The organism is Nonomuraea sp. NPDC005650, from assembly GCF_040605375.1.
In the GTDB taxonomy this organism is placed as follows: domain Bacteria; phylum Actinomycetota; class Actinomycetes; order Streptosporangiales; family Streptosporangiaceae; genus Nonomuraea.
On sequence record NZ_JBEXCR010000018.1, the window covers coordinates 1 to 56,211 of the forward strand.

General features: G+C 70.1%; 54 protein-coding genes (1 of these 54 only partly in view). 23 read left to right on the forward strand and 31 right to left on the reverse strand.

Going from position 1 to position 56,211, the window contains the following annotated elements:
- Positions 1-252 (forward strand): hypothetical protein (locus ABZS69_RS29385; RefSeq protein ID WP_355378224.1); only part of this gene is annotated, 252 nt, incomplete at its 5' end.
- Between the two features lie 403 nt (positions 253-655).
- On the opposite strand, the gene ABZS69_RS29390 is transcribed toward ABZS69_RS29385, so the two are convergent.
- From ABZS69_RS29390 to ABZS69_RS29400, 3 genes are all read right to left on the reverse strand, one after another.
- Entirely contained in the window at positions 656-1,285 is a 630-nt protein-coding gene (locus ABZS69_RS29390; protein WP_355378225.1) for a hypothetical protein, read from the reverse strand.
- Positions 1,282-1,506 (reverse strand): hypothetical protein, encoded by a 225-nt coding sequence (locus tag ABZS69_RS29395; protein ID WP_355378227.1) that lies wholly within the window; start codon positions 1,504-1,506, stop codon positions 1,282-1,284. The genes ABZS69_RS29390 and ABZS69_RS29395 overlap by 4 nt, the downstream gene beginning before the upstream one ends.
- Before the next feature lie 303 nt (positions 1,507-1,809).
- Positions 1,810-2,367, reverse strand: a complete 558-nt coding sequence (locus ABZS69_RS29400; RefSeq protein ID WP_355378228.1) for a hypothetical protein — start codon at positions 2,365-2,367, stop codon at positions 1,810-1,812.
- 88 nt (positions 2,368-2,455) lie between these two features.
- Here ABZS69_RS29400 and ABZS69_RS29405 point away from each other — a divergent pair, with 88 nt between their 5' ends.
- From ABZS69_RS29405 to ABZS69_RS29430, 6 genes are all read left to right on the forward strand, one after another.
- Positions 2,456-2,974, forward strand: a complete 519-nt coding sequence (locus ABZS69_RS29405) for an AAA family ATPase (RefSeq protein ID WP_355378229.1) — start codon at positions 2,456-2,458, stop codon at positions 2,972-2,974.
- 10 nt (positions 2,975-2,984) lie between these two features.
- Positions 2,985-3,353 carry a histidine phosphatase family protein gene (locus tag ABZS69_RS29410; RefSeq protein ID WP_355378231.1) on the forward strand — a complete coding sequence of 123 codons (369 nt, stop codon included), beginning with the start codon at positions 2,985-2,987 and terminating at the stop codon, positions 3,351-3,353.
- On the forward strand, positions 3,340-3,597 hold the full coding sequence (locus ABZS69_RS29415) for a histidine phosphatase family protein (protein ID WP_355378233.1): 258 nt from the start codon (positions 3,340-3,342) through the stop codon (positions 3,595-3,597). Before ABZS69_RS29410 ends, ABZS69_RS29415 begins: the two co-directional genes overlap by 14 nt.
- The gene (locus ABZS69_RS29420; RefSeq protein WP_355378234.1) at positions 3,598-4,122 is read left to right on the forward strand and encodes a GNAT family N-acetyltransferase; all 525 of its coding nucleotides are present in this window, start codon (positions 3,598-3,600) and stop codon (positions 4,120-4,122) included.
- Between the two features lie 428 nt (positions 4,123-4,550).
- The gene (locus ABZS69_RS29425) at positions 4,551-4,802 is read left to right on the forward strand and encodes a hypothetical protein (protein ID WP_355378236.1); all 252 of its coding nucleotides are present in this window, start codon (positions 4,551-4,553) and stop codon (positions 4,800-4,802) included.
- A 21-nt stretch (positions 4,803-4,823) separates the two neighbouring features.
- Positions 4,824-6,152, forward strand: a complete 1,329-nt coding sequence (locus ABZS69_RS29430; RefSeq protein WP_355378238.1) for a hypothetical protein — start codon at positions 4,824-4,826, stop codon at positions 6,150-6,152.
- 15 nt (positions 6,153-6,167) lie between these two features.
- Here the strand turns inward: ABZS69_RS29430 and gvpO are convergent, their stop codons facing one another.
- From gvpO to ABZS69_RS29450, 4 genes are all read right to left on the reverse strand, one after another.
- The gene (gene gvpO, locus ABZS69_RS29435) at positions 6,168-6,488 is read right to left on the reverse strand and encodes a gas vesicle protein GvpO (protein ID WP_355378240.1); all 321 of its coding nucleotides are present in this window, start codon (positions 6,486-6,488) and stop codon (positions 6,168-6,170) included.
- Between the two features lie 93 nt (positions 6,489-6,581).
- A complete protein-coding gene (locus ABZS69_RS29440; protein WP_355378242.1) occupies positions 6,582-7,586 on the reverse strand; it encodes a LacI family DNA-binding transcriptional regulator in 1,005 nt (334 codons plus the stop codon).
- A complete protein-coding gene (locus ABZS69_RS29445; RefSeq protein WP_355378244.1) occupies positions 7,583-10,348 on the reverse strand; it encodes a glycoside hydrolase family 3 C-terminal domain-containing protein in 2,766 nt (921 codons plus the stop codon). Before ABZS69_RS29445 ends, ABZS69_RS29440 begins: the two co-directional genes overlap by 4 nt.
- Positions 10,349-10,446: 98 nt before the next feature.
- A complete protein-coding gene (locus ABZS69_RS29450; RefSeq protein WP_355378245.1) occupies positions 10,447-11,646 on the reverse strand; it encodes an ROK family transcriptional regulator in 1,200 nt (399 codons plus the stop codon).
- A gap of 211 nt (positions 11,647-11,857) precedes the next feature.
- Here ABZS69_RS29450 and ABZS69_RS29455 point away from each other — a divergent pair, with 211 nt between their 5' ends.
- The 3 genes from ABZS69_RS29455 to ABZS69_RS29465 are packed head-to-tail and all read left to right on the forward strand — an operon-like array spanning position 11,858 to position 15,412.
- A complete protein-coding gene (locus ABZS69_RS29455) occupies positions 11,858-13,498 on the forward strand; it encodes an extracellular solute-binding protein (RefSeq protein ID WP_355378247.1) in 1,641 nt (546 codons plus the stop codon).
- 28 nt (positions 13,499-13,526) lie between these two features.
- Entirely contained in the window at positions 13,527-14,504 is a 978-nt protein-coding gene (locus ABZS69_RS29460) for an ABC transporter permease subunit (RefSeq protein WP_355378249.1), read from the forward strand.
- A complete protein-coding gene (locus ABZS69_RS29465) occupies positions 14,501-15,412 on the forward strand; it encodes a carbohydrate ABC transporter permease (protein ID WP_355378250.1) in 912 nt (303 codons plus the stop codon). Before ABZS69_RS29460 ends, ABZS69_RS29465 begins: the two co-directional genes overlap by 4 nt.
- 29 nt (positions 15,413-15,441) lie before the next feature.
- On the opposite strand, the gene ABZS69_RS29470 is transcribed toward ABZS69_RS29465, so the two are convergent.
- Entirely contained in the window at positions 15,442-16,590 is a 1,149-nt protein-coding gene (locus ABZS69_RS29470) for a DUF418 domain-containing protein (RefSeq protein ID WP_355378252.1), read from the reverse strand.
- A gap of 174 nt (positions 16,591-16,764) precedes the next feature.
- Between ABZS69_RS29470 and ABZS69_RS29475 the strand changes: the two genes are divergently transcribed.
- Positions 16,765-17,307, forward strand: a complete 543-nt coding sequence (locus ABZS69_RS29475; protein ID WP_355378253.1) for an RNA polymerase sigma factor — start codon at positions 16,765-16,767, stop codon at positions 17,305-17,307.
- Positions 17,308-17,356: 49 nt separating this feature from the next.
- Positions 17,357-17,830: a peroxiredoxin family protein gene (locus ABZS69_RS29480; protein WP_355378256.1), complete on the forward strand. Its 474-nt coding sequence runs from the start codon at positions 17,357-17,359 to the stop codon at positions 17,828-17,830.
- A 39-nt stretch (positions 17,831-17,869) separates the two neighbouring features.
- On the opposite strand, the gene ABZS69_RS29485 is transcribed toward ABZS69_RS29480, so the two are convergent.
- Positions 17,870-19,048 (reverse strand): NAD(P)/FAD-dependent oxidoreductase, encoded by a 1,179-nt coding sequence (locus tag ABZS69_RS29485; RefSeq protein ID WP_355378258.1) that lies wholly within the window; start codon positions 19,046-19,048, stop codon positions 17,870-17,872.
- Between the two features lie 111 nt (positions 19,049-19,159).
- On the opposite strand from ABZS69_RS29485, the gene ABZS69_RS29490 reads away from it, so the two are divergent.
- Positions 19,160-19,843, forward strand: coding sequence for a TetR/AcrR family transcriptional regulator C-terminal domain-containing protein (locus tag ABZS69_RS29490; protein ID WP_355378260.1), 684 nt, complete (start codon positions 19,160-19,162; stop codon positions 19,841-19,843).
- Positions 19,844-20,215: 372 nt separating this feature from the next.
- Here ABZS69_RS29490 and ABZS69_RS29495 read toward each other — a convergent pair whose 3' ends face one another.
- Positions 20,216-21,097 (reverse strand): NAD(P)H-binding protein, encoded by an 882-nt coding sequence (locus tag ABZS69_RS29495; protein WP_355378262.1) that lies wholly within the window; start codon positions 21,095-21,097, stop codon positions 20,216-20,218.
- A 48-nt stretch (positions 21,098-21,145) separates the two neighbouring features.
- Between ABZS69_RS29495 and ABZS69_RS29500 the strand changes: the two genes are divergently transcribed.
- The gene (locus ABZS69_RS29500) at positions 21,146-21,517 is read left to right on the forward strand and encodes a MerR family transcriptional regulator (RefSeq protein WP_355378264.1); all 372 of its coding nucleotides are present in this window, start codon (positions 21,146-21,148) and stop codon (positions 21,515-21,517) included.
- 57 nt (positions 21,518-21,574) lie between these two features.
- Here ABZS69_RS29500 and ABZS69_RS29505 read toward each other — a convergent pair whose 3' ends face one another.
- Positions 21,575-24,244 (reverse strand): cellulose binding domain-containing protein, encoded by a 2,670-nt coding sequence (locus ABZS69_RS29505; protein WP_355378265.1) that lies wholly within the window; start codon positions 24,242-24,244, stop codon positions 21,575-21,577.
- Between the two features lie 185 nt (positions 24,245-24,429).
- Between ABZS69_RS29505 and ABZS69_RS29510 the strand changes: the two genes are divergently transcribed.
- Positions 24,430-25,197: a 3-oxoacyl-ACP reductase family protein gene (locus ABZS69_RS29510; RefSeq protein WP_355378267.1), complete on the forward strand. Its 768-nt coding sequence runs from the start codon at positions 24,430-24,432 to the stop codon at positions 25,195-25,197.
- On the opposite strand, the gene ABZS69_RS29515 is transcribed toward ABZS69_RS29510, so the two are convergent.
- The 10 genes from ABZS69_RS29515 to ABZS69_RS29560 all read right to left on the reverse strand — a co-directional run bounded on the left by ABZS69_RS29515 (position 25,198) and on the right by ABZS69_RS29560 (position 38,948).
- Positions 25,198-25,653 carry a hypothetical protein gene (locus ABZS69_RS29515; protein ID WP_355378268.1) on the reverse strand — a complete coding sequence of 152 codons (456 nt, stop codon included), beginning with the start codon at positions 25,651-25,653 and terminating at the stop codon, positions 25,198-25,200.
- Positions 25,654-25,705: 52 nt separating this feature from the next.
- Positions 25,706-26,476, reverse strand: coding sequence for a hypothetical protein (locus ABZS69_RS29520; protein WP_355378270.1), 771 nt, complete (start codon positions 26,474-26,476; stop codon positions 25,706-25,708).
- Between the two features lie 46 nt (positions 26,477-26,522).
- Positions 26,523-29,405: a glycoside hydrolase family 3 C-terminal domain-containing protein gene (locus ABZS69_RS29525; RefSeq protein WP_355378272.1), complete on the reverse strand. Its 2,883-nt coding sequence runs from the start codon at positions 29,403-29,405 to the stop codon at positions 26,523-26,525.
- A gap of 13 nt (positions 29,406-29,418) precedes the next feature.
- A complete protein-coding gene (locus tag ABZS69_RS29530; RefSeq protein WP_355378273.1) occupies positions 29,419-30,240 on the reverse strand; it encodes a carbohydrate ABC transporter permease in 822 nt (273 codons plus the stop codon).
- The gene (locus ABZS69_RS29535) at positions 30,237-31,100 is read right to left on the reverse strand and encodes a sugar ABC transporter permease (RefSeq protein ID WP_355378275.1); all 864 of its coding nucleotides are present in this window, start codon (positions 31,098-31,100) and stop codon (positions 30,237-30,239) included. The genes ABZS69_RS29530 and ABZS69_RS29535 overlap by 4 nt, the downstream gene beginning before the upstream one ends.
- On the reverse strand, positions 31,101-32,408 hold the full coding sequence (locus tag ABZS69_RS29540) for an extracellular solute-binding protein (RefSeq protein WP_355378277.1): 1,308 nt from the start codon (positions 32,406-32,408) through the stop codon (positions 31,101-31,103).
- Between the two features lie 17 nt (positions 32,409-32,425).
- A complete protein-coding gene (locus ABZS69_RS29545; protein ID WP_355378278.1) occupies positions 32,426-34,714 on the reverse strand; it encodes a TIM-barrel domain-containing protein in 2,289 nt (762 codons plus the stop codon).
- Positions 34,715-35,081: 367 nt separating this feature from the next.
- On the reverse strand, positions 35,082-35,936 hold the full coding sequence (locus ABZS69_RS29550) for a helix-turn-helix domain-containing protein (RefSeq protein ID WP_355378279.1): 855 nt from the start codon (positions 35,934-35,936) through the stop codon (positions 35,082-35,084).
- 48 nt (positions 35,937-35,984) lie between these two features.
- Positions 35,985-37,457, reverse strand: a complete 1,473-nt coding sequence (locus ABZS69_RS29555) for a carboxylesterase/lipase family protein (RefSeq protein WP_355378281.1) — start codon at positions 37,455-37,457, stop codon at positions 35,985-35,987.
- Positions 37,458-37,559: 102 nt separating this feature from the next.
- Positions 37,560-38,948 carry an NAD(P)H-quinone dehydrogenase gene (locus tag ABZS69_RS29560; RefSeq protein ID WP_355378283.1) on the reverse strand — a complete coding sequence of 463 codons (1,389 nt, stop codon included), beginning with the start codon at positions 38,946-38,948 and terminating at the stop codon, positions 37,560-37,562.
- A gap of 259 nt (positions 38,949-39,207) precedes the next feature.
- Between ABZS69_RS29560 and ABZS69_RS29565 the strand changes: the two genes are divergently transcribed.
- Positions 39,208-39,699 (forward strand): gamma-glutamylcyclotransferase, encoded by a 492-nt coding sequence (locus ABZS69_RS29565; protein ID WP_355378285.1) that lies wholly within the window; start codon positions 39,208-39,210, stop codon positions 39,697-39,699.
- Here ABZS69_RS29565 and ABZS69_RS29570 read toward each other — a convergent pair.
- Entirely contained in the window at positions 39,696-40,997 is a 1,302-nt protein-coding gene (locus tag ABZS69_RS29570) for an MFS transporter (RefSeq protein WP_355378286.1), read from the reverse strand. The genes ABZS69_RS29565 and ABZS69_RS29570 overlap by 4 nt on opposite strands.
- A gap of 111 nt (positions 40,998-41,108) precedes the next feature.
- Between ABZS69_RS29570 and ABZS69_RS29575 the strand changes: the two genes are divergently transcribed.
- The 4 genes from ABZS69_RS29575 to ABZS69_RS29590 are packed head-to-tail and all read left to right on the forward strand — an operon-like array spanning position 41,109 to position 45,840.
- Positions 41,109-42,101: an Lrp/AsnC family transcriptional regulator gene (locus tag ABZS69_RS29575; protein WP_355378287.1), complete on the forward strand. Its 993-nt coding sequence runs from the start codon at positions 41,109-41,111 to the stop codon at positions 42,099-42,101.
- Positions 42,098-43,402: a M20/M25/M40 family metallo-hydrolase gene (locus ABZS69_RS29580; RefSeq protein ID WP_355378289.1), complete on the forward strand. Its 1,305-nt coding sequence runs from the start codon at positions 42,098-42,100 to the stop codon at positions 43,400-43,402. The genes ABZS69_RS29575 and ABZS69_RS29580 overlap by 4 nt, the downstream gene beginning before the upstream one ends.
- Positions 43,403-43,405: 3 nt before the next feature.
- On the forward strand, positions 43,406-44,209 hold the full coding sequence (locus ABZS69_RS29585) for a purine-nucleoside phosphorylase (protein WP_355378291.1): 804 nt from the start codon (positions 43,406-43,408) through the stop codon (positions 44,207-44,209).
- Positions 44,206-45,840, forward strand: a complete 1,635-nt coding sequence (locus tag ABZS69_RS29590; protein ID WP_355378293.1) for a phospho-sugar mutase — start codon at positions 44,206-44,208, stop codon at positions 45,838-45,840. Before ABZS69_RS29585 ends, ABZS69_RS29590 begins: the two co-directional genes overlap by 4 nt.
- A 2-nt stretch (positions 45,841-45,842) precedes the next feature.
- Here ABZS69_RS29590 and ABZS69_RS29595 read toward each other — a convergent pair whose 3' ends face one another.
- The 5 genes from ABZS69_RS29595 to ABZS69_RS29615 all read right to left on the reverse strand — a co-directional run bounded on the left by ABZS69_RS29595 (position 45,843) and on the right by ABZS69_RS29615 (position 50,804).
- Positions 45,843-47,246 carry an ATP-binding protein gene (locus ABZS69_RS29595; RefSeq protein ID WP_355378295.1) on the reverse strand — a complete coding sequence of 468 codons (1,404 nt, stop codon included), beginning with the start codon at positions 47,244-47,246 and terminating at the stop codon, positions 45,843-45,845.
- Between the two features lie 92 nt (positions 47,247-47,338).
- Entirely contained in the window at positions 47,339-48,484 is a 1,146-nt protein-coding gene (locus ABZS69_RS29600; RefSeq protein WP_355378296.1) for a DUF6596 domain-containing protein, read from the reverse strand.
- 84 nt (positions 48,485-48,568) lie between these two features.
- Positions 48,569-49,054 (reverse strand): GyrI-like domain-containing protein, encoded by a 486-nt coding sequence (locus ABZS69_RS29605; RefSeq protein WP_355378298.1) that lies wholly within the window; start codon positions 49,052-49,054, stop codon positions 48,569-48,571.
- Positions 49,055-49,068: 14 nt separating this feature from the next.
- Positions 49,069-50,025: a sigma-70 family RNA polymerase sigma factor gene (locus ABZS69_RS29610; RefSeq protein ID WP_355378299.1), complete on the reverse strand. Its 957-nt coding sequence runs from the start codon at positions 50,023-50,025 to the stop codon at positions 49,069-49,071.
- Positions 49,986-50,804: a MerR family transcriptional regulator gene (locus ABZS69_RS29615; RefSeq protein ID WP_355378301.1), complete on the reverse strand. Its 819-nt coding sequence runs from the start codon at positions 50,802-50,804 to the stop codon at positions 49,986-49,988. The genes ABZS69_RS29610 and ABZS69_RS29615 overlap by 40 nt, the downstream gene beginning before the upstream one ends.
- 81 nt (positions 50,805-50,885) lie before the next feature.
- On the opposite strand from ABZS69_RS29615, the gene ABZS69_RS29620 reads away from it, so the two are divergent.
- The 3 genes from ABZS69_RS29620 to ABZS69_RS29630 all read left to right on the forward strand — a co-directional run bounded on the left by ABZS69_RS29620 (position 50,886) and on the right by ABZS69_RS29630 (position 53,903).
- Positions 50,886-51,605 (forward strand): TetR/AcrR family transcriptional regulator, encoded by a 720-nt coding sequence (locus ABZS69_RS29620; RefSeq protein ID WP_355378303.1) that lies wholly within the window; start codon positions 50,886-50,888, stop codon positions 51,603-51,605.
- Complete coding sequence (locus tag ABZS69_RS29625) at positions 51,565-53,022, forward strand: AMP-binding protein (RefSeq protein ID WP_355378305.1); 1,458 nt, start codon at positions 51,565-51,567, stop codon at positions 53,020-53,022. The genes ABZS69_RS29620 and ABZS69_RS29625 overlap by 41 nt, the downstream gene beginning before the upstream one ends.
- Before the next feature lie 152 nt (positions 53,023-53,174).
- A complete protein-coding gene (locus tag ABZS69_RS29630; protein WP_355378306.1) occupies positions 53,175-53,903 on the forward strand; it encodes an enoyl-CoA hydratase/isomerase family protein in 729 nt (242 codons plus the stop codon).
- Here the strand turns inward: ABZS69_RS29630 and ABZS69_RS29635 are convergent.
- The 4 genes in view from ABZS69_RS29635 to ABZS69_RS29650 are tightly spaced (at most 32 nt apart) and all read right to left on the reverse strand, a layout consistent with a single transcriptional unit that may run on beyond the window.
- Positions 53,893-54,504, reverse strand: a complete 612-nt coding sequence (locus ABZS69_RS29635; RefSeq protein ID WP_355378308.1) for a PH domain-containing protein — start codon at positions 54,502-54,504, stop codon at positions 53,893-53,895. The genes ABZS69_RS29630 and ABZS69_RS29635 overlap by 11 nt on opposite strands.
- On the reverse strand, positions 54,501-55,574 hold the full coding sequence (locus tag ABZS69_RS29640; protein ID WP_355378310.1) for an adenosine deaminase: 1,074 nt from the start codon (positions 55,572-55,574) through the stop codon (positions 54,501-54,503). Before ABZS69_RS29640 ends, ABZS69_RS29635 begins: the two co-directional genes overlap by 4 nt.
- 32 nt (positions 55,575-55,606) lie before the next feature.
- The gene (locus tag ABZS69_RS29645; protein ID WP_355378312.1) at positions 55,607-55,957 is read right to left on the reverse strand and encodes a cupin; all 351 of its coding nucleotides are present in this window, start codon (positions 55,955-55,957) and stop codon (positions 55,607-55,609) included.
- A 4-nt stretch (positions 55,958-55,961) separates the two neighbouring features.
- Positions 55,962-56,211, reverse strand: partial view of a hypothetical protein gene (locus ABZS69_RS29650; RefSeq protein WP_355378314.1) — the 3' end only. Its footprint extends 332 nt past the window's final position; the window shows 250 of its 582 coding nt (coding positions 333-582); its start codon lies off the right edge, out of view; the stop codon is at positions 55,962-55,964.

The following is a 56,211-nucleotide window of genomic DNA, read 5'->3' on the forward strand; positions in this document are numbered from 1 at the left end:
GCCCGCGTGGTCGCAATGCCTGGCCTTGAGTGGTTCCCGTACGACTGTCTGGGGACGCGGACGAGGGTCCGGGAGTACCTCACCCGTGGGAACGTCGAGTACGAGCAGTGCATCGAGGGTGGCGCGTACCTGATCCGCCGGACGCAGCGGAGCAACGCCGCAAAGCCCACAGTCACGGAGATCGGCCGTGGCAAGACACGGATCGCCGTACTTGATCTCTGGAAACTGATCGTCATAGGAGATCTCGGCTAAACGGCCTGCATGTCGTGTAACCAAAGCGCGAGAGCCCAAGGACGGGCGTTTCCGATGCGTGCCGTCCACGTCCGCTTCCTCGGTCAAAGCCGGGGCATTCGGGTCAGCGATCCGGTGCCCGCTGCTGAATGGGACGCATGGAGATCTGCCCCGGCTGCGGCCCTCACCTTCACCGTTGTCGCCGGGCAGGACCCGATCCAGAACCGTTGTGCCGCCCGGTACCGGCCACCCCTCAGCCAAGGGCGAGTACGGCGAGCAGGGACAACGCCAGCACCGGGCCGAGCCGGTAGCGGCCTCCCCTCGTGAGCGCTCGCTCCCGCTTCGCCTGGTCGCAGAGCCGGCATGGCGTCGGCTTCGGGCCCGGCTCCGACTGCGGGTGAGGAATTTCCAGGGCCTCAGACGATCAGGCGTCTGTCAGCTTCGGCCGTCCGCGAGGGCGCAGCCGCTCTCCGACCGCCCTGAGCCTGTCCAGCGTGAGATCCATCGGATCGCCTTCGGCCGCATCGAGTAGATAAGACTTCAACAGCGCTTCCGCGTCATGCGTCATGGCGAGCCGACCGAGCATGTCCCTAAGGGAGGAAACCGCCTGGGAACGCGTACCGGCCTCGTCCGCGGAAGCAGCCGTCCCCCTCTCCGCCTCGTTCAGCAGCTTTCCAACAGCCTGATGTGACATGCCCAGCAGGTAACCGATGTCGCGGTGAACGTAACCTCTTCGCGCCAGATCAGCGGCCGTGGCTTGCGTCGCTTCTGCAGCCTTTTGTTTGACGAGAGTCGCCGCGAGGCGGGTCACCAGCGTGGCCACCAGTTCTGTGGCCACTTCATCGTCGGCCACGGTCAAGTCGAAGTCGGCGTCAATCTCGGCGACATCCATATCCAGCATGGTCGCCACCAGGTCACGCGCCATCTCCTCAGCTTGTTCCAAGCGCTTCACCTGTGTGTGGTAGCTGCGCTTGAGGCCCGGTCCGGAGATGGTCAAAGCCCACCAGTCGTCGCTTCTACTGGCGGTGATGGCGTAGGTGTCGCGCTTGCTCACTGGTCCTCCTGCTCCTTCGCGACCTCAGCGAGGATGCTCTCCCAGTTCTCCAAGATTCCTTTCGCCGTGCGCTCGTTGACCTCCGAGTGGCGAGGCACAGGCATCGCCTCCGAACCGGCGTGCCACTTGGTGTGGCTGCCGCCTTCGGTGGAGTGAACAGGTACGCCGTACTCCTTGGCGAGCTTGCGCATCCGTCGCTCCAGATCCCGCTTCCTCATCATCAGTGTAGGCTACCGAGGTTGCATAGAACTAGGCAACTTAGGTTGCAGAGTCACACGGACACTGTCCAACCAGCCCAGGAACCCATCTGAGCGCCTCAAGCCGATCTGCGGGTCACGTGTAGATCGACTTACGCGTAATGCAGTAACTCGATTTACGCATGGTCGGGCGGTCTGCCGAACGGTGGTCGTCGCCCGTGGCGGTGCTCGGGCATGGCGAGCTGCGACGGCGCGGCACCGTCACCTGCGTTACGAGCCCCTGTCACGGATCAACGGCCGGCGATGGGTGCCCGGGATGCGGGGTCGTCACGCTTCCTCGGGCCACTCCCCCTGGAGGTGCAGGCGGATCAGTGCCGCGTGGGAGAGCGGGGTGGTGGGGTCATGGATGTCGCCGTTGGTGGTGTAGTCGAGGAGGACGACGTCGCGGTCGGCGGCGAGCAGGCGCAGGCGCTCCACCAGATCGCCGGTCCTGTGCTCCAGAACCCAGCGGTAGGCGGGCAGGTAGATGCGGCGGCGGGCGGTCAGGTAGGGGAGCAGCCGGTCCCCGTGGAGGCCGTCCCGGTGGCCGCGCACCGGTCCGTGTTTGCGTACGGTGCGTTTGAGGCCGGTCATGGTGGTGATCGTGAGCTTGGCCGGGTCGACATCGGCGGTCTCGAAGACCTTGAGCGCCTGCCAGATCCCCTCGACGGTCTGGCCGGTGACGCCCGGGGACTGCGGGACGGGGATGCCACCGTGCGGGTAGAACGGGCTCAGCCGCACCCATGGCTCGTCCGCTTTGGAGGTCACGTCGATGACCTCGGCCCCGGGGAAGGCTCTGGCGAGTGAGGCGGCAGAACGGCGGCGGCCGGCAACCTGGATCGGCACGAACGACAACCCTTCGTGAGAACGGACGGGTTCAGCTTGGCCGACGGGAGTGACATTTTCCGGGGTGGGCCTTCCTAACATGGGGCGCATGCTCATCGTCATCGGCGGCCTCCCCGCGACAGGCAAGACGACGCTCGCCCGGCTCCTGGCCGCCCGCATCGGGGCGGTGCACGTACGGATCGACACCATCGAGCAGGCCATCGTCCGCTCCGGCCTGGCCGGTCACCCCGTCGGCCCCGCCGGATACGTCGTCGGTTACGCCCTGGCCGGGGAGCACCTGCGGCAGGGGCTGACGGTGATCGCGGAGTCGGTGAATCCGCTGGCCATCACCCGCGACGCCTGGCGGGAGGTCGGGGTCGAGGCGGGCGTTCCGGTGGCCGAGGTGGAGGTGGTCTGCTCCGATCCGGCCGAGCACCGGCACCGCGTCGCCTCGCGCTCGGTCGACATCCCCGGCCTGTGGCTGCCTGACTGGCGGGAGGTCGTCGAGCGCGAATACGAGCCGTGGGAGCGCGAACGCGTCGTCGTCGACACCGCCGGACAGGGCCCTGAGGACTCGCTCGCCGCCCTCCTCCAGGGAATCGAGCGCGTTGAGGGCTCCGGCTCGTAGGGTCGGGCGCATGGGTGTCCGCGTGTTGTGCCTGCGCCATGCCGAGTCGGAGAACGTCGTCGCCCAGGTGGCCGGGGCGCTGCCACTGGCGGAGCTGACCCCCAGGGGGCGGGTGCAGGCGGCGGAGGCGGCCGAGCTCCTGCTGGGCGAGGGGGTCACCCGGATCTACGCCAGCACGGCGGTCCGCGCCCGGCAGACCGCCGAGATCATCGCGCGGGGGCTGGGGCTGCGGGAGGTGGTGGCCCTGCGGGGGCTCGTGGAGTTCGGGGTCGGGCGGTTCGAGGGCACCGCCGACCCCGACGGTCCGGGCGCGTACCTCCGAGGTGCTGCGGTCCTGGGTCGTGGACGGGCGGTTGGGGGAAGCGGTGGCGGACGGTGAGGACGGGCACGCGGTCGTGGCCCGCGTGGTCGCCGTCTTCGCCTCCATAGCAGCCGCCCGTCCAGGTGAGGCGGTTGTGCTGGTCGGGCATGTCGGCAGTCTTACCGCGGGGCTCAGCGTGCTCTGCGGGCTGGGTGAGCGGGTGTGGGGGGCGCCGCTCCCGCACGCCGTGCCGTTCCCGGTCGAGTGGGACGGCCGGTCTTGGCGGTGCGCGTCGTGGCCGGCTTTGCGACAAGATCGATAGGTGACCTACCTCGCCCAGGGCACCCGCGTCGGCATCCGCCGCATCGGTCTCGACGACCGTACGGAATTCCTGACCTTGAACAGGCAGAGCGCCGACCTCCTCGCCCGCTGGATGCCCGGCATCCCCATCGTCACCGACGAAGCCTTCGAGGGGTACATGGCGCGCTTCGACCACCCTGCGAACGAGGGCTTCGTCCTCTGCCGGCTCGACACCGGCGCGATCGTCGGCCGGGCCAACCTGAACAACATCATCCGGGGCACCCGCCAGGACGGCACCCTGGGATACTGCGCCTACTCCTCCACGACCGGCCGGGGCTACATGACCGAGGGGCTGCGGCTGCTCGTCGGGTACGCGTTCGGCGAACTGGGGCTGCACCGCGTCGAAGCCAACATCCAGCCGTCGAACACCCCCTCCCTCAACCTGATCAAGCGGGTCGGCTTCCGGAAAGAGGGATATTCGCCGGGCTTCCAGTTCATCGACGGCGCGTGGAGGGACCACGAGCGGTGGGCCGTCACCGTGGAGTAGGCCGGTACGGGCCCGGGTGGCGCATGGCCCAGACGGTGCCGCGGGCGATGCGCTCCTTGAAGGTCGCGGAGGCCCGGCCGGAGGTGCGCGCCACGTGTCGGGGGAGATCTGGGTGCCTTCGCCGGTGTTGCGGTTCTCGTGGTCCGGGAGCAGCCCTATGTCGCTACGTGCGCGTGTCTGGCGCGGGCCAGGTAGGAGAGCCCTCTGACGGTGCGGGATGGCGAACTGTGTCGTAGCGGCCGGACCAGGACAGCGAAGGTTTGGGCGAACGGTGTCCGGCGAGCGCCTATCGCTCAAACGTTCTACCCAAAGATGCAAACTTTCGGTAGCGTTACAATCACACACCGTAGAGGTGGGCGGCGGGAGGTGGGCGGGGTGCAGGTCGAGCAGCACACGCAGCGGTGCCGCCTCCGGGCGAGGGCCGGTGCATGAGCGTGCTCACCGCGACCGCGACCTGCACCGCCCACTCCGCGACGGTGGAAAAGACCGGCGAGATCATCTCTGACACCCTGCTGGTGCAACGGGTCGCCTGGCTGAGCGGCCTGGCGCGGGAGCTGACCGCCCATCTGGTCACCGCCCGGTGGAACCCCGGCGATCTGGACGCGCTCGCATCCGGGGTCGGGCCGGACGGGCGGGCGTTGCCGTCGAAGGGATGGATGGCCGTCCGCAGGCTCGGCTAGGGCGCAGGCCCGGAACCGGGGGTGTACGTGTGCGATCGGGTGCTGCGCTGCGCCCAAGAGCAGGCCGCCCGCACCTTGCGGCTCGCGCTGCACCGGCGCCGCCTGGTGAAGGCGATCGTGGCGACCTGGCCGGCCAGCCCGTGGGCGCGCACCGACACCGAGTGGACGGCGCTGCGCAAGGTGCTGCCGGACGGGGTGAGCGCGGCGGACATCCGCAACCGGACCCGGCAGATCCGCGCCCACCGCGATGCGCATGGCGCGTTGCTGGCTGATCTGACCGAACTGGAGGAGCCCCCGGCCAGTGCGACACAGATCGTGCTGGCAGCCGCCGACCGGCAACTCATCACCCTGGAGCGCACCGACCAGCGCAATGCCCACCTGCGGGTGCGGCTCCCCCTGGCCGATGCTCCGGCCTGCCGCAGGGACTGGGCCTGGCACCTGCTGCCGATCACCTTGCCACCTACCGTCCCGCCAGAGGCCACCTTGTGCACCCCCACCCTGCGGGTCAGCAAAGGCCGGGTACGCGTCGATCTGCCGTTCCAGATCCCGATCGCCTTCGCGCCCGCCACCGGCCACGTGATCGGGTGCGGGTTCGACTGGGGCCTCAACACGCTGCTGACCGGCACGGTCGCCCGGCTGGTCGATGGCCGAGTCCTCTCGGATGGGCGTCCGCTGGCCTACGACGCCACCGGCATCTCCGCCAAGCTGCACCGGCTGCGGGCCGAGCGTGAACACCTAGCCACCAAGCACAAGCACCAGGAAACCCTCCTGGCGGGCATCACCGTCACCGATCCCCGTTTCGCGCAGTTGAGCGCGGCCTGCCTCCGGCACTGCTCGGCCCCGGACCGGCTCACCGAGAAGGGCTGGACTTGGGCGTACTGCCCGGCCTGCGGCCTGTCGTGTGATCGAGACCATGCCGCGGCCGAGCGGATCGTCGCGCGCGGCCTGCTCGGCCAGCACGTCACCCGCATCCACCGCACCACCGGTACCCGCACCATCGGCAAGGCGGTGGAGGGCAACGTCGCCCGCGCCCGCCGGGCCCGCAGGCCCACCAGGGCGGCCCGCCGCGCCCGCCGCACCCGAACCGACCTGCACCCCCGACCGGCGCACGGTGCCCGCCCCGCTCCCTCCGGGGAGTGGACAGCGTCCGGCGGGCCATGCACCCAAGCCGGGACGGCGCCAGCCGAACCGGACAGGGCATGTCAGGAATTCTCACCACCGGACCGGCTTCCACCGCGCCCAAGCCACCCCCGTGCTCACACTCACCCAGCACAGGGGCGGCCCACGCCAGGCCACGCCTGTCCGAGCTGCCTGACTCCTTCAGGAACTACAGAGAATTCAAGACGCTGAAGTACACGCCGACGATCATCCTGCCGGCGTGGAGTCGGCGTCGCAGCGCCGGTAGCGCCGCAGCCTCCGGTACGACAGCAGGCCGCCCTGCGCGTCGATCTCGGCCTCGTAGAGGGCGAGGATGTCGTCCGAGGAGGGGATGCGACGGTCTTCGACGACCTCGACGCCGATCTTCCAGCCGCCCTCGACGGGTTCGACCGCCGTGACCCCCTCGGCCTCCTTGGCGGTCAGGTCGGTGATATGGCGGAGCCCGACCCCGCCGGCCGTCACGGCCGTCAATCCCTTCGGGCCCGAGTCCGCGGCTGAGCGCCCCGGGGGCACGCGCGGCTCGGTCATTGCGTCTCCCCTCGCACGCGGCCAGCCTGCCCCGAGAAGGGGGCGCGGAACTCCACGAGGCGAAAAAGCGGACAGCCTTGACGCCGCTTTGGGTCAGGTGCTGGCGCGGACGGCCAGGAGCGGGGTCAGGAGGGTGGAGTCGGGGACGGCGCGGCCTTCGAGCTTGTCCATGACCAGGCGGACCGCCTCCCTGCCCACCTCTTCCGCCGGGATCAGCACGGAGGAGAGCGGCGGGCTGGCGCGCTCGGCCACGTCGTCGGGGCAGATCGCCACCACCGCCACGTCGTGCGGCACCCGCCGGTCGAGCTGCCGCAGCGCCGCCAGGACGTGGCCGACCGCCGCCTCGTTGTGCACGACCAGCCCGGACAGGCCGGGGCGGTCGAGGAGCAGGCCGCGGACGGTCTCGTACACCTCGTCGAACGTCTCCTCGCACGGCAGCGCGACGCCCTGCAGGCCGTGGGCGGTCACCGCCTCCACGAACCCCTCGCGCGTGCGGCGGGCGAACCCCGTCCCCCGCTCGTACACCACCGAGGGCGCCCCGAGCAGCGCGATCTCCTCGTGGCCGCGTTCGGCCAGGTGGTCCACGCACCGCGCGCCCGCGGCGGCGAAGTCGAGGTCGACGCACGTCAGCCCGGCCGGTTCGGCGGGGAAGCCGATGAGGACGCTCGGCTCGGCCAGCTCGCGCAGCAGCGGCACCCTGCGGTCGTCCAGCTCGACGTCCATGAGCACCAGCGCGTCCACCAGCGCGCTCGCGGCGACCCGGCGGATGCCCTCGGTGCCCTCGTCGGCGGTCAGCAGCAGCACGTCGTGGTCGAACCGGCGCGCGGCCGTCACCACGGCGCTGGCGAAGCGCATCAGGACGGGCACGTGCATGCCCGCGCGCAGCGGCAGCACCAGCGCGATCACGTTGGAGCGCTTGCTGGCCAGGGCGCGGGCGCCGGCGTTGGGGTGGTAGCCGAGCGCGCTGATGCTGTCGAGCACCCGGCGCCTGGTGTCGGCCGAGATCGTCCGCTTGCCGCTGAGCACGTAGGAGACCGTGCTGACGGCCACGCCCGCGTGCTTGGCGACCTGGGCGATCGTGACCGTGCGCCCGCTCAAGCCCCGGCTCCGAAGTCGAGCCTGGCCAGCGTCACGCCGTCGTTCTCGAACACGGCATAAAGATCGTGCACGCCGTCCGCGTCCGCAAGCGTGGCCGTGATGGCGTGGTAGGCGTAGCGCTCGCTCCTGGGCACGGGGAAGGTGGCGAGCGCCGGCCCATAGAGGGGGTCGCCGCGGCGGATGGTGATCATGCCGCCTTCCACGCTGCCGGCCGTCGCCACGCACGTGGTGGCCCCGCCGAGATCGACCCGCCGGAACAGGATCCAGGCGCCCTCCGCGTCGGACCTGACGGCGTCGCCGTCCACCTTGGTCTCGTCCACGAACGTGATCGCGTCGTACTCGTCGTGCGCCGCCGCGCGCAGCAGCCCCGACTGGGGCGGCACGGTCTCGCCGTCCACCTCGAAGCGGGCGCTCAGGCGCAGGTCAGTGGCGCTGCGGCCGACCATGAGCTGGTGCGGCGCGCTCTCGACGACGAACCTGCTCCTGGTCACGTCCCAGAACGCCAGCTCCGGCACCGGCAGGGTCAGGGTGACGGCACGGCTCTCGCCGGGCGCCAGGCGGACCTTCTCGAAGCCCCGCAGGCGGCGCAGCGGCTGCTTGACGCGGGAGCGTTGCTGGTGGGTGTAGAACTGGACGACCTCCACGCCCGGCCGCGGGCCGGTGTTCGTCACGGTGGCCTGGGCCCGCACCAGGTCGCCGTCCAGTTGCACGCGCAGGTCGGCGTACTCGAACGTCGTGTAGCTCAGGCCGTGGCCGAACGGGTGGAGCGGGACGCCGCGGAAGTACAGGTACGTGGCGTCGGAGGCGATGATGTCGTAGTCGAGCAGGTCGGGCAGCTCCTGCTCGGAGCGGTACCACGTCTGGGTGAGCCGGCCCTCCGGGTCGGCGTCGCCGAAGAGCACCTCGGCCAGGGCGTGGCCGTACTCCTGGCCGCCGTGGGCCGACCACAGCACGGCGGGCACCTCGTCGTCGGTCCAGGTGAGCGGGTAGCCGCTGGTGATGACCATGACGGTGCGGGGGTTCGCCTTGCGGACGGCCCGCACCACGGCGTCCTGCCCGGGGGCGAGGGCCAGCGTCATGCGGTCCTCGGTCTCGCGGCCGTTCACGAGCGGGTGGTCGCCGACCACCACGACCGCCACGTCGGCCGCCGCGGCCAGGCGGGCGGCCTGCTCGGTGCCGCTCCTGACCACGTCCATGGCCAGCCAGACCGCCTGGTCGGCGTCGTCGACCAGGCGCAGCACGCCGTCGTCGCCGGCGCCGACGTAGCAGCCGGTCGAGATGTGGCGCAGGGCGAGCGTGCCGCGCGGCCGCTCCTCCATCCGGAACGTCTGGCGCACCTCCCACCCGTTGGGCCCCGGCTGGTCGTTCACCAGCGTGACGCCGTCCACCGACACGAACCGGCCGGTCGCCACGGCCCGCAGCGCGTAGGCCCCGCCGCCCCAGTCGAACAGGTCGAACGCGCCGGCTTCCGAGCCCACGCCGAGCGGCCCGCCCGCGGGATCGGCGGCCACCGGTCCGGCCTCGGCCGTCAGCGTCACCCGGTCCACGGCCTCGCAGAACACCGTCTCGCACCGCTCGCCCAGCCCCTGGCGGACGGTGACCGCGTACGGGAGGGTGCCGCTGTACCAGTCCTCCAGGAGCGCGTCGCCGAGCTGCCCGATCACCGCGACCTTGGTCACGCCGTCGAGCGGCAGCAGCCCGTCGTTCTTCAGCAGCACGAACGAGCGCCGCGCCGTCTCCCTGGCCAGCGCCTGGTGTTCGGGGCAGTTGACCACGTTGTCGCTGATGTCGTCGTACGGCGTCGCCGGGTCGAACTCCCCCAGCCGGAACCTGATCGACAGCGCGTGCCGCACGGCCCGGTCGACGTCCTCCTCGGCCAGCAGCCCCTGGGAGAGCGCGTCGCGCAGGTGACCGAGCGTGGCCTCGGAGCGGTCGTCGTCCTGGGTGAAGCTGTCGAGGCCCGCCTTGATCGCGTGCGCGTACGCCTCGGGCAGGGTGTCGTGGTAGCCCTGGAGCGCGGTGAGGTTGCCCGGCGCGTACGCGTCGCTGACCACCAGCAGGTCGTCCGGCGCCCACGCGCGCAGGACCTCGCCGATCAGCGGGCTGAGGTGCGCGGGGCGGCCGTTGACCAGGTTGTACGACGGCATGACCGCCACCGCCGCGCCCTCCTCGATGGCGGCCCGGAAGGCGGGCAGCTCGTACTCGCGCAGCACCCGGGGCGGCAGGTTGCTGGAGGTCGTGCAGCGGTCGGTCTCGTTGTTGTAGGCGAGGAAGTGCTTGAGTGTGGGGGCGGTCTTGAGAATTTCGGGAGCGCTCCCACGAAGCCCGCGCGAATAGGCCGTGGCCATCACGCCGGTCAGCCACGGATCCTCGGAGTACCCCTCCTCGTTGCGCCCCCAGCGGGGGTCGCGCAGCGGGTTCACCACGGGTGCCCACACGTTGCGCCCCGCGCCCGCCGGATCCTTGTGGTGGAAGGCCAGCACCTCGTCGCTGGTGGCCTCGCCCACCCTGCGTACGAGGTCGGGATCCCACGTCGAGGCCAGCCCGACGGCCTGGGGGAACACGGTCGCCGGTCCCAGCCAGGCCAGCCCGTGCAGCGCCTCGGTGCCGGTGCGGAACGCGCCGAGGCCCAGCCGCTCCACCGGCGCCTGGTATTGGTGCAGCAGGCCCACCTTCTCCTCAAGGGTGAGCCGGCGCACCAGGTCGTCGATCCGGTCGGGAATCGGGATCGCTGGGTCGCGGAAGGATTCTTGCATGGTCATCCCTCTGAGAGTGTCGAAGCGCTTCGACGACCGGCCTGGGGAAGTTACGCGGACATTTCGGTGGATTGACTGAAGAGTGCACTCCCCGGTGACCAAGGTCAAGGGACTCGGGGCAATCTCCCCGAATCTATGGAGTCGAGCACCCTCGCGGCGCCGCCCAGCGCGGCCGCGTCGTGGCCCAGCGTCGAGGCGACGACCTGGCAGCCTCCCGCCTCGGCGGCAATCACGCGGTCGTCCATCTCGTCCTGGACGGCGGGCAGCAGCCACGGCGCGAGCGGGACGTAATAGCCGCCGAGGATCACGACCTCGGGATTGAGCAGGTTCGCCAGGATCGACACGCCCTTGCCCAGGCTCCGGCCCACCGACTCCAGCGTGGTCAGGGTCGCGGGGTCGCCGGCGCGGGCGAGGCGTACGGACTCCTCGATCTCGACCTGGATCTCGGCGGGAGAAGGGTCCTTGCCCAGCACGGCGCCGATCCCGGCCATGACCTCCAGACAGCCGCGCCGCCCGCAGTGGCACTCGGGGCCGTCGGGGTCGAGCTGGACGTGGCCGATCTCGCCGCTGTAGCCGCGCCGGCCCCGGCGCAGCCGCCCGTCGAGGATGATCCCCGCGCCCACGCCGATCTCGCCGGTGAGGTAGACGAGGTCAGAGGCCCCCGAATGCGCGCCGAAGCGCTGCTCGGCCAGGGCGGCGAGGTTGGCGTCGTTGTCGACCTGGATCGGGAAGCCGGGATCGCGCAGCGCCTTGGTCAGGTCGCCGCCGATGTCGGCGTCGCGCCAGCCGAGGTTGGGCGCGATGCGTACGGTGCCCTGCACGTCGACCAGCCCCGGCACGGCCACGGCCAGGCCCAGGATCTGGCGCTCCTCCTTGGCGATGCGGTTGACCACGCGCCTGATGATCGCGCCGACGCCCGCGACGCCCTGGTTGACGGACTCGCCGCCGCTGAACGAGCGCCGCCACGTCAGCAGCCGCTCCCCGGCGAGGTCGGTGGCCACGGCGGAGACGTAGTCGACGTTGATCTCGACCCCGATGGCCGCGTACGGCGAGCCGTCCAGGACCAGCATCGTGGCCGGCCGGCCGACCCGGTTTTCCGTCAGGCCCGTCTCACGGACCAGCCGCCGGTCGATGAGGTCCGCGACCAGGCTGGAGACCGTCGCCTTGTTGAGCCCGGTGGAGGCCGCGATGTCGGCCCGCGAGCAGGGCGCGTGCTCCCGGACGAACCGCAGCACGACCGCGAGGTTGGTGGCCCTTACGTCGGCGAAGTCGGCCGGCTGAGGGCCGGTCGTAGAAGTGATCAATATCCGCCCCGTTCCCGCCAAGAGATGACCCCAGCATGCCGCATCCCTGGCTCCCTTCACCAACACGGGCCGATGCCGCGACCCCTTGCCATCGGCACCAACCTGTGACGTCGCGATCCCTTGTGGCGACGGTCACAGTCTACTAATTTGTTTGGTCGCAATACCAACTAATTGTAATAAGGCCATCCCCACTTGGAGAAGGGAGCGGGCCATGGCAACCAACACGTCCCGCCGCGGATTCCTCGGCCTGGTCGGTGCGAGCGTTCTGGTGGCCGGCTGCGCCGAGAAGAAGCAGCTGTCCAAGGGTACGGCCGTCGCGGCCGACAAACTCAAGAGCCTGGTGCCCACGCGGATCCCGTTCGAGATCCCCGGGCTCAAACCCGATCTGCCCGGTGCCGAGTTCGTCTCGCCCGGCTTCCTGACCCGCCCGGCCACCATGGTGCAGGCCGTCACCACCAAGCCGCTGACCAGCGGCAAGGAAGTGACCGCGATGACTCCGCTGTGGGGCACGGTGCCGCCCGGCCTGGGCAGCAACTCCTACTACGACTACGTCAACGAGCGCCTCGGCGGCGTCGTGCGGTTCAACATCTCCGACGGCAACACCTACGGGCAGAAGCTCAGCACCCTGCTGGCCAGCGGCGACGTGCCCGACATGCTCATGGTGCCGAACTGGGAGCTCATCAAGATCGCCCACTTCACCGAGGCGGCCAACAAGCTCTTCGCCGACCTGTCCCCCTTCCTGGCCGGGGACAAGGCCAAGGAGTTCCCGCTGCTGGCCAACTACGACACCGCGGCCTGGCAGTACGGCGTCTTCGGCGGCGTCCTTCAAGGCATCCCCTGGCAGAACGACCCGTTCCCGTTCGCCACCTTCGTCCGCCAGGACATCCTGAACGAGCTGGGCCTGCAGCAGCCCAAGAGCGGCGACGACCTGCTGGCGCTCGGCAAGGCCATCACCGACCCCAAGAAGAAGCGCTGGGCGTTCGGCGGCGGCATGGAGCAGGAGATGCAGCGGGCCTTCGGGGCTCCGCGCGAGTGGCGCAAGAAGAGCGACGGCACGCTCGAGTACAAGTACGAGACCGCCGAGTTCGCCGCCTCGATCGAGTTCATGACCAAGCTCTTCGAGGCCGGGTGGGTCCACCCCGACATCGTCGCGAACAAGGACGCCGACAACAAAGCCGTCTTCGGCAGCGGCCAGATGATCATCTACCGGGACGGGCTCGGCGCCTGGCACGAGAACCTGGGCCGGTTCCAGGCCGACAACCCCAAGTTCGACATGCAGATCGTCGCACCCTACCCGGCCAAGCCCGGCGGCAAGACCATCATGTGGCGCAACGAGCCCGCCAGCATGTTCGTCTTCATCAAGAAGGGTCTCGGCGACGCCCGCACCCGCGAGCTGCTCGCCCTGTCCAACTGGTGCTCGGCGCCGTTCGGCACCCAGGAGTACGAGCTGGTCTTCAACGGCGTCGAGGGCAAGCACTACGACGTCAAGGACGGCAAGATCGAGCAGACGGCGCTCGGGCGCAAGGAGGTCGCGCCCACGTACATGTTCCTGTCGGGCCGGCCGAACGCCAACGAGAAGAGCCAGTACAAGGGCCTGGTCCAGGCGCAGTACGACTGGCAGACGATGGCCTCGAAGATCCTGGAGAGCGACCCGTTCGTGGGGATCCGGGTGGAGACGCCCTCCAAGATGGCCGGGCTGACCACGCCCACCGAGGACAAGATGCAGGAGATCTTCCGGGGCAAGCGGCCCGTGTCCGAGTGGCCGAAGATCGTCAAGGAGTGGCAGGAGCAGGGCGGGAACGAGGCGCGCGACTTCTACACGAAGGTCGCGCGGGAGAACGGCAGGCTGTGACCCCGGCGACTCTCGCGAGGGGCTTCTCATGGGCGTGACGACGGCCAGGCGAACGGCCCGGCACCCCCTGAGCGTCGCGGCCAAGCCCCACGAACTGACCTGGCGGGCCAAGCTCCGGCGGGACTGGCCGCTGCTCGTGATGAACCTCCCGATGCTGCTGCTCGTCCTCGCCTTCTGGTGGATCCCGGCCCTGGGCAACGTCATCGCGTTCCAGGACTACAACCCGTACACCGGCGGGATCACCGGCAGCCCGATCATCGGCTTCACCAACTTCGCGCTGCTCTTCCAGGACCCGCAGTTCCTGCGCGCCATCGCGAACACCCTGTCCATCACGGCCTTCCAGCTCGTCTTCTACTTCCCCGTGCCGATCATGCTGGCGCTGCTGCTCAACAGCATCGTCTCGGCCCGGCTGAGGGCGTTCGTGCAGGGCGTGGTCTACATGCCGTTCTTCTTCTCCTGGGTGCTGGTCATCGCCATCTTCCAGCAGATGTTCGGCGGGGCGGGGCTGCTGGCCCAGATCCTGCGGGAGCAGGGCCACCAGGGCGTCGACTGGATGACGAACTCCGACACGTTCATCCTGCTGATCACGTCCCAGACCGTCTGGAAGGACGCCGGCTGGGGCGCGATCATCTTCCTGGCCGCGCTCAGCACCATCGACCCCAACCTGTACGAGGCCGCCGCCGTGGACGGAGCCCGCCGGTGGCGTCGCATGTGGCACATCACGCTGCCCGGGCTGCGTCCGGTGATCGTGCTCCTGCTGATCCTGCGACTCGGGGACGCGCTGAACGTCGGGTTCGAGCAGTTCATGCTCCAGCGCAGCGCCGTCGGCAGCGCGGCGTCCGAGGTCTTCGACACGTTCGTGTACTGGTCGGGCCTGCGTACCGGGGACCTGGGGTACGGGGCGGCGGCCGGGCTGTTCAAGGGCCTGGTCGGGCTGCTGCTCATCGTGGCGGCCAACCGGGTCGCGCACGCGTTCGGCGAGCGAGGGGTGTATTCGCGATCATGACCGTCCTCACCTCCCGGAAACCCGCCCGGCTGTCGCCGTGGGAGGAGCGGCCCTCGCCGGCCGGCCAGTTCGGCAAGGGCACGCTGATCACGCTGGTCGTCCTGGTGATCCTCGGCCCGCTCTACACCATCGTCCTGACCAGCCTCAGCTCGGCCGCCACGGTCAACCGCGCGGGCGGGCTGGTGCTGGTGCCGGAGGGGCTCACGTTCGAGGCGTACGAGCAGATCTTCTCCGACACGGTCGTCAGCCGGGCCGTCCTGGTCAGCACGGGCATCACGGTGGTCGGGACCCTCATCAGCGCCGGCGTGAGCATCCTGGGCGCGTACTCGCTGTCGCGCCCGGGCTCGTTCCTCCACCGCCCGCTGCTGTTCAGCGTGCTGCTGATGTTCGTCTTCTTCCCGGGCATCATCCCGGTCTACCTGATGGTCAGCGGCCTGGGCCTGAAGGACGGCTACTGGTCGCTGATCCTCCCGACGGCCGTCTCGGCGTTCAACGTGGTGGTGCTGCGCTCGTTCTTCATGAGCATCCCGGGCGAGGTCCTGGACAGCGCCCGCATCGACGGGGCCGGCGAGTTCCGCATCCTGTGGCGCATCGTCCTGCCCATGTCGAAGGCGGTCACGGCCGTCGTGGCGATGTTCTACGCGGTCGGCTACTGGAACGCCTGGTTCAACGCGATGCTCTACATCGACGACACGAGGAAGTGGCCGCTGGCGCTGATCCTGCGACAGTACGTGGTGGACTCCAACCCGTTGCCCAGCGCCACGGCGGGCGTGACGGGCGACGCCCCGCCGACGCTCGCCATCAAGATGGCCATCGTGGTCATCGCCGTGATCCCTGCCTTGATCATCTACCCCTTCGTGCAACGCCACTTCACCAAGGGCGTGATCGTCGGCGCCGTCAAGGGCTGACCGCCTCCGTCGTGGTGACCACGGCGGAGCTAGGCCCAGTTGGTGAGGCGGCGCAGGGCGTACTCGACCGGTCCGTAGCGATGCGTACGCAGCCAGCGCGCGCTCAGCCAGAGCAGGACCGTGTAGATCGCCAGGGCCACGCCCATCACGGCGAGCGGCGACAGCCTGCCCGCCAGCGCCAGGCCGTACCCGGTGAAGACCAGGCAGCACAGCACCGACTGCCCGACGTAGTTGGAGGCCGCCACCCGCCCCGCGGGCGACAGCGCGCGCCCGGCAGCGGGGAAGCGCCGGATCACCCGCAGCAGGGTCACCACGTACGCGGCGGCCAGCAGGATCGAGGTCACCGTGGACACCGCCAGGCCGACCAGCTCCCACGCGCCCGGCGCGCCGGCCGTCAGCGCGAGCAGGACCCCGCCGGGCAGGCCGAGTCCGAAGCCGATCCACTGGATGCGCGGCGCGAGCTGCCACCACCGCCCGGTCTCCTCCAGCAGCCTGGACCTGCCCGCCGCCAGCCCGAACAGGAACATGGCCAGCGCCATCGGCCCCTGGAAGATCCAGATCATCGCGACCAGCGGCGGGTACAGCTCCAGTTGCAGGCTCAGCACGTCGAGCGGGCTGCCGGTGGCCAGGGCCAGCGTGCGGGCAGCCGCCGCGGTGCCGGCCGCCGGAGCCTGACCGGCCGTCGGGTCGAGGGTCGACAGCCACGCCAGCCCGGACCACAGCAGGGTCAGCACGCCGACGATGACCGATCCGGTCACGACGGCGGTCTTCGGCCTGATGTCGCGCAGCGCGAGCAGGAGCAGGCCGAGGGCGGCGTACAGGGTGAGGATGTCCCCGATCCACAGCAGGATCCCGTGTGCCAGGCCGATCACGAACAGGCCCAGGCATCTGCGCAGCGTCCTGGCCCGCACGCTCGCGCCCGCCCGCTCCGCCGAGCGCATCTGCAGCGTGAACGAGTAGCCGAACAGGAACGAGAAGATGATGTAGAACTTGGTCAGCACCAGGGCGGTGATGACCGTGGCCACGGGCCCGTCGGGGATCGGCATGGTGCCGTTGACCGCGTAGCCGGGATCGGCGAAGAAGCCGATGTTGGCCACCAGGATGCCCGCGAGCGCGAAACCGCGCACCGCGTCGATCTCGTGGACCCGACCGGCGAGCTGCGTGCGCACTTGTGTCATGGGTCCGAAGCTACGGACGGCGCGCCTGCCCGGGCATCCGACCTTGGTCTGCCTCCGGGCGACTAAAGCAGCACTACCGGCGAGGCCGCCGCGCCGGCGGGACTGAAGGGTGAATCCTTTTGCGGGGTGGATGCCTCTTATGAGGTGATGGCCGCACCGGTGAAGGAGATGGATATGGGTGCCGACCGCTCCTGGGCGAGCGCGCAGCTCATCAGGGCCGCGCAGGACGGTGATCGCGAGTCGCTCGCCGCGGTGATCCATGGCGCCCATTCCCATGTACGGCGCTTCGCGGAGCATCTTTGCGCGTCCCCGCAGGACGCCGAAGACGCCGCGCAGGAGGCGCTGATCATCCTCTACCGGAAGATCGGCTCGCTGCGCGCCACCGGGGCGCTGGCGTCATGGATGTTCAGGATCGTCAGGAACGAGTGCCTGCGCCGCGCTCGACTGCTGTTGGAGCGCCCGGACGAGGCCGAGCCCGGCCTGGCGACGTCGGCCGAGGACGAGGCCATCCAGCGGCTGGAGGCTGAGCTCGTCGCGCAGGCGATCCAGGAGTTGCCGGACGTCCAGCGCAGAGTGTTGATCATGCGGGACGTGCTGGGCTACCCGGGGCGCAGGGTCGCGGAGGCGCTCGGCCTGAGCGACGCCGCGATGAAGTCGCACCTGCACCGGGGCCGCGCCAGGCTCCGGCTCAACCTGGGCGCGACGTCCGACGCCTGACCTGTGTGGCCGCATTTCCACCACCCGAGTGAGAAGGGGAAGTTTCGCCATGCTCGAAACCGGATCGCCCGCGCCCGACGTGGTGCTGGAGGACACCGACGGCCGGCCCGTCCGGTTGTCCGACTACCAGGGCAAGAGTGCCGTGCTGATCTATTTCATGCGGTCGACGTCGTGCCCGGTCTGCTACAGGCACGTTCAGGACCTCATCCGGCGCCGCGACGAGTTCGCGGGTGACGGTGTTCAGGTGTTCGTCGCGGTGCCCGAGGACCGTCAGGAAGCGGCGGCGTGGAAGGCCAGGCGCCGAGTCCCGTTCCCCGTCCTCGTGGGCCTTCGGGGCACCCCGCACGAGACGATCGGCCTGAGCAGGAAGGTCTTCGGCTCGCTGCAGCAGTCGGGCAGCATCCTCGTCGACTCCCAGGGCATCGTCCGCCACGCCCACGGCGCCACCCTGCCGACCGCCGGCTACGACAGGAAGGGGATCGGCGCGGCCGTCCAGGGCCTCCGCGGGCGATCCGCGACTTGATCGGCCGGTACGCGACGTCCACTCGGAGGAGTCGCCGGCTCAGGCGGCGGGGAGGGGGTCCTGGCCGAGCAGGCGGTGGCCGTTCGCGGCGGAGGTGCGTACGGCGGCGAAGCCGTAGGCGGTCATCGCGGCCTCGTACTCCGCCAGCGCCGGGACGAGGGGCCGGCCGTCGGCGGCCTCGGCCAGCGCGGTGGCGAGCGTGCTCGCGTCCCGCAGGGCGGTGTTCGCGCCGATCCCGCCCGCGGGGCTCATCGCGTGGATGGCGTCCCCGAGCAGCGTGACGTTCGTGGTCGGCCAGGGCTCGATCGGCACGCTGGTACGCAGGACCAGGGCGAAGACCGTGGACGGGTCCCAGTGCTCGATGATCGCCCGGACCCGGGGGTGCCAGCCCTCGATCGCCGTCAAGGTCAGGGCGCGCAGCTCGGCCCCCGTCATCGTGCGCAGCTCGTCGTCAGGCGGCAGGAGCTCGCGGCGGGCGCCGAAGGCGCAGGTCATGTAGTCCTGGGTGGCGTCCAGCACGGCCTCGGGGGCGAGCCTGGCGGCGGCCTGTGTCACGGACTCGGGAAACTCCACCGGGGCGACGCCGACGAAGCCGCCGTCCGGGCAGATGATCGGGGTGAAGACGGCGAACATGTCGTCCAGGAACAGCTCGCGGGTCCGCGCCGTGAGCGGCACCTTGCCGTACAACTGCCGCAGGCCCGTGTCCACCACGCGCGCGTGCGGCAGGTACTGCCGGCGCACCGGGGAGTTGACGCCGTCCGCGGCCACGAGCACGTCTCCGGTCGCGGTGGTGCCGTCGGCGAAGTACGCGGTGACGCCGTCGCCGGCGCCGACCCGGTAGTGCGTGAACCGCTTGCCGAACCTGACCACGTCCGAAAGGCCCGAGAGCAGGATCCGCCGCAGCGTCAGCCGGTCGACCGCCAGGTGCACGCCGCCGTCGGACGGCTCCAGGACCGCGAGCCGCCCGAGCCGGTGGTCGAAGACCGGCGTGCTGGTCCGCGGGAGCCCGGCGGTGGCGCGGAACAACCGGTGCAGCCGCTCGGGCAGGCTCTCGGCCAGCGCCCGGTCGCCGTGCTCGTCGATGTGGATGCGGTAGCCCTGCTGCCGGGAGGTCAGGGAGTCGTCGCTCTCGTACACGGCGACGCCGACGCCTCTCCGCCGCAGCCCTTGCGCCAGGCACAGTCCGCCCAGCCCGGCACCGATGACGATCACCTGCATCTCCGCTGTCCTCTCACCGAATCTTCCCTAGCAATGCAAGGGAGAGACTAACACTGCTAGGGAATGCCTTGCACTGCTAGATTGGTGGGCGTCAGACAGAGGAGTTCGCGCATGGCACGTCAGGACCCCGGCTTCCCCGGCGGCATCGAGGAGGCCGAGCCGAGGCTGGACCGCGCCCAGATCGCCCAGGCGGCGCTGGACCTGCTGGACGAGCACGGCTTCGACGCCTTCAGCATGCGCAAGCTCGCCGTGGCGCTCGACATCAAGTCGCCGTCGCTCTACTGGCACGTACGCGGCAAGGACGAGCTGTTCGACCTGCTGATCGACGTGGTCCTGGGCAAATGCCGGCTGCCGGCCGACGACGGGCGCCCCTGGCGCGAGCGGCTGGCCGGTCTCGGGCTCGAACTCCGCCAGGTCCTCCTCGCGCACCCCGCGGCCACCCGGCTCCTGCCGGGCAGGGTGCCCTTCGGGCCGAACGGGCTGCGGCTGGCCGACCACATCATCGGCATCCTGCGCCAGGCCGGCTTCGACTACCGGCTGTCCAGCTACGGCTACCTGCTGCTGCTGTTCTATGTCACCGGCTTCGCCGGCCAGGAGATCGCCTTCGGCAAGGGCCCCGCCAACCACACCCGCCTCGTCCAGATCACCCGTTTCCTCAACGAGCTGCCCGCCGACCGCTACCCCCACCTGACGGCCGTGGCCGACGAGCTCACCGGCGCCCCCGGCCTCACCCGCCGCTTCGAGCTGGGCCTGGCCGGGATCCTCAACGAGCTGGACCGCGAACGCGGCGAATGATCACCCGACACGAAGACCTGGCCACCTCGGGCGGCCAGGTCCACATTCGTGAAGGCGCGAAGCTCAGCGGCGACGGCGGTTGGAACGGCTGCTGCTGTCGCTGTTGATCTTCTTCTTCGGCCCCAGCCGATTCGGCCCAGGGGGCTCGAAGCCCAGGGACAAGACCCTCGCAGCAGACATATATCGCGGGAAGATCATGGTTTCGCTCCTTTCGAGAATGCGGTGGAGCGGTTGAGGGACTGGAGCGCACACCCCTAACCGACTATTCGGACATTCACCTTTAAGAGCCACGTTACCTCGCATATCATTCCCCGGCTCTGGCACGTCCGATTCAAGAGGCCTACAGATTCAGGAGATCGTTCGTGACTCCCGTCAGGCGAACTCGGCCGCGTGGTCGATGGCCCACTTCGCGAACGTGCCCGCCGGTCGGCCGGTGAGGCGCTCAATATGATCGGTGATGAGGTTCGACTCACGCCGACGCTCCGAAGCGGCGATCAACGCGTCCACCAGCCGCTCGGGACGACCGTCCGCGAGCATTCGCGATCGCGCGAGCTCGGCCGGAAGCGCCTGGAAGCGCAGACTCCGCCCGAGCGCGGCGCCGAGGTGGTCGACCTGCTCGGCGCGGCCGAGCACCTCGGGTCCCGTCAACACGTACGGGCCCCGATCCCGTCGGCCGTGGCCGGCGAGCAGCACGCCCGCCGCCGCGTCGGCGACGTCGCGCTCGTCGACCACCGCCGTACGCGCGACGTCCGGGCCCGCCACCACGTCGCCCGCGCGCAACTGTGCCGCCCAGCCACGGGCGTTGGAGGCCAGCGTGTCGCTCCGCAGCACCACGGGTCGCAGACCGGCGTCGTCGAGGAGGGCCTCCAGGTCCGCGTGGACCTGAACGATGGGGTCACTCTGACGGGCGGCTCGGTCGTCCACGGCTGTGGAGGACAGGTAGACGACACGGGGCGCCGCCGCGGCGATCTCCGCGACCAGGCCGTGGGCGGGGGCGGAGTCGAGCAGCGGCCAGATGAGGAAGACGGCGTCGACGCCCACGAGCGCCGCACGTACGGCAGCGGGGTCCGTGAGGTCGCCGACCACCGGCTCGGCTCCGGGGAGCGGAGCGGCGCGCCCTCGCACGAGGCGCCGCACGCGCGCGCCGTGCGCCAGGAGGCGGTCGGCGACCTCCCGGCCGAGGTTGCCGGTCGCGCCGGTGACCAGGACCGATGGACTGTGACGGGCGCCCTCGGGGCGCGTGGTGTCGGGCACGGGCGAGACACTAGGGGTTCAGGTCGACATGAAGGCAAGGCGTGCGTGGTGAAGACGATCGGAGAGGTCGCCGCGGAGCTCGGAGTCGAGGCTCACGTGTTGCGGCACTGGGAGCAGGTCGGGGCGCTCACCGTGCGTCGCGACGGCAACGGCTACCGCCTCTACGACGACACCGCCGTGGAACAGGCGCGCACCGTGCTGAAGCTGCGGCGCGTCGGGCTGTCGTTGCCCGAGGTCGTCGCCGCCATGGCGCCGAAGAAGTCGGCGGCACAGGCGGTCGTGAGGGCGAAGATCGCCGCACTCGAAGACGAGATCGCCCGCAGGCGGCAGGCCATCACCTTCCTGCGGCACGCCGTCGAGTGCCGGCATCGGTATCTGGATGAGTGTCCGGACTGCTCGAGTTTCGTCAGTGACGCCTGAGCCTGACGGGGGCGCCGGCCGGAACACTGAGGCGCGGCGCCCCCTGTGGAACGGCTTTTATGCCGGGGTGCAGGTGAGGGTGGCGGGTGGGGTGTTGGTGCCGGTGTAGGTGCCCGTGAAGCCGAACGACGTCGTCCCGTTGGGTGCCAGGGTGCCGTTGTAGCCGGCGTTCACGACGCTCACATTGGCGCCGGTCTGGGTCGGGGTGCCGCTCCAGAGCTGGCTGATCTTCTGGTCTCCCGCCCAGGTCCAGGTCACCTTCCAGCCGGTGATCTGCGCCGCGCCCGTGTTCTTGACGGTGACCTCCGCCTGGAAGCCGCCCGACCACTCGTTCACGCCCTTGTACGTCGCCGCGCAGCCCGACCCCGTGGTGGGTGTGACGGTCGGGGTCACGGTGGGCGTGACGGTGGGGGTCACAGTGGGGGTCGGGGTGGGTGTGACGGTTACCGGCGGGCCGGTGCGGTCGCCGTACAGGATGCCGCGGCCGTTGGTGCCGAGGTAGACGCGTCCGTACACCCTGGGGTCACCCGTCAGGGCCTCGCCCATGTTGCCCCACTGGTGCTTGTCGTCGTTGATGCGGACCCAGTTCGACCCGGCGTCGTCCGAACGGTACAGGCCCGTGACCCCGCCGATCGTGGCGACCGCGAAGACCGCCAGGTACGTGCCGCCGGGCGCCGCCTTGCCGAAGCCGACGTTCACCGAACCGGTGATGCCCGACAGCTTCGTGAAGGACGCGCCGCTGTCCGTGGAGTGCCACAGGCCGCCGTCGCCGGCCAGCCACAGGTCGCCCTCCTTGCCCGGCAGCGCCTTGATCTTGCCGCTGGTGGGCAGGCCGGAGGCGGCGGTGTCGGTGAAGGTCGCGCCGCCGTTGGTGCTGACGTAGAGCCGCCCGCCGGAGAAGCCGTAGAACTTCATCGCGTTGACGCGGTCCGACTCCACGATCGCGCCCGTGGGCAGGCCGGACGCCTGCTGCCAGGAGTTGCCGTACCCCACCGAGTAGACCGGGGTGACGTTCTTGGGGGCCCAGACGAAGCGGGAGCCGTCGGCGGCGGCGGCCACCGTGCCGCCCTCGTCGATGCCGCCCGGCTCCGTGCCCTGGAACCAGTTCGCGCCGCCGTCCGTGGAGAAGGCCACGTGGCTGTCGTTCGGGCGGTCGGAGTCCTTGAAGTTGCCCGCCCTGACCATGATCGACGGGGATTTCTCCGCGTAGTCCAGGCTGGTGGTCGAGGTGAAGATCGGGGCCGTGAACATCATCGACGGTACGGCGTCCAGGTTCGTGTGCCGGAAGCCGCCGATGTCGCCCAGGGCGCTGACCAGGGACGCGCCGCTCGGCGGGCTGATCAGGTCCAGGACGGCCGTCTCCTCCAGGCCCTTGGCCATGGGCTTGATGGTGAACTGGGTGCCCGAGTCCCACTTGGCCAGGTCCTCGGTGCCATAGATCGTCGCGCCGGTGCCGTACATCATCCTGTTCGAGTCGAGCGGGTCGATCTCCAGGGACTCGGTCATCCAGCCGAGTTTCGGCGTGACCTCAGGGGGCTGTGGGTTGGTGCCGAACGTCAGCCACGGGTTCTCCGTGATGTCCTGCTTGTAGCGGAAGCTGCGGTTCGGGTACGAGGTCCAGTCCCACACGCGGGTCCAGGTCGCGCCGGAGTCCGTGGACCGGAAGAAGATCACGTCCGGCCACCAGGAGATCTGCGTGGCCACCATGATCGTGCCCGGCTTCTGCCGGTCGACGGTCAGGCCGCTGTAGCCGAAGTAGTCGTCGGAGCTGGACGACGGGATGGGGCTGATCTGCGTCCAGGTGCCGGTCGCGGTGGCGTAGCGCCACACGTCGCCCTTGGCGCCGTCGTACGGGCCGCCGGTGTCGCTCGTCGCGATGTAGAGGTAGCCGTTGACGGTGTCCAGCACGCCCTTGTGGGCGAGGTAGCCGGTCGGCTGGCCGGCCACGCGCGACCAGGTGGCACCCGCGTCGGTGGTGCGGTAGACGCTGTTCTCCTTGTCGGCCACGCCCACGTAGATGGTCTTGGTGGCGGTGCCCTTGGTGGACGAGCGCGGGTCGTAGGTCACCCAGACCACGCCCGGTTTGTGGCTCAGGTAGCCGTTGGGGTCGCTCGGGTCCTGGGCGTAGTTGCCGGCGTTCGGGAAGCTGGCCACCTTCGCCCAGGTGGCGCCGAAGTCGGTGCTGCGCCACAGCCCGTTGCCGTTGGGGGTGCCGAAGTAGAGGACGCTGTTGTTGTTCGGGTCGACCGACAGCGCTTCGCCCATGCCGCGGCCGGGCATGTTCCCGCCCAGCTTGAAGGGCAGCGGCGTGACCTGCCAGTTGTCGCCCTTGTCCGTCGAGCGCAGGATCGCGCCGTTGTTGGGGTCCCAGCTGTTGGTGTACATGCCGACGGCGGCGTACACCCGGTTGGTCTGCACGGGGTCGGTGGCGAGGCTGATCACGCCGTTGTAGCCCCACTTGTCCCAGCCGGCCCAGTCGAGCAAGGGGGTCCAGGACTTGGTGGACTGGTTCCACCGGTACGCCCCGCCGATGTCGGTGCGGGCGTAGATGAGGTTCTTCTCGGTGGGGTTGAAGATGATGCCGGGCACGAAGCCGCCGCCGTCGATCCTGACGTTCTTGTACGCGTACGGGTCCGAGGCGACGGCCGAGACCGGTGACATCCGCACGATCGCCGCCACGAGCAGGACGGCGGCGACCGTGAACATGACCAATAATCTTCTTCGCATGCGCGGCTCTCCCTTTCCAGGCACGCCAGCAGGCGCCCCAAAGGCTTCAGATGACCGCCATGCACGAGCAGAGTGCAGGACCCTGACCGTCACCGCGCCTTCGCGCATGAGCTCCACCAGAAGGCTCACACACGGGCGCGCCGACGGTCAATAGTTTGGACGTACAACGAATTAAGGGGCGAAGCATGGAGTTTCCCGAATTCCGGATCGACGGAAAGGTCGCCCTGGTCACGGGGGCGGCCCGGGGCCTCGGGCGGGCCATCTCGCTGGCGCTGGCCGATGCCGGGGCGGACGTCGCCATCGGCCTGCGGGACATCCACCAGGACGGCGGGCTGGCCCGCGAGATCACCGGGCTGGGGCGCGCCGCGCTCCCCCTCCAGATGGACATGACCGTCCCCGGCCAGATCTCCCGGGCGGTCGAGGAGGCGCTCGGCCGGTTCGGCCGCATCGACATCCTGGTCAACAACGCCGGCATCGCTCCGGGCAACCCGGCCGAGGACGTCACGGAGGACGACTTCGACCGGACGCTCGCGGTCAACCTGAAGGGCACCTTCCTGGCCAGCCAGGCCGTGGGACGGGCCATGATCCGGCAGCGGCACGGCAGGATCGTGAACGTCGGGTCCCAGGCCGGCGAGGTCGCCCTGCCCGGCGAGTCCGTTTATTGCATGACAAAGGCGGCGATCGCCCACCTGACCCGCTGCCTGGCGGTCGAGTGGGGACCCCACGGCGTCACGGTCAACAACGTCGCCCCGACCTTCATCCGCACGCCGGGCACGGCCACGGCCCTGTCGGACCCGGCGTTCGAGGCGGACGTGATCGAGCGGATCGCGGCGCTGCACCGCATCGGCGAGCCCATGGACGTGGCCGGGGCCGTGCTGTTCCTGGTCTCGCCCGCGGCCTCCCTGGTCACGGGGCACACGCTGGTGGTGGACGGAGGGTGGACCGTCCGATGATCACACCCGGCTGAGCGCGCGCTCGCCCCTCGCCGCCCACAGCGCGATCGCGATGTAGAGGACCTGCTCGGGGATCCGCTCCCAGAGCGGCGTCACGTCCTGGCCGGCGAGCGCGGCGTACACGTTCGCCGGCAGCAGGCCCACGAAGAGCAGCGCCAGGCAGATCCCGGCGGCTCTGCGGGTCCTTTCGAGCACGAGCCCGGCCGCCCCGGCCAGCTCCAGCACGCCCGTCAGGTAGACCACCAGGGACGGGAACGGCACGAACGGCGGCACCATGGCCACCATGTCGGCGTGGGTAGGCATGAAGGTAACGCCGGCCGGGACGAAGTGCGCACTGGCCGTCACCACCAGCATGACGGCCAGGCCATGAGCCGCGCTCACTCTCCAGGTGCCGAACCGCCCGACCCTGGACAGCCGGAACGCCAGCGTGGCCACCAGCAGCACGATCACGATCACGGAAGCCTCCATTAGATAGCAGTGCTTTCGATAACACTACTATCCAATAGATTCATCCCGCTATCTGATTCTTCGGCGGCGCGGAGATGCTGACCCGGGAGCCCCATCCCCGGTAGCGGGTCTCGGTGCTGAACCGGCCGTCGCCGACCTCGACGCCCTCCGCGACGTGCGAGGACGCCAGATGCGAGGTGACGAGCTTGCTGGGCAGGTTGTCGGGCCCCAGCGTGAGCTGGTACGTGACGGCCGTCTTCTCCTTGGAGCTGAACGGCACGGAGGCCCGGAACCACGGCGACACCTTCGCGAGCGCGCTGTAGGTGATCTTCCCGGAGTACGTCCGGCCCTGCTTCTTGCCCTTGAGGAGGACCTTCAGCGTCGCCGACTCGGCCGGGTTGACGACCTGCGAGAACATGCCGAGCCAGCCGCCCGTCATGCAGATGACGTCCCTGGCCCATTTCTTGCCGTCGGGGAGCTCACCGGCCATGGGGTTGGTGGAGTAACTCCGGCCGCCGACCATGATCGTCCGGCCGGACTTCAGGGTGTACATGTGGTCGAAGATGCCGCCCTGATACCGGGTGTAGTCGGCGGTGATGTCCGACGCGGCGATCCCGGACCTGCCGAACTGCAACGTTCCAGCGCGCTTGAGGAACGTCACCTTCTCCGAGTCCTGGAGCAAGGAGGTGACGTCCGTGAACTTCACCCCCTTTCCGGCCACCAGCTTCGCCTTCAGCGCCCTGACCGGATCGGCCGGAGCCGCCTCGGCGGGAGTGGCGGCCACGAGCATGGCCATGGCCGCCACGAGTGCACCTGCGATCGTCCTCTTCACGAAGATTCCTTTCGATGAGGGGACCGCAGATTCTGCCGGACCTTGATCACGACCTGGTCAACGCGAAGTCCTTGATCCGCAGGTCGCCCTTGAACACGAGGTAGAGGCTCCCGCCGCCCGCCTTGACCGTGGCGGTCGCCGTACCCCACTGGTAGACCCCGCCCGTGGCGGGCACCTGGACGGTGCCCAGCAGGGCGCCGGTCGGCGAGCCGGAGCGCAGCTCCAGCGAGCCGCCGCTCACCGAGGACACGCCGGCCGTGAAGCGGGAGCCGAAGGAGGCGCCGGTGAAGGAGAGCCAGTCCCCCGCCGACCCTGCCACGGCGTCGCCGCCGGCCTTGGTCTCGTCCGCGAACGCCACGCCCGCGTAGTCGTCGAAGTCCATCGCCCGCGTGGTCTTCGTCAGGTCACGCACGGGGATGGTCTCGCCGGACACCCGCAGCGTGGCGGACTGGCGGATCCGGTCGGACGCCGAGCCGACGAGGACGTCGTGGGTGGCGCTCTCCACGGCCCACCTGCCCCGGGTGTAGTCCCAGACCGCCAGGTCGGACTTCTTCAGGGTGAAGGTCACCGTACGGGTCTCGCCCGGGTTCAGCGTGACCCGCTGGAAGCCGCGCAGCTGCTTGACCGGCTGCTTGAAGCGGGACTCGCGCTGGTGGGTGTAGAGCTGGACCACCTCGTCGCCCTTGACCTTGCCGGTGTTGGTGACCTTGACGCTCACCTTGTCGCCCTGGACCGTCAGCCCCTGGTAGCCGAACGTGGTGTAGCTCAGGCCGTGCCCGAACGCGTAGAGCGGCTTGCCCTTTCCGTACAGGTACGTCATCCCGGTCTTGGCCAGGTCGTAGTCGTAGATGTCCGTCTGGCTGTCGCCGGCGGGCCAGGTCTGGGTGAGCCGGCCGGCCGGGTTGACGGCGCCGAAGAGCACGTCGGCGACGGCGTGACCGGTCTCCGCGCCCGCGTGGGTGGTCCACAGCAGGTTCGGGGCGTCCACGACGACCGGGTAGCTGGTCTCCAGGACGACGACGGTGCGCGGGTTCGCCTTGCGCACGGCCTCGATCAGCCGCCGCTGCCCGGCGCCGAGCTGCAGGTTGGGACGGTCGTGGAACTCGCGCCCGGCCACGAACGGGTGGCTGCCCACCACCACGACCGCGACCTCGGCCTTGGCGGCCTGCGCGGCGGCCGCGGCGACGCCGTCCGAGACGATCTCCTTGCCGAACCTGGCCGCCTGCGCCTTGGGCGCCAGGCCGAGCGTGCCGTCGGCGGCGACGGTCACGTACGGGTCGGGCAGGGCATACCAGCCCTCGACGGTCTCGTAGCCGGCGTACCTGATCAGGTAGCTGCCGTCGGACTGCGCTTCCAGGGCGAACTGCTGCTGGACGTACCAGCCGTCGGCGTCGGCGTCGTCGGTGTCGAGCGAGCGCCAGTCGCCGCCGAGCAGCTTGCCGTTGCCCGCGTTGCGCAGCGTGGACACGCCGCCGGTCCAGTCGGTCAGGTCCCATTGGGAGGCCGCGGTGGGCGCCGTGTCGATCAGGGCGGCGTTGTCGTCGGGCCCGGTGCCGGTGGCGGTGAGGTACTTGCCGGAGCCGAGGTGCTTGAGCGCGATCCGCTCCAGGCCCGCGCCGGTGCTGACGTCGCCGACGCGCTCCTTGATCCCGTCCACGGGCGTGACCTGGTACGGCGCCTTGCCCCCGTACCAGTCGCGGTAGAGCGTCCCGGCCAGCGGGCCGACCACGGCCGCCGACTTCGGCTCCTTGAACGGCAGGGCGCCGGAGTTCCGCAGCAGCACCGCCGCCCGGCCCGCGGCTTCCCGGTTGAGCCGCTGGTTGGCCGGGCTGTTGATCACGTCCTTGGTGATCTTCTTGTACGGCCCGCCGTCCGGGTCGAAGTGCCCCAGCCGCGTCCGGATGGTCAGGACGTTCCGCACGGCCCGGTCCACGTCGGCCTGGGCGATGAGCCCCTGGTTGAGCGCCGCCGTGAGCTGCTCGGCCAGCGGCCCGGCGTTGCTGTCGTCGATGGTGTAGCTGTCGAGCCCCGCCTTGAGCACCGCGGCGAACGCCTCGGGCTTGTTGTCGTAGTACTTCTCCAGCTCGGTCAGCGCGTACGGCCCCCAGGCGTCGCTGACGTTGTAGAGCGTCTTGTCCGTCCACGATCTGACCGTGGTGGCGAGGTCGGGGTTGACGTGGTTGGGCCGCCCGTTGACCAGGTTGTACGACGCCATGACCCCGGTCGCGGCGTTGGCCGAGATGGCCGCCTTGAACGCCTGCTCGTAGTACTCGTGCTTGAGCTTCGGCGTCAGGTTGGAGGAGCTGGTGCCCCGGTTGGTCTCGTTGTTGTAGGCCAGGTAGTGCTTCAGCACGGGCGCGGCCTTCAGGTAGACGGGGTCGTCACCCTGCAGGCCCTTGCCGTAGGCGGTGGAGATCGCCCCGGTCAGCAGGGGGTCCTCCGAGTAGCCCTCCTCGTTGCGGCCCGCCCGCGGGTCCCGCAGCAGGTCGACGACGGGGGCCCACACCTGCAGGCCCCACAGGGTCGGGTCCGCGTCGTTGTACCCGCGCACCTCGTCGCCGACGGCCGAGCCGACCCGCTTGATCAACTCGGGGTCCCACGTGCTGGCCAGCCCCACGGCCTGCGGGAACACGGTGCCGGCGGCGAACTTCTGGCTCCAGTTGGCGTTGAGGTCGTTGGACCAGCCGACGCCGTGCAGCGCCTCGGTGCCGTTCTTGTGGTACGCGATGCCCAGCCGCGGGATGGCCGCCTGCGACTGGTGCAGCAGGCCCAGCTTCTCCTGGAGCGTGAGCCGGCCGAGCAGGTCGTCGACCCGCTGCTCCACCGGCAGGGCCGGGTTCTGGAACGGGAGGCCGGCGGCCTGCGCAGGGGGTGCGGCGAGCAGCGAGGCCGCCAGCGTGAGGGTGGCTAATAACGGGATCTTTCGCATCAATGGTTCTCCATCACTTGATGGCGCCGACCGTCACACCTCGGGTCAGCGTGCGCTGGAAGATCAGGAAGAAGGCGACCGCCGGGAGGAGGCCGAGCAGCGCCGAGGCGCTGGACATCGTGGCGTCCATGTACTTCTCGCCCTGCAGCACGGCGAGCGCGACGGGCACCGTCTGGGTGTCGTTCGAGATCAGGAAGATCAGCGGCAGGAAGAACTCGTTCCAGGTCCAGATGAAGAAGAAGATCAGCAGCACGTTGATGGTGGGTCTGCTGATCGGCACCACGATCCGCCACAGGGACCGCAGCCGCCCCGCGCCGTCGATCGCCGCCGCCTCCAGGATCTCCTTCGGGAACTGGCCCAGGATCGCGCTCAGCAGGTACGTGCCGAACGCCGCCTGGATCACCGTCATGACGATGATCACCGCGAGCTGGGTGTCGTACAGCCCGACCGCCTTGGCCAGGTAGTACAGCGGGTAGGCCAGCGCCTCCTGCGGCAGCGTGTTGGCCACCAGGAACAGCGCGAGGATCGACAGCCGGCCCTTCACCCTGCCGATGCCCAGCGCGTACGCGTTGAGCACCGACAGCAGGACGGCGAGCACGGCCACGGACGCGCTGATCAGGAAGCTGTTCCACAGCTTGGTGCCGAACTCCACCCGGTTCCAGAAGTCGACGAGCCCCTGCAGGTAGAGCCCGTCGGGCAGGCTCAGCGGGCCGTCCGAGCTGTACTCGGCGGGCGACTTGACCGCGTTGATCGCCACGATCGCGAACGGGAACACCATCACGACCGCCAGCACGACCAGCGAGCACAGCACCGCCCAGCGCCCCGGGCCCCTCATTGCTCACGCTCCTGGACCCGCAGGAACAGGAACGTCACCACGATGATGATCAGGGCCAGCACCGTGGCGATCGCGGAGCCGTACCCGACGTTGCTCTTCTGGAAGAAGTTCAGGTACGAGAAGTACGACGGCACCATCGTCGCGTTGCCGGGCCCTCCGCGGGTCAGCACGAAGATCGGCCCGAACACCTTGAGCGCGGCGATCGTGCACGTCAGCAGCACCACGAAGATCTCCGGCCGGATCTGCGGGATCGTGATGTGCCAGAACCTGCGCCACCACGAGGCCCCGTCGATCTCGGCCGCCTCGTAGTAGGCGGGGTCCACGCGCTGCAGCCCCGCCATGAAGATCACCACCGGGTAGCCGAGCTGGAACCAGACCATGACCGCCATGACCGTGGCCAGCGCCAGGTCGGGGTCTCCGAGCCAGTCGAGGTCGAGGCCGAAGATCTGGTTGATCGCGCCGTACGACGGGTGCAGCATCCAGCCCCACACCACGCCGGCCACCGCCACCGGCAGCACCTGCGGCAGGTAGTACATGGCCCGCAGCGCCGAGGCCGTGCGCGGCCCGAACCGCTTGGCGATGTAGTCGAACAGGGCCGCCGCCAGCACGAGGCCGATCGCGGTCGGCACGATGGCCATGGCCACGATCAGGCCCACGTTGTGCTGGAACGACTGCCAGAACCGCTCGTCCTTCAGCAGCCTGGCGTAGTTGTCGAGCCCGATCCACCTGGGCGTGCCCACCCCCGACCAGCGGGTGAAGCTCGCGCCCACGTTCATGAGGAACGGCACGACGATGACGACCAGGAACAGCAGCAGGCTGGGGGCCAGGTAGAGCCAGTACCCCCTCGTGCGCACCCTCATCTAGTTGCCGATGTCTGCGAGGTTGTCCTCGTACGGCTTGGCGATCTCGTCCAGCACCGCGGCCGGGGTCTTGCTGCCGTTGATGAGGTTCTGGACCCCGGCGACCAGCACGTCGTAGTAGCCGGGCGCGGGCCAGTCGGGGTAGAAGGCCAGGCCGTCCTGGCTGGTGAGCTTGTTGAAGGTCTCGATGAGCTCCTTGCTCTTCGCGTCGGTGATCGCGGCCGGGTCGGCGGCCACGGGGACTCCGCCGGAATTGCCCAGGAGGTTCTGGATGTCCTTGCTCATCGTGATGTCGATGAAGTCGTAGGCCAGGTCCTTGTTCTCCGACTTCTCGGGCACGACCCAGATGTTGCCGCTGGAGCCCGGGGACATCGTGGCACCGGGGAAGAGGAAGTGGCCCCACTCGAACTTCTTGATCTCCGAGGCGAAGCGGCCGTACCACCAGCTGCCGCTGATCATCATGGGGAACTTGCCGTTCATGAACGCCACGCCCATGTCCTCGGCCTTGAGCCCGGACGAGTCCTTGGCGATGTAGCCCTTCTTCACCCAGTCGGCGAACGTGTCGGCGCCGTAGGTGAACTCGGGGCCGTGGAAGTCGACCTTGCCCTTGTAGGACTGGAATGCCTCCAGCCACGGCTTCTGCGCCTTGGTCAGCGCGAGCTGGTAGAGGATCTGCTGGGCCGGGTACTCGGCGCCGGCGCTGGCGATGGGGGTCGTCCCTGCCTTGACGAACGTGTCCATCGCGGCCGTGAGCTGCTCGAACGTCGTCGGCACCTGGACCTTGTGCTTCGCGAACAGGTCCTTGTTGTAGTAGACCATCACGAACTCGCCGTAGTTCGGCACGCCGTACCACTTGCCGGAGCCCATGACGCCGCGGTCGTCGTACTTGGCGGTGGTCTGCAGGCCGCCGGGCAGCAGCTTGTCCCAGCCGCGCTTGGCGACCTCCTCGCTGAGGTCGGTGAGCAGGCCCTGCTTGGAGAGCAGGCCGGCGGTGGCGTTGCCCTTGTTGTACTCCATGATGTCGGGCGCCTCGTCCGAGTTCAGCACCATGCTGGCCGTCTTCTGGATCTGTTCGAAGCCCTTCTCCTCGAACTTGACGGTGACGTTCGGGTGCGACGCCTGGAACTTCTTGATCGCCTCGGCCCACGCCTTGCCCATGGCGCTGTCGGCCGACTCGTAGTGCCAGAGCTTGAGTGTGCGCGGCTGACTGCTGCTCTGGGCAGACGGGGTCTCCGAGCCTCCCGAGCCGCACGCCGACAGAACCAGGACCGCGACGGCCAGCGCCGCCGCGGCTCTTGACTTGACCATGATCCCTCCAGGGGGTGTTACGAGATGACGGCCCGCGCGGGGGCACCGGCCACCGGGGCGATCTCCACCCCGGTGACGCGCTTCGGGCCTGTGACGGCGACGCGCAGCACATCGCCGTCCCTGGTGGCGACGGCGACCGTCACGCCGTCCGCGTCGTGGATTTCCACAGTCGCGTCGCCGCCCCCGAAGGCGACGAGAGTGATCTCGGCCGGCACGTCCACCGTGTCCCCCGGGTCGCTGACCATGGGGATGAGCGCGCCGTGCCGGACGAAGAGGGGGATCCGGTCGAGCGGCGTGCCGACCGTGACATAGCGGGAGCCTTCGAGCACCTCGCCCGTCCAGTAGTCGACCCACGTGCCGCGCGGCAGGTACACCTGACGGGTGCCCTCGGGCGCGGTCATGGGGGCGACGAGCAGGTCCTTGCCGAGCAGGTACTGCAGGTCGGCCTGCCAGGCCACCGGGTCGTCCGGATAGTCCACGCACATCGCCCGCATCATGGGCGCGCCAGTGCGGGCCGCCTCGACGGCCGCCGTGTAGATGTACGGCATCAGCCGGTAGCGCAGCTTCAGCGCGCCGACGGCCTGCTCCTCGACGGCCGGGAACTCCCAGGGCTCGCGGGTGGTCGTGCCGTGCAGGCGCAGGAGCGGGGAGAAGGCGCCGAACTGGGTCCAGCGCACGTACAGGTCGTCGGTGGGCCGGCCGGTGAAGCCGCCGGCGTCGTGGCTCCAGAACGGCACGCCGGACAGGCCGTGCGCGAGGCCGCCCCTGATCGTGCTGCCCATGGCGGCGTAGCTGGTGTAGGTGTCGCCGCCCCACTGGGCGCTGTGGCGCTGGCCCCCGAGGTAGGAGGAGCGGGCCCAGACGAGGTCGTGGCCGTGCACCTCACGGGTCACGGCGGCGACGGCGTCGTTGAACAGCAGGGTGTAGACGTTGTGCAGGTCGGTGCCGGCCATGCCGTTGTACGCCACGGAGTCGGCGGGCACGCCCTCGGCGAAGTCGGTCTTGAACGCGTCGACGCCCTGGCGCAGGAGGTCGCGCAGCAGGCCCTGGAACCATTCGGCGGCCCGCGGGTTGGTGAAGTCCACGATCCCGCACGCGGGGAACGATCCGTGCCAGCAGTCGGCGACGTAGGTCTCCCCTGCCCGATTTTTCAAGAAATATCCGGCTTCGGACCCCTGCGCGAAGGCTGGGCTCAAGTGTGAAATATACGGATTCATCCACAGACAGACCCGGAACCCCATCCCCTTGAGCTCGGCCAGCATCGCGTCCGGGTCGGGGAAGTTCACGGGATCCCACCGCAGGTCCGACCAGTGCCCGTCGGTCTGCCAGTACGTGTCCAGATGCAGCACGTCGCACGGGATGCCGCGCTCCCTGATCGTCCGCGCCCTGGCCAGCACCCGCTCCTGGCTGTCCACGCAGAACCCCGACGAGATCCACGTCCCGAACGCCCACTTCGGCGGCAGCGCGGGACGGCTGGTCAGCAGGTCGTAACGGTCCAGGACCTCCGACGGCGTCGGCCCGGCGATCACGTAGTAGTCCATCACGTCGTCCGGCACCAGGATCTGCACGACACTGTGCGTGGACTGGCACACGTCGAACTCCGTCGGCGCCCCGCTGTCGACGAGGACCCCGTAGCCCTTGCTGGAGACGTACAGCGGGATGTTCTTGTACGCCCGCTGCGACTCGGCGCCGAACGCGTCGAAGTTCCACATGAGCGGGCGCTGGCCGCGCTTGTCCAACCGTGTGAACGACTCCCCGAACCCGCTGAACGCCTCGTCGGGCGCGGCGGCGAAGCTCTCGTGATACGCGACGGGCGCGCCGTTGACGCTCGACCGGCCGAAGGGCAGCGTACGCAGCCGTCCGCTGATGTCCGTGTGCCCCCGGTCCTGCTCTACCAGCGCCTTCCCGCTCGCGTCCGTGAACCTCAGGTGCCACGGCGCCAGGCTGATCTCGGCCCGCAGCGAGCCGGCGTCGATCACGATCGGCTCACCTGGCGCGACCCCGGCACGTGCCCCTGGATACGTGCCGGGGGTCACCAGCGAGACGGCCCCTTCCGAGCGAGGCCTGGCGGCCGCGTCCTCCGACAGCCGCACCCGGATGACTCCCTCACCGGCCACTCCCACCTGGACGACCAGCGTCTCTTCCGCGGTGGTGACCGCCTTCACCATCACCTCGGCACCGTCGGCCGCGACCAGCTCCGCGGCGCTCACCGCCGACAGACCGCCCTCGCCTCGTCCACGAACCGGCAGCTCGGGCGGGTCCGCGACGAAGTACTCGTGCGTGACCAATGGGGGGCGATAGGGCATGGAAGCTCCTTATGAACGGCTGCGCCAACTCGTGAGTTAGTTTGCTGTCCATACCAACAAACGTCAACGGTCCCCCTCCCACTTCCTCCACGCCCCGCCCCACATGACAAGGGCACCCACGCGCCACGCGCGGCGACGGTCGGGTGGTTGGTTGGTTGCCCAGGTGACGGCGCGCGCCCCTCAGCGGCGCGCACGCGGCACAGCGACGACCGCCAATTGCGTTGGTGACGGTGCTCGCGGCGACACGCAGACGATGACGCACCACCACCGCGCCCAAGCGACGGGCCCCCCGTACCCGAGCGACGCGCCACCACCCCCAAGCGACGAGCCCCCCGGTCAGCGCGACCAGTCGGAGCGCGCGCTCACGTCACCCGCCGGATCCGCGCGCAGTAGGCCACGCCACATCGTCGAGCGCGAGAAACGGCGAGACCGCGACCGAAGTCGGCGTCATCCCCGCGAAAGCCATGACGTCCCGATGAAGATGGGACTGGTCGGCATAACCGCTCTCCGCCGCCACCAAGGAGGCACTACGACCGGCGGCCAAACCGTGAACCGCATGGTCGAACCGGATGAGCTGGGCCACCCGCTTGGGCGTGAGGCCGACCTGGGCGCGGAACCGGGACCAAAGGCGCTTGCGACTCCATCCGATCTCGGCGACCAGCCGTTCGACACGTACCCGACCCCGGCTGGCCACCATCCGCCCCCACGAGAAGGCGACTTCCGGGTCGACGGCCCGGCCGGCGTCCGCCCGCCGGGCCAGCGCGGCCTCCGCGATCGCGAACCGGTCCTCCCACGACCCGGCGGCACGCAATCGCTCCTGGGTCCGCGCGGCCTCTCGTCCCCACAGGTCGTCGAGGGTGACCACCGTCCCGCCCAGCTCCGCGGAGGCGCCCAGGACCGCGTGCGCGACCATCGGCGAAAGCCGCAGTTGGAGGCACTCGGAGCTGCTGGCCAGGCCCCGCCCCCGAGCCCTGTTGGGCGCGAGCCCGGCGACGACGCGTTCGCGCTGCTGCGAGCCGCAGCCGTCCTCGATGACGAACGGCTGGTCACCGAGGTCGAAGATGACCGTGACCGCGGGGTGCGGGACCAGCGCGACGTCGCGGAGCTCGTTCGCCCGATCGCTGAACCCCGCCATCACGACCCCCGGCAGCCGGCCGCGACGCGACGGGACCGTGATCTCCCATCGAGGCACACCGGCGCGAGCCGGTTCGGCTGATCGCACGCCGCCATCGTAAGAGCCGCAACGCGACAATGCGCACCCCGCCGAAGGTCAGCGTCGATCGGCCCACACCTCGCGCTCGGCACCGTCGGGGTCGTCGACGACGGTGATTCCGTCGTCGATCAGCGCGGTGGAGCGGTCGGCCAGGTCGTATCGGGGCCAGCCCGGGTCGCCGTCGGTGACGAAGCGGACCCAGGTGCCGTGGGCCGTGTCGGCGACGACCTGTGGGGGTTCGTCGCCGATGAGGGCGCGGCTGGACTCCTCGTCGAGGAGGTCGAACACGTACGGGAGCTCCACCGCGTGAGCGGCGCCGAGGCGGCCGGCGAAGCGAGGCGACTCGTGGTCGAAGCGGTACATCCAGGTGTCGGCCTCGCCCGCCTCGACGCGCGCCTCGGCGACCCGGATCACCGGGACCCGCATGAGGCAGTCGGTGGTCACGGCGGCGAGCAGGTCGCCGGTGCTCGCGCCCGGCCGGGCCGCCCGGTAGCGCTCGACCGTCCCGTCGGGCCCACCGTTGGCGCCCACCATCACGGAGAGGATGCGCTCGTCGACGATGTCGATCATGCCGGTGGGGACGAGGCCGATCCGGGTGTCGTCCCGGTTCCACCCGGCCAGGAGCCGCACGCCGCCGCCGGCGCCCTTTCTCAACGCGTCGAGCGGGTGGTCAGGGAGGAGGTCGCCGTCGACGACCGGGGCGAAGGGGAGGACATCCCACTTGGAAGGATCCGCGGCGGTCTGGAACTCCTTGAGGAGCGCGGACGCCGCCCGCGTGAGCCGTTCGACCGGCACCTCGCTGAGGGCTTCGCGGGTCGGGGCGACCCCGAGCGACTCGGCCAGCCTTGAGGCGACGTGCGCGGCGGTCTCACCCGTGAGCGTCTGGGCGGCCGCCCCGCTCTGGATGACCGCCTGGCGGAACAGGCCTCGGGCGCGGGGCATGGCCATGAGGGTGACGACGCTCATGGCACCGGCGGACTGGCCGGCGACGGTCACCCGCCCCGGGTCACCGCCGAAGGCGGCGATGTTGCCCTGGACCCATTCGAGCGCGGCGATCTGGTCCAGCAACCCCAGGTTGGCGGTGCCGTCAGCGAGGTAGAGAAAGCCCTCGGCGCCGAGCCGGTAGTTGATCGTGACGCACACGATCCCGTCGCGGGCGAAGGAGGTGCCGCGGTAGCCCGCGACGGACCCGGACCCCTTCATGAACATGCCGCCGTGAATCCAGACCAGCACCGGTAAGCCCGATGCGCCGGGATCGGGGGTCCACACGTTGAGGTTGAGGCATTCCTCGCCGGGGATCACGACCTCCGGGAACAGCGGATCGCCCTCGTCCTTCGGGCAGGTCGGCCCGTACTCGGCGGCGTCGCGCTCGCCCTCCCACCGCGCGGGTGGCTCGGGAGGCCGCAGGCGGCGCGCCCCGAAGGGCGGGGCGGCGTACGGGATCCCGAGGAACGCCGCCACCCCCTGGTCCATCCGCCCCCGCAGCCGGCCGCTCGCCACCTGTACCTCGGGCGCGCTGTCCACGGTCATCGTCATCACCTTTCCTGTCGCTCGGAGCCATGCCGGACACGGCATCGAGCATCACAAGCTCAGGGAGGGGATGTCTTGAACAAATGTTCCGCGGCGGGAAGGTCAGATGGAGACGCCCGGTTGCATGAGGCGGCGGGCGGCCTCGGTGACGGAGCCCGACAGCGACGGGTAAACCGCGAACGTGTGGGCGAGCTGGTCGACGGTCAACCGCTGCTGCACCGCCACCGACACCGCCAGGATCAGCTCGGAAGCGCGCGGTGCCACCACCACGCCCCCCAGCACGATCCCGGTGTGCGGCCGGCAGAACAGCTTGACGAAGCCGTCGTTGAACCCCTGCATCTTCGCCCGCGCATTGGTGGCCAGCGGCAGTTTGACCACGTTCGCCTCGATCTCGCCCGCCTCGATGGACCGCTGGGCGACCCCGACGGCCGCGATCTCCGGGTCGGTGAAGATGTTGGAGGCCACCGTGGCCAGCCGCAGCGGCTGGACGGCCTCCCCGAGGGCGTGCCAGACCGCGATGCGCCCCTGCATCGCCGCAACCGACGCCAGCATGAGCACGCCGGTGCAGTCGCCGGCCGCGTAGACGCCGGGCGCGGACGTGCGCGAGACCTTGTCGACCTTGATGAAGCCGCCCTTGTCGAGCTGGACCCCGGCCTCTTCCAGGCCGATGCCGGAGGTGTTGGGGATCATGCCGACCGTCATCAGCGCGTGGGAGCCCTCGGCCGTGCGGCCGTCCTCCAGGGTCACGACCACGCCGTCCTCCGTGCGCTTGACGGAGGCGGCGCGCGAGCGGCCCATGACGTTCATGCCGCGGCGGCGGTAGACCTCTTCGAGCACCTCGGCGCCGTCGGCGTCCTCGTTGGGCATCATCCGGTCGCGGCTGGAGACCAGCGTGACCTCCGAGCCGAGCGAGCGGTACGCGCCCGCGAACTCCGCGCCCGTCACCCCGGAGCCGACCACGATCAGGTGCTCGGGCAGCTCCTCCAGGTCGTAGAGCTGGCGCCAGTTGAGGATGCGCTCGCCGTCGGGCTCGGCGCCGGGCAGCACGCGCGGCGTCGCGCCGGTGGCCACGATCACGACCTCGGCCTTGATCGTACGGTCGCCCGCCCTGACCACCTGCGGGTCGACCAGCCGCCCCCGCGCCCTGATGATCTCGACGCCCTCGGCCTCGACCCGGGTGGCGATGTCGGCGGACTGGGCCTGGGCCAGCTCCTTGACCCGTTTGTTGACCAGCGGCAGATCGACCCCGACCGCGCCCGCGTCGCCGTCGGGCCCGCCGGAGAACGCCACGCCCAGCGACGGCGCGTCGTGCAGCGCCTGCTTGCGGACCGAGGTCGCGATCAGCGTCTTGGAGGGCACGCAGTCGGTCAGCACGCACGCGCCACCAGGGCCGTCCTGTTCGACCATCGTGACTTGCGCGCCTAGCTGCGCGGCCACCAGCGCCGCCTCGTAGCCGCCGGGTCCGCCACCGATGATCACGATCCTCGTCACGTAACCCATTGTCCCGCATGGCGCCGGTAAGGCTGCAACTGGGCTGTTGCCGCCCGCACACGCCCGATCCGGAAAGCCAAAGGACAGACAAAGAGCGAACCAAGAGTTCAAGATCATGATGGCTGGTATCATGCCGCTCGGTAGCGGAGGGATGACACGTCGTCGTCACACCCGAAGCGATGGACCGAGTCAGCCGCCCAGCGTGGCAGGATGGCGCGGTAGCTGGATGACGTGCAGCACCCGCCGAGAGGGGTGGACCGTGGCGTGGCTTTCAGGTCCTGCAGGAAAGCCGAATGAGCCCAGGCTTTATGCCGCGTACGGCTCCAACATGGACCCGGAGCAGATGGCCATGCGCGCTCCGCACTCTCCGATCTGGGGGGTCGGCTGGCTGACCGGCTGGCGGCTGACGTTCGGCGGATGCGACCCCACGTGGGAGGGCGCGATCGCCACGATCGTCGAGGATCCCGACGAGCACGTGTTCGTGGTGCTCTATGACGTGCCCGACTGGGAGGAGACCTCTCTCGACCAGTGGGAGGGCGCCGTACGCGGGGCGTACCACAAGGTGCGGCTGCGGGTGCAGACCCTCGACGGGGAGGTCGTGGCCTGGTTCTACGTGCTCGACGGCTACGAGGGCGGCCTGCCGTCGGCCCGCTATCTCGGCAGCCTGGCCGAGGCGGCCGAGCGGGCGGGCGCCCCCGACGACTACGTCAAGGAGTTGCGGGAGCGCCCCTGCGCCTCGTTCGGCGGTTAACGCAGCGGCTGGTCCTTGGTCTCCTTCAGCACGAAGATGTAGACCACCGTCGAGATCAGCGCCAGCGCCGACATGTAATAAGGAAACGCCCCGACGTTGCCCGCGTCCTTGAGCGCGGTGCCGATGAGCGGCGCGGTGCCACCGAAGATCGCCACGGTCAGCGAGTACGGGAAGCCGGCGCCGGCCGCGCGCACCCGCGTCGGGAAGAGCTCGGAGTTCACCGCGGCCGAGATCGAGGTGAAGCAGCCGAGGAACACCATGCCGATCAGCTGCACGGCCAGCAGGCTGCCGAACGAGTTGCCCAGCGTGCTGAGCAGCGGCACCGGCAGGATCACGAAGGCGACGCCGAAGGTGATCAGCATGGGCTTGCGTCCGATGCGGTCCGACAGCATGCCGAGCAGCGGCTGCAGCACCATGAAGAACAGCAGCGAGATCGTGCCGACCGTGAGCGACTGCGCCGGGTCGAACTTGACCGTGATCTGCGCGTAGATCGGCAGGAAGCTGGTCCAGGTGTAGTACGCCACGGTGCCCGCGATCGTGATGCCGACGATCGTGGCGGCCGCCTTCGGGTAGCCCACCAGGAACTCGAACAGCCGCGGCCGCTGGACCTCACCGCGCTGGATCTCCTCGGCCACGGCCGAGGTCTCGTCGGCGCCCTTGCGGATCCACAGGCCCACGAGGCTGATCACCGCGCCCACGATGAACGGGATGCGCCAGCCGTACGAGGACATGTCCTCCTTGACGAGGGTGGAGGCGAGCAGCGCGGCCAGGCCGGAGGCCAGCAACTGGCCGATGGTGGTGCTGACGTACTGGAAGCTCGAGTAGAGGCCGCGCCGCCCGGGCGGGGCCGACTCCACCAGGAACGTGGTCGCGGCGGCGAACTCGCCGCCGACCGACAGGCCCTGGATGAGGCGCGCGAGGGTCAGGATGACCGGCGACAGCAGACCGACGGCCTCGTACGTCGGCGTCACGCCGAGCAGCAGCGAGCCCGCGCCCATCAGCACGATCGTGAAGGTCATCGCCGCCTTGCGCCCGAACCGGTCGGCGAACGCGCCCACCAGCAGGCCGCCCAGCGGGCGCATGAAGAAGCCCACCGCGAACACCCCGTAGGCGCTCAGCAGCGCCACGAGGCCGCCCTCGCTCTTGGGGAAGACCTGGGCGGAGAAGTACGTCGCGAGGAACGTGTAGGCGTACCAGTCGTACCATTCCACGACGTTGCCGATGCTGGCCGCCATGAGCTGGCGGACACGGCTCTTGGGGATGCCGACTGGCGATTGCGCCACGGGGGAGGTCGCCACGGGGGGCTCCTTTGCTGCAAAGTGCGGAGATGGCTTACTGTGCATTTGGACGACCGAAACAGTCAAATCTCTGGCCAGATATTTACAAACCCGACACAGAACAGGTTGCAGGTGGACGTTCTCGACCGGCGCCTCGTCGCCGCGCTCCAGGTCAGCCCGCGCGCCTCATGGGGCGAGATCGGCAGGGTCGTCGGCGAGCACGAACGTACGGTCGCCAGGAGGCTGCAGCGCCTGATCTCCGAGGGCATCGTGCGGGTCACGGCCATCTACGACGACCTGCGCACCGGCCACGGGCGGCCCGTCCACCTGCACGTCCAGGTGCGCCCCGGCACGGCGGGCAAGGTGGCCGAGGCGCTGGCCGACCGGCCCGACACGCGCTCGGTCTACGCGCTGACCGGCGCCGCGGACATCGGCTGTGAGCTGGTCTCCCCGTCCCGCGAGGATCTGCATCACGTACTGTCCACGCAGATGTCCGAAATCTACGGCGTCCGGCAGACGCAGGCCCAGGTCGTGCTCCACACGTTCAGGACCGTGGCCGAGTGGCACGCGCCGTACCTCAGCGAGGAGGAGGTGCTCGAACTGCGCCCCGCGCCCCCTCCTGAGTGCCTGCCCGACGAGGAGGGCCTGTCTCCCCTGGAGGAGGAGATCGCCCGGCTGCTCGCCGACGACGGCAGGATCGCCTTCACCACCGTCGCCGAGCGCCTCGACATCTCCGTTCCGACCGCGCGCAGGCGGGTGACCTCGCTGATCGAGCGGCGGCTGCTGCTGCCGCGGGCCGAGGTGGAGCCCGCGTTGCTCGGGCTCGAGGTGGAAGCCATGCTCTGGCTGAAGGTCCGGCCGTACGGGCTGGACCTGGTGGGGCAGCGCCTGGCCGGACACCCGAGCGTGCGTTACTGTGCGGCCACCTCCGGAACCCATTCCCTGATCGTGCAGGTCGTGGCCGCGCACGAGGCCGACCTCTACCGTTTCATGACCGGCGTCGTCGGACAGTACGACGAGATCACCGACAGCGACCTCACCCTGATCACCCGCGCCTACAAGCGCGGCCACCTCCACAAGTCCGGATTGCTCACGTTGGATCACCGTTGGGAGAAGACGCCATGACACCCGCCGAGAAAGAAGTCGCCGAACTTTGCGCAGAGCTGATCCGCGTGGACAGCAGCAACTACGGGGACGGCACCGGCCCCGGCGAGCGGGCCGCGGCCGAGGTCGTCATGGCCAGGCTGGCCGAGGTCGGGATCGAGCCGACGTACATCGAGAGCGAGCCCGGCCGCGGCAACGTGATCACCCGCGTCGAGGGCACCGACCCGTCGCTGCCCGCCCTGCTCGTGCACGGCCACCTGGACGTCGTGCCCGCCAACGCCGCCGACTGGTCCGTCGACCCCTTCGGCGGCGAGGTGCGCGACGGCTACATCTGGGGCCGCGGCGCCGTGGACATGAAGGACATGGACGCGATGATGCTGGCCTTGCTGCGCCAGCTCAAGCGCGAGGGGCGCCGGCCGCGCCGCGACATCGTGTTCGCGTGGGTGGCCGACGAGGAGGCCGGCGGCGTCTACGGCGCCAAATACCTCACCGCGAACCACCCCGAGCTGTTCGAGGGCGTCACCGAGGCGATCAGCGAGGTCGGCGGCTACTCGCTGGAGGTGGACCCGTCGCTGCGGCTCTACCTGATCGAGACGGCCCAGAAGGGCCTGGCCTGGATGAAGCTCATCGCCGACGGCACGGCCGGGCACGGCTCGATGCTGAACTCCGACAACGCCGTCACCGAGATCGCCAAGGCTGTGGCCAGGATCGGCGACCACGACTGGCCGCTCACGTACACGCCGACCGTGCGGCAGTTCCTCACCGAGGTCGCGGACGCGTTCGGGATCCCGTTCGACGAGGAGGACCCGCAGCCGATCCTGGACAAGATCGGGCCCCTCGTCCGCTTCGTCGGCGCGACGCTGCGCAACACCGCCAACCCCACCCAGCTCGACGCCGGTTACAAGTCGAACGTCATCCCCGGCCAGGCCACGGCGGTGGTCGACGGGCGGTTCCTGCCCGGGTTCGAGGAGGACTTCTTCAAGACCGTCGACTCGCTGCTCGGGCCGAGCATCCGGCGCGAGTTCATACACCACGACATCGCGCTGGAGACCACGTTCGACGGGGCGCTGGTCGAGTCGATGATCGCGGCGCTCAAGGCCGAGGACCCGGCGGCGCGGGCGATCCCGTACTGCATGTCGGGCGGCACCGACAACAAGTCGTTCTTCGCGGACCTGGGGGTGCGCGGGTTCGGGTTCGTGCCGCTGCGACTGCCCGCCGACATGGACTTCGCGTCGATGTTCCACGGCGTGGACGAGCGGGTGCCGGTGGACGCCCTGCAGTTCGGCGTGCGGGTGCTGGACAGGCTCCTCCTAAACTACTGAGCTGTGACCAACGACGCATACACCCTGGCAGATGAGGCCGCCGCGGCTCTCAAGAGCGCGACCGGCCTCGGCACCTTCGACGTGGCGCTCGTCATGGGGTCGGGGTGGGTGCCCGCCGCCGACGCGATCGGCGAGTCGGTGAGCGAGATCCCGTTCACCGACCTGCCCGGTTTCCGCGCGCCCGCCGTGGCGGGGCACGGCGGCAAGATCCGCGTCGTGCGCACCCCGGCGGGGCGGCACGCGCTGGTGTTCCTCGGGCGCACGCACCTTTACGAAGGGCTCGGGGTGGACGCGGTCGTCCACGGCGTGCGTACGGCGGCCGCGGCCGGCGTACGCACGCTCGTGCTGACCAACGCCGCCGGCGGCCTGCGCCCCGAGACGCAGGACGTCGGCGACCCGGTCCTGATCAGCGACCACATCAACCTGACCGGGGCCAACCCGATCACCGGCACCACGTTCATCGACCTCACCGAGGTCTACTCCCGCCGCCTGCGCGCGCTGGTGCGCGAGATCGACCCGTCCCTGTCCGAGGGGGTCTACGTGGCCTTCCGCGGGCCCACGTACGAGACGCCGGCCGAGATCCGCATGCTGCGCACGCTGGGCGGCGACATGGTGGGCATGTCCACCGTCCTGGAGGCCATCGCCGCCCGCGAGGCGAACCTGGAGGTGCTCGGCCTCTCCCTGGTCACCAACCCCGGCGCGGGGCTGTCGGGCGAGCCGCTCAACCACGAGGAGGTCCTGGAGGTCGGCCGGGCCACGGCGGCCCGCATGGGCGTCCTGCTGGCCAAGGTGGTGGACCGGCTGTGACCCAGGACCTGGTGGGCGCGGCCCGGGAGTGGCTGGCCCAGGACCCCGACCCGGAGACCCGCGACGAGCTCTCCCGGCTCCTCGACAGCGGTGACCCGGAGGCCCTGCGCGACCGGTTCGGGGCCAAGCTGGAGTTCGGCACGGCGGGCCTGCGGGGAGAGCTGGGCGCCGGGCCCAACCGGATGAACCGCGTCACCGTCATGCGCGCCGCCGCGGGCCTGGCCCGGGTGCTGGGGCCGGGCAAGCACGTGGTCATCGGCTACGACGCCCGCCACAAGTCGGACGTGTTCGCCCGTGACACGGCCGCCGTCCTGATGGGCGCCGGGGTGCACGCTTCCCTCCTGCCGGGTCCGCTGCCCACGCCCGTGCTGGCCTTCGCCGTACGCCATCTCGGCGCGGACGCCGGGGTCACGGTCACCGCCAGCCACAACCCGCCGCGTGACAACGGCTACAAGGTCTACTGGGGCGACGGCTCCCAGATCGTGCCCCCGGTCGACAGCGAGATCTCGGCGGCCATCGACGCCGTCGGCCGGGTGGACCGGCTCCCGCTGAACGGTCCCGGCACGCTGACGGAGCTGGGCGAGGACATCGTCGAGGACTATCTGTCCGCCGTGACCTCCCTGCCCCTGGGCGAGGCCCGCGACCTGCGCGTGGCGTACACGCCCCTGCACGGCGTGGGCGCCGCCACGCTCACCGGCGCCTTCCTGGCCGCCGGCTTCGAGACCCCGGTGGCCGTCGAGGAGCAGCGCGAGCCCGACCCCGACTTCCCCACGGTCTCCTTCCCCAACCCGGAGGAGCCCGGGGCGATGGACCTGGCCGTCGCGCTGGCCGCCAAACTGGACGCCGACCTGGTCCTGGCCAACGACCCCGACGCCGACCGGTGCGCGGTGGGGGTGCCGCTGCCGGACGGGACGTGCCGCATGCTGACCGGCGACGAGGTCGGCGGCCTGCTGGCCGAGCACGTGATCACCCACACCGCCGGCGACCGCATGGTGGCCACCACCATCGTCTCCTCGACCCTGCTGGGCAAGATCGCCCAGGCCCACGGGGTGCGCTACGGCGAGACGCTGACGGGCTTCAAGTGGATCATCAAGGCGGGTCCTGGGCTGGTCTTCGGCTACGAGGAGGCCATCGGCTACAGCGTCGGCTCCGACGCGGGCCTGCCGGTCCGCGACAAGGACGGGATCGGGGCGGCGCTCACGGTCGCGGGCGTCGCCGCGGCGGCCAAGCAGTCCGGCCGCACCCTGCTGGACCTCCTGGACGACCAGGCCCGCCGCTACGGCCTGCACGCGACGTCCCAGCTCTCCTTCCGGGTGTCCGACCTGTCGCTGATCGCCGACGCCATGACCCGCCTGCGTGCCCACCCGCCCGCCGCGCTGGGCGGCCGGTCCGTGACGCGTACGGACGACCTGGCGAAGGGCGACGGGGGCCTGCCGCCCACGGACGGGCTGCGCTACCTGCTGTCGGGCGACGGCCGCGTGATCGTCCGCCCTTCGGGCACGGAGCCCAAGCTGAAGTGCTACCTGGAGGTCGTGGTGCCGGTGACGGAGGAGGTCGCGCAGGCCCGCGAGCAGGCCGCCCGCGACCTCGCCACCCTGAAGACCGACCTGGCCGCCGTCCTCGGCCTCTGAACCTACCGCCAGACCTCGAGGAGTTCCTCGGGGGTGATGTGCCTGACCCCCTCCACGTCGCAGCCGCTGCGTGAGACCGCGTAGAGCGGCGTGGAGGTGTCGGCGCCCGGCATCCGGGAGCGGTGGACGATGAGCTCCCCCAGATCGTGGTGGTCGAAGGGCCGGGTCTCGAGCCACTTCACGGAGCCGACCATCGTGATCTTCTTGGCGACCGGCTCCCGGTCGGCGCCGACCAGATCGATCTCGGGGTCGTTGGTCCTGGTCCAGTAGCCGCCGACGGCTCCGGTCGCCTCGGGCAAGCCGTCCATCCGCCGCAGCGACTCGCGGACGACGGGCTCCACCGCGGCACCGCGCCAGGCCGTCCAGGAGCGCTCGATACGGCGCAGCACGAGGTCGCCGCGGCCACGGTCGATCTCCGGCATGCCCGGTTCGACGAAGGAGAGCCAGAATCGCAGGTGGGTGTCCGCGACGTGGTAGCGGCGGTCCTTCGAGGGACGGACGGACAGCGGCATCTCGGCCGTGACCATGCGCTTTTCCATGAGAATCTGCAGGCCACGCTGGACCGACGTGCCGGGTATCCCTCCTGACGCCTTGGAGATGGAGGAGAAGGTGCGTTGCCCCGAGCCGATGGCCTTCAGAAGAGCCCTGGCCTGTGCCTCCGGCGGGAACTCGGCCGCCATGGCACGTTCGCCGCTCACGGTGAGCGCCGAGGTCGGGTCGGGAACGGCGTCGTTCAGGAATTCCGACACGGTCGCGCCGACCGGCCATTCGTCGAGGATCATGGGGAGCCCGCCGGTGACGAGATAGGCGTCGATGGCGTCGGCGGGTGCCAGGCCCAGCTTCTCCGCCACGTCGGCGGGGGTGAGCGGATTGATCACCATCTCCGACGCCCGCATGTAGAACGGCCGGTCGTACTGGTTGATCGCCTCCATGATCGACAGATCGGAGCCGATCAGTATGAGCAGCATGGGCCGGCGGGAGAACTCGCGGTCGAAGAGCCGCTGCAGCCTGCCTTCGAGATGCGGGTCTTCCGCGATCATGAAAGGCAGCTCGTCCAGGACCACGATGCTGGGCGAGTCCTGCGGAACCGCTTGGGCGAGCAGCCGGAGCGCGCTGTCCCAGGAGGTCGGGGCCACCCCTTCGAAGAGAGCGGCATCAGGGAGGTCCGAGGCCGCGGCGTCCTCGATGAAACGCGCGAGTTGATCGGTGAGCGGTTCGTGGGCGGCGGTGAAGAAGAGGCTGGGCACGCCGCTCCGGTGGATGAACTCCTCCGCCAGGCGCGACTTTCCCACCCGGCGGCGGCCACGCATGAGGATGGCCCGCCCTGGACGATCACCCGCGCCGACTCGTGCGAAGTAGCGGCCGAGCACGGCCAGCTCCCGCTCCCGCCCGATGAACCCGTCCATTGCACCCCCAGTTACATCCAGATTTGGTTGTACCACGTTCGGGACAACCAAATCTGGTTGTTACTCGCGCCGAGAGGGCCCGGAGGCCGCGCTCACGGACGCGGCAGTTGACGCACTCGGGCGGCCTGCCGGGTGAGGTGGTCGCGTTCCGGCAGGCTGGTGGCGGCGCGGGAGGCCTCGGCGTACAGCTCGGCGGCGTGCTCGAGGTCGCCGGCGCGTTCGTACAGGTGGGCCGTCACCGCGGCGTAGCGGGGCAGGTCGGGTGGCACGTCAGCGAGCGCCGCCAGGCCGGCCTGCGGTCCGTCGGCCTCCCCGACCGCCACCGCGCGGTTGAGCCGCACCACCGGGCTGCCGGTGAGGAGCAGCAGTTCGTCGTACCACTCGACGATCTGCACCCAGTCCGTCTCGCAGGCGCTCCGGGCGTCCGCGTGCAGGGCGGCGATCGCGGCCTGCGCCTGGTATTCGCCCAGCCGGTCGCGGGCGAGCGCGGCCTGCAGGATCGTCACCCCCTCGGCGATCAGGCAGGTGTCCCAGCGCGATCGGTCCTGCTCGCCAAGGGGCACCAGGCGGCCTCCCGGGCCGGTGCGGGACGCGCGGCGGGCGTGGTGCAGCAGCATGAGCGCGAGCAGCCCCGCGACCTCGGGCTCGTCGGTCAGGGCGACGAGCTGGCGGGTGATGCGGATCGCCTCGGCCGCCAGGTCGACGTCGCCGCCGTAGCCCTCGTTGAAGACGAGGTAGAGGACGCGCAGCACCGTGCCGAGGTCGCCGGGCTGGTCGAGCGGCAGCCCCGCGAGCCGCCGCTTGGCCCGGCTGATCCGCTGCGCCATGGTCGCCTCGGGGACGAGGTACGCGGTCGCGATCTGCCGCGTGGTCAGGCCGCCGACCGCGCGCAGCGTCAGGGCGACGGCCGAGCCCTGCGGCAGGGTGGGATGCGCGCACAGGAAGTAGAGCCGCAGCGTGTCGTCCGTGGCGGGCGCCGGACCGGCGGGCGGCTCGGCCTCCACGGCGAGTTCCCGCCCTCGCCGGGAGTCCTCGGCGCGGGTGGAGTCGAGGAACTTGCGCCACGCGACCGTGACGAGCCAGGCCTTCGGATCGCGCGGTGGATCGTCCGGCCAGTTTTCCAGCGCCCTGATCAGGGCCTCCTGCACGGCGTCCTCGGCCGACGCGAAGTCCGCTCCGCGCCGGACGAGGACCCCGATCACCGCGGGCACGAGCTCACGCAGCAGCGACTCGTTCACTCGGTCACCCGTGCCTCGGCAGCAGGTGCTTCATGATGGTTCTCCTTCTTCGCCACTCCGCGCCGCGTCAACTCGCCCCGGAGGTCAGGCCAGGCGGAACTGGAGGTCAGTGTCCCAGTTGTTCAGGTCGGGCTCGATCGCCGGGTTGGTCTGGTAGAGCTCCAAGCGGCAGCCCCAGTGCTCCGTCCCGTCCTTCTCGGTCATGTCCCAGGTCAGGCCCTGGTCCGCGGCCCACTTCAGCATCCCGGCATTGACGCTCATCAGCTGGTCCGGGTGGCCGTGGTGGGAGGTGGTGACGTAGCGGCCCGCGGGCAGGACGTCGGCGAAGATCTCGCCCTCCCCCGCCATCGGCGCCGGAACGGGCACTCCCGCCTGCACCACCAGCCGGTCCTCCGCCATGTTGATGCTGTCGTACCTGAAGAACGGGGCGTCGGCCGGGGAGACCCCGCGCTGGGCGAGCCAGCCGATCAGCTCACCGATCCGGTCTCCGACCAGGTTGAAGCTGGTCATGGTGATGGTCTTGCGGATCCCGATGTACGGACGCTCGGGAAATTCGACGATCTGTGGCATGTCGTGTTCCTCCTTCACCTCTCAGTACGGAGCGCGTGGTCGAAACTCATCGGCAGCCCGAAGAAGGGGAACAGACCGGGGTCAAGATAGATGGTGACGCCGGTGATGAGGCCGCCCGCGACGTCGAGGACGACCAGGGCGAACGCCTCGCCGCCCACGTACTGTCCGAAGGCCGGGGAGCCGTTGGCCCGGGTCGGGACCAGGCGGGCGCCGGCGCAGGCGGCGTCGGCCTCGGCCGCGACCATGACGGCGCGGATGTGCTCGCGCCCGCGCAGCCACCAGGTGAACGGCGGCATGGACTCCGTCGCGTCCTCGTGCAGCAGCGACACCAGCCCGTCCACGTCGTAGCGCTCGAACGCCGACACGTAGCGGGCCAGCAGGCCCTCGTCCACCTCCTCGTCACCCGGGCCGACGGCCGGGAGCTTGGTGCGGGCGCGCTGCAGGGCGCTGTTGACGGACGTGACGGTGGTGTCCAGCAGGTCCGCCGTCTCGGCGGCAGACCATTTCAGCACGTCGCGGAGGAGGAGGACGGCGCGCTGGCGGGGTGGGAGGTGCTGCAGGGCGGCCACGAAGGCCAGCCTGACCGTCTCCCTCGCCACCACCAGCTCCTCGGGGCTGAGCCGGTCGTCCGGGATCGGGTGGATCCACCGCTCGGGAGGGAGCGGCGCGCCGAGGCCGGCGCCCGGGGTCGCGGCCGGGGTCAGGTCCATGGCGCGGGCGCGGCGCTGCGGGCCCCGCAGCATGTCGAGGCAGATGTTCGTGGCCAGGTGGAACAGCCACGCGCGCAGCGGCCCGCGCGCGGCGTCGTACGTGCGCCACGCCCGGACGAACGTCTCCTGCACCGCGTCCTCGGCCTCGAACCCCGAGCCGAGCATGCGGTAGCAGTAGCCCGTCAGCTCGGCCCGGTGCGGCTCCAGCCCCGTCGTGTCCACTACGCCGGTGTCACCTCGATCTGGAGCTCCGTGACCCATTCGTCGAGGTTATCCGGGCAGTGCAACGAGATCTCCCTCGCCAGGCCGAGCGAACGGAAGCCGTTCTCCTCGATCCAGTGGGCCAGCGCCTGGAACGTCGGCCCCACCGCCTCCATCGACCCATGGTGAATGATCGTGGCCGCGGTCGGGAGCTCGGGCAGGTCGACGATCTGGCAGTCGTACGCGCCCTCGGCCGGTACGGCGACCGGCAGGCAGGCGTGGACCAGGACGGAGCCGTCGTCCTCCTCCTGGTAATAGGCGATCCCGGGGCCGGTGACCCGTACGGAGGCGGCCTCCACCCGGCGACAGACCTCCACGAAAAGGGGCGAGATGACGGGGCCGATGTGCTCGGGCTCGTAGCCGGCCGCCAGGGCGCTGAGCTCGGCGACCCGGATCGGGCTCACGTTCTTGAGGACCACTTCCGGCGTACGCAGGTGCCCCTCCCGCTCGATGGTGCGCAGTCGCGCCTCGACGCCCCGGAGCCTGGCCAGGTCGGCGCTGATCTGGGCTTCGAGCTGGGCGCGGCGCAGCCGTACCATGCCGTGCAGTTCCTCCGTGCTCACCTTCTCGTCGAGGATGGCGCTGACCTGCTCCAGCGTGAAGCCGAGGTCCTTGATCGCGACGATGCGGTTGAGCCGGGACAGTTGCTCGGCCTGGTAGGACCGGTAGCCGGTGACGGGGTCCACGTGCGCGGGGCGCAGCAGGCCGATGGCGTCGTAGTGACGCAGCATGCGCACCGAGACCAGCCCAAGCCTGGCGAAATCTCCAATGCCGAACATGATGTCTCCAGGTCTAGGGCCTGACACGGTGTCAGTGTCAACCTATGGCGATTTCAAATGCCATGGGGTATTTTTCCAACCATGGGCGACCGAACGTTCGGTAGGACTCTGGACCTCACCGACCGGGACGCGGATGCGAACCGGCGGATCAGGACGGCGGCGGTGCTGCTGTTCGCCCGGCAGGGCTACGCGGCCACGAGCATCCGCGATCTGGCCAAAGCGGTCAACATGACCAATGCCGGGATATATCACCATGTGGCGAGCAAGGAATCCCTGCTCGCCGACCTCATGCGCGTCGCCCAGCAAGGGCTGATCGACGCCACGGAACGCATGCTGGACGACGTCCGGAGCCCCGCCGACCGCCTCGCCCTGCTGATCGGCTCCCTCACCTCCGTCCACGCGCTCAGCCCCATGACCAGCCGCGTCATGGACGGCGAACTGCGTTCCCTCACCTCCGGCTCACCCGCCCACGACGAGATCATCGCCCTCCGCGACGCCTACGAGGCCCACTGGAAGGACGCCCTCGCGGACGGCGTCGCCCAGAACGTGTTCCGCGTCGCCGACCAGAAGCTGACCCGCCTCGCCCTGATGTCCATGTGCACCGGCACCAGCGAGTGGTACCGCCCCGACGGGGACTCCACGCTGGAGCAGGTGTGCGCCGAGTTCGTCACGATCGGCCTGGCCGCCGTCCGCGCGTCCGCCCCGGCCCGGGCCACCCTCGATCTCTCCCTGCTGCCCGACTTCCCGTGGGAGCCGCCGCATGCACGCAACGATCCCCGACCTGATGAGGCACGCCGCTAGCGCGTACGGCTCGCGCGAGTTCCTCCGTTTCCCCGGCACCTCGCTCACCTTCGCCGAGGCCGACGCCCGGTCCGACGGCCTGGCCGCCGCGCTGATCGACAAGGGCGTCCGGCCGGGCGACCGAGTGGCGATCATGATGGACAACGTCCCCGGCTGGCCGCTGAGCTGGCTGGCCGTGCTGAAGGCGGGCGCGGTCACCGTGCCGGTGAACGTCCGCTACCGCGCCGCCGACCTGGAGCACGTCCTGCGCGACTCGGGCGCCGTGGCCACCCTGACCACCGCCGAACACGCCCCGCACATCCCCGGTACGGTCTACCTCCTCGACCCGGAGCCGGGCGCCAAACCCCCCGCCTTGACCCACGAAATCGCGAATTTTCAGTACACGTCGGGGACCACCGGCTTCCCCAAGGCCTGCATGCTCACCCACGGCTACTGGCTCAGGACCGCCCAGCTCATCGCCGACCAGGCCCACCTGCGCGACGACGACGTCATGCTGATCGCCCAGCCCTACTCCTACATCGACCCCCAGTGGGCCGCCCTCTTCTGCCTCGTCGGCGGCATCCCCCTCGTCGTGCTCCCCCGCTTCTCCGCCTCCGGCTTCTGGGCCTCGGCCAGGGAGCACGGGGCGACGATCACGTACGTGCTCGGCTCGATGCCCCTCCTCCTGCACAAGCAGCCGCCCCACCCGCGCGACCGCGACAACCGGATGCGCCTCGTGCTCTGCTCGGGCATCCGGCCGGACCTGCACCAGGCGTTCGAGGAGCGCTGGGGCGCGCCGTGGCGCGAGCTGTACGGGTCCACGGAGAGCGGGCCCGACCTGGGGGTGCCCGTCGACGCCGTGGAGACCGTCGGCACCGGCGCCATGGGGCTCGCGTACCCGGGCAAGGAGGTCACGCTCGACGCGGAGACCGGCGAGATCCTGGTCAGGGGCACGCCCATGATGAACGGCTACTGGAACCACCCGGAGGCCACCGCCCACGCGTTCAGGGACGGCTGGTACCACACGGGCGACCTCGGCTTCCGCGACGAGCGCGGCTACATCCACCACGCCGGGCGGGTGAAGGACATGGTGCGGCGGGGCGGCGAGAACATCTCGTGCGCCGAGGTGGAAGGCGTGCTCACCCAGCACCCGGCGGTCCTCCAGGCGGCTCTGGTGCCCATTCCCGACGAGCTGTTCGGCGAGCTGCCCAAGGCGTTCATCCAGCTCCGCCCCGGGCACGCCCCGGACGCCGAGACGGCCAGGAGCGTCATCGACCACGCCAGGGAGCGGCTGGCCCGCTTCAAGATCCCGGAGTACGTGGAGTTCGTGGCGCGGTTCACGCTGACCCCGTCCTCCCGCATCGAGAAGCGCCACCTCCTCTCCCCCGAACGAGACCAGCGCGCGACCCCGGCTGTGTTTACGGGCCTCACTCCGTGAGGCCGGCTCGGTCGCCCTGGAGCCGTCGCCTTCCCTCGTCGCTCTGGTCGCTACGCTCCCGCCGCTCCTCAGTCCAGGCGACGGCGCTCCCTCGCCAAGTTCACGGGCCTCACTCCAGGCAACGGCGCTCCCTCGCAGACCAAGGAGAGATCATGATCGAAGTGACCGAACGCGACGACGTGGCCCTGATCACGCTCGCGCGCCCGGAGAAGCTCAACGCCCTCACCGCGGGCATGCGCCGGGACCTGGCCGCCGCGGTCCGCGCGTGCGGCAAGGACGCCAGGGGCATCGTGGTCACCGGCACCGGACGGGCGTTCTCGGCCGGCGAGGACATCCACGAGGCCGCCGGCAAGTCGCTGATCGAGGAGGTGGAGCTCTTCCACGACATGACCAGGGCGGTGCTGGAGACGCGGGTCCCGGTCGTGGCCGCGGTCAACGGCCTGGCCGTGGGCGGGGCCGCCGAGTGGACGCTGTGCTTCGACACCCGCATCGGCACCCCGGCGGCCGAGTACTTCCTGCCGGAGAACCACCTCGGCCTGTCCATCTCGAACGCCGCGAGCTACCTGCTCCCCCGCCTGGTGGGCGCCAGGGCGCTGCGGCTGGTGCTCGACTCGACCCGCATGACCGCCGAGCAGGCCCTGGCCACGGGCCTGCTGGACGAGATCGTCGCCCCGGAGCGGCTGCTGGACGCGGCGGCCGAACGCGTGCGCCACTGGACTCGACCGGGCACGGCCACGGCGGTCCACCTGGCGCTCCTGCGGCCGTCCCCGGACGAGGTCGAGCGCGCCTTCGAACGGGAGACGGAGGCCGCCAGGCAGGTGGACGAGTCGGGCATCGCCCGGGAGGGCATGTCCCGTTTCGTCAACCGGCCTAGGCGATGACGATCGCCACGACCACCAGGATCACGGCCGCCGCCAGCACCGCGATGGAGTCGTAGGACCACGTGACCCGGGCCGGCGCCGCCTCTTCCTCGCGGCGCTTGGCCGACTCGGCGCGATCGCGGATCTGCTCGCCCACCCAGTCGGCGTGCGTCTTGCCCGCGAACGCCTCGACCGCCGCCTGCTCGGCCTTCGACAGCGTGGGCTCGGTGCTGAAACGCCCCCGCTGCTGCCTGGGCGCCCCGCGCCGCTGCGCCCTGGCCCGCTCCCGCGCGCTGCTCATCGGCGTCCACAGCCGCAGGACCTGCTCGTCGCCGTACTCGACGTTGATCGAGTGGGACACCGTCACGTCCTCGACCGAGGCCCACGGCAGGAACGTCGTGCGCAGCGGGTTGCGCCCGACCAGCCCCGCCTCCGTGAACACGGTGGCGGGGCGCAGCGCGATCACGTAGACCAGCGCGGTGATCGCGCCGAGCACGGCCAGCGCCACCAGCGACGACTTGCCGGTGTAGTGGGCGATCAGGTCCCAGACGTTGAACGCGACGAAGGCCAGCCACACCCAGGCGAGCACGAACGCGGTCCTGGACCGGTAGGTCTGTTTCACGGCTGCCACTTGAGCTGCGCGAACCCCGGCTTGATCACGCCGTTGATCAGCGCCAGCCGCTCGTCGAACGGGATGAACGCCGACTTCATCGCGTTGACCGTGAACCACTGCAGGTCATCCCAGCCGTAGTCGAACGCCTCCACCAGCCTGGCGAACTCCTGCGACACGCACGTCGAGCTCATCAGCCGGTTGTCGGTGTTGACCGTGACCCTGAAGTGCAGCCGCCGCAGCAGCCCGATGGGGTGCTGGGCGATCGACTGGGCGGCCCCGGTCTGCAGGTTGGAGGTGGGGCACATCTCCAGCGGGATGCGCTTGTCACGCACGTACGCGGCCAGCCGCCCCAGCTTGGCGGAGCCGTCGTCGGACACGGAGATGTCGTCGATGATCCGTACGCCGTGGCCGAGCCGGTCGGCGCCGCACCACTGGATCGCCTGCCAGATCGACGGCAGCCCGAACGCCTCGCCCGCGTGGATGGTGAAGTGGGCGTTCTCCCGCTGCAGGTATTCGAACGCGTCGAGATGCCGCGTGGGCGGGTAGCCCGCCTCGGCCCCGGCGATGTCGAACCCGACAACGCCCACGTCGCGATAGCGCACGGCCAGCTCGGCGATCTCCATGGACCGCGCCTTGTGCCGCATGGCCGTGAGCAGCGTGCCGACCCGGATGCCGCGCCCCTCCGAGCCCTGCTTGAACCCGTCGAGCACCGCCTCGACCACCTGGTCGAGGCTCAGGCCCATCGTGGTGTGCTGCTCGGGCGCGAACCGCACCTCGGCGTAGACCACGCCGTCGTCCGCGAGGTCCTGAGCGCACTCGGCGGCCACGCGGACGAGCGACTCGCGCGTCTGCATGACCCCCACGGTGTGCTCGAACGTCTCCAGATAGCGCTCGAGCGAGCCGGAGTCGGCCGCCTCCTCGAACCAGTGGCGCAAGCGGTCGGGGTCTTCAGTGGGCAGCCGATCGTAACCGGTCTCCCTGGCCAGCTCGATGATCGTCTCGGCGCGGAGCCCGCCGTCGAGGTGATCGTGCAGCAGCACCTTGGGAGCCCGACGGATCTCGTCAAGCGTGGGACTCATCTGGCCATGATAGGACGTCCTTCCCGAATGGTTCAGTCGCGCCCGGCGCTCTCCGCGGAGAAGGCGGGCAGGCACACCGCGATGTACTCGGCGCCCTCCGGACCTGCGCTGTAACGAACCTTCTCCCCCGGCGACGTCACCACCGACTGCCCGGCCGCGACCTCCGTCGTGCCCTCGGCGTGCTCCACCATCACCAGGCCGCGCAGCACCAGGGTGTACTCGGTGAACTGCGGCCGCTGCGGCGGCTCCTCCCAGCCGGGCGGGGCGGTCATGTGCGCTATGGAGATCCCGTCGTCGCCGCTGCTGACGCGGCCGATGTGCTCGTCGATGAGCTTTCCGCCGGGTACGGGTATGCGGGCCGGGCCCTCGATCTTTCTCACCACGACGTCAGTGTGCCACGTCGATGATCAGGCGCCCGGCACCGCCCTGCTCCTTGACCTGGAACGCGGCCTTCCTGGCCAGCACCAGGCCGATGCCGACGCGGCTCTCGAAGTCGCCGGTCCTGACGACGTCGGTGAGGTTGCGCAGCCCGGTGCGGAAGACGGGGCCGCCGTTCCACGTGAGCCTGCCCTTCGCGTCGTGGGCGTTCGCCGGGAAGAGCGTGACCTGCAGGTACGCGCCGCCGCGCACATTCATG

Excerpts from the sequence above, each read along its gene's own strand:
- ABZS69_RS29620 (WP_355378303.1), top strand. The coding sequence starts at position 50,886 with ATGGGCGACCGAACGTTCGGTAGGACTCTGGACCTCACCGACCGGGAC.
- ABZS69_RS29530 (WP_355378273.1), bottom strand. The coding sequence starts at position 30,240 with ATGAGGGGCCCGGGGCGCTGGGCGGTGCTGTGCTCGCTGGTCGTGCTG.
- ABZS69_RS29410 (WP_355378231.1), top strand. The coding sequence starts at position 2,985 with ATGGGTGTCCGCGTGTTGTGCCTGCGCCATGCCGAGTCGGAGAACGTC.
- ABZS69_RS29630 (WP_355378306.1), top strand. The coding sequence starts at position 53,175 with ATGATCGAAGTGACCGAACGCGACGACGTGGCCCTGATCACGCTCGCG.
- gvpO (WP_355378240.1), bottom strand. The coding sequence starts at position 6,488 with ATGACCGAGCCGCGCGTGCCCCCGGGGCGCTCAGCCGCGGACTCGGGC.
- ABZS69_RS29535 (WP_355378275.1), bottom strand. The coding sequence starts at position 31,100 with ATGAGGGTGCGCACGAGGGGGTACTGGCTCTACCTGGCCCCCAGCCTG.
- ABZS69_RS29460 (WP_355378249.1), top strand. The coding sequence starts at position 13,527 with ATGGGCGTGACGACGGCCAGGCGAACGGCCCGGCACCCCCTGAGCGTC.
- ABZS69_RS29510 (WP_355378267.1), top strand. The coding sequence starts at position 24,430 with ATGGAGTTTCCCGAATTCCGGATCGACGGAAAGGTCGCCCTGGTCACG.
- ABZS69_RS29405 (WP_355378229.1), top strand. The coding sequence starts at position 2,456 with ATGCTCATCGTCATCGGCGGCCTCCCCGCGACAGGCAAGACGACGCTC.
- ABZS69_RS29545 (WP_355378278.1), bottom strand. The coding sequence starts at position 34,714 with ATGCCCTATCGCCCCCCATTGGTCACGCACGAGTACTTCGTCGCGGAC.
- ABZS69_RS29455 (WP_355378247.1), top strand. The coding sequence starts at position 11,858 with ATGGCAACCAACACGTCCCGCCGCGGATTCCTCGGCCTGGTCGGTGCG.
- ABZS69_RS29525 (WP_355378272.1), bottom strand. The coding sequence starts at position 29,405 with ATGCGAAAGATCCCGTTATTAGCCACCCTCACGCTGGCGGCCTCGCTG.
- ABZS69_RS29480 (WP_355378256.1), top strand. The coding sequence starts at position 17,357 with ATGCTCGAAACCGGATCGCCCGCGCCCGACGTGGTGCTGGAGGACACC.
- ABZS69_RS29595 (WP_355378295.1), bottom strand. The coding sequence starts at position 47,246 with ATGGACGGGTTCATCGGGCGGGAGCGGGAGCTGGCCGTGCTCGGCCGC.
- ABZS69_RS29470 (WP_355378252.1), bottom strand. The coding sequence starts at position 16,590 with ATGACACAAGTGCGCACGCAGCTCGCCGGTCGGGTCCACGAGATCGAC.
- ABZS69_RS29625 (WP_355378305.1), top strand. The coding sequence starts at position 51,565 with ATGCACGCAACGATCCCCGACCTGATGAGGCACGCCGCTAGCGCGTAC.
- ABZS69_RS29485 (WP_355378258.1), bottom strand. The coding sequence starts at position 19,048 with ATGCAGGTGATCGTCATCGGTGCCGGGCTGGGCGGACTGTGCCTGGCG.
- ABZS69_RS29475 (WP_355378253.1), top strand. The coding sequence starts at position 16,765 with ATGGGTGCCGACCGCTCCTGGGCGAGCGCGCAGCTCATCAGGGCCGCG.
- ABZS69_RS29505 (WP_355378265.1), bottom strand. The coding sequence starts at position 24,244 with ATGCGAAGAAGATTATTGGTCATGTTCACGGTCGCCGCCGTCCTGCTC.
- ABZS69_RS29540 (WP_355378277.1), bottom strand. The coding sequence starts at position 32,408 with ATGGTCAAGTCAAGAGCCGCGGCGGCGCTGGCCGTCGCGGTCCTGGTT.
- ABZS69_RS29395 (WP_355378227.1), bottom strand. The coding sequence starts at position 1,506 with ATGATGAGGAAGCGGGATCTGGAGCGACGGATGCGCAAGCTCGCCAAG.
- ABZS69_RS29445 (WP_355378244.1), bottom strand. The coding sequence starts at position 10,348 with ATGACCATGCAAGAATCCTTCCGCGACCCAGCGATCCCGATTCCCGAC.
- ABZS69_RS29605 (WP_355378298.1), bottom strand. The coding sequence starts at position 49,054 with ATGCCACAGATCGTCGAATTTCCCGAGCGTCCGTACATCGGGATCCGC.
- ABZS69_RS29580 (WP_355378289.1), top strand. The coding sequence starts at position 42,098 with ATGACACCCGCCGAGAAAGAAGTCGCCGAACTTTGCGCAGAGCTGATC.
- ABZS69_RS29615 (WP_355378301.1), bottom strand. The coding sequence starts at position 50,804 with ATGTTCGGCATTGGAGATTTCGCCAGGCTTGGGCTGGTCTCGGTGCGC.
- ABZS69_RS29465 (WP_355378250.1), top strand. The coding sequence starts at position 14,501 with ATGACCGTCCTCACCTCCCGGAAACCCGCCCGGCTGTCGCCGTGGGAG.
- ABZS69_RS29640 (WP_355378310.1), bottom strand. The coding sequence starts at position 55,574 with ATGAGTCCCACGCTTGACGAGATCCGTCGGGCTCCCAAGGTGCTGCTG.
- ABZS69_RS29490 (WP_355378260.1), top strand. The coding sequence starts at position 19,160 with ATGGCACGTCAGGACCCCGGCTTCCCCGGCGGCATCGAGGAGGCCGAG.
- ABZS69_RS29425 (WP_355378236.1), top strand. The coding sequence starts at position 4,551 with ATGAGCGTGCTCACCGCGACCGCGACCTGCACCGCCCACTCCGCGACG.
- ABZS69_RS29610 (WP_355378299.1), bottom strand. The coding sequence starts at position 50,025 with ATGGGTCACGGAGCTCCAGATCGAGGTGACACCGGCGTAGTGGACACG.
- ABZS69_RS29555 (WP_355378281.1), bottom strand. The coding sequence starts at position 37,457 with ATGACCGTGGACAGCGCGCCCGAGGTACAGGTGGCGAGCGGCCGGCTG.